This is a genomic window from Myroides sp. LoEW2-1 (genome assembly GCF_009767705.1).
GTDB classification, from domain to species: domain Bacteria; phylum Bacteroidota; class Bacteroidia; order Flavobacteriales; family Flavobacteriaceae; genus Flavobacterium; species Flavobacterium album_A.
The window spans coordinates 1-45,086 of sequence record NZ_WSPP01000058.1; the positions used below are offsets into that span (position 1 = coordinate 1).

The 45,086-nt window shown below is 35.5% G+C and carries 39 protein-coding genes; 12 read left to right on the top strand and 27 right to left on the bottom strand.

Annotated features, from left to right (window positions below; genetic code table 11):
- Window positions 1-486 precede the first annotated feature (486 nt).
- The gene (locus GOQ24_RS04155; protein ID WP_155091568.1) at window positions 487-1,062 is read left to right on the top strand and encodes a YceI family protein; all 576 of its coding nucleotides are present in this window, start codon (window positions 487-489) and stop codon (window positions 1,060-1,062) included.
- Window positions 1,063-1,173: 111 nt separating this feature from the next.
- On the opposite strand, the gene GOQ24_RS04160 is transcribed toward GOQ24_RS04155, so the two are convergent.
- The 4 genes from GOQ24_RS04160 to GOQ24_RS04175 form a co-directional block, all read right to left on the bottom strand.
- Entirely contained in the window at window positions 1,174-1,803 is a 630-nt protein-coding gene (locus GOQ24_RS04160) for an NAD(P)H-binding protein (protein ID WP_155091569.1), read from the bottom strand.
- A gap of 200 nt (window positions 1,804-2,003) precedes the next feature.
- Window positions 2,004-3,407: an aspartate ammonia-lyase gene (aspA, locus tag GOQ24_RS04165; protein ID WP_155091570.1), complete on the bottom strand. Its 1,404-nt coding sequence runs from the start codon at window positions 3,405-3,407 to the stop codon at window positions 2,004-2,006.
- Window positions 3,408-3,473: 66 nt separating this feature from the next.
- A complete protein-coding gene (locus tag GOQ24_RS04170; protein WP_160339171.1) occupies window positions 3,474-3,866 on the bottom strand; it encodes a YchJ family protein in 393 nt (130 codons plus the stop codon).
- A 5-nt stretch (window positions 3,867-3,871) separates the two neighbouring features.
- Window positions 3,872-4,069 carry a hypothetical protein gene (locus GOQ24_RS04175; protein ID WP_155091572.1) on the bottom strand — a complete coding sequence of 66 codons (198 nt, stop codon included), beginning with the start codon at window positions 4,067-4,069 and terminating at the stop codon, window positions 3,872-3,874.
- 244 nt (window positions 4,070-4,313) lie between these two features.
- On the opposite strand from GOQ24_RS04175, the gene GOQ24_RS04180 reads away from it, so the two are divergent.
- Both GOQ24_RS04180 and GOQ24_RS04185 read left to right on the top strand, forming a co-directional pair.
- Window positions 4,314-4,856: a ComF family protein gene (locus GOQ24_RS04180; protein ID WP_155091573.1), complete on the top strand. Its 543-nt coding sequence runs from the start codon at window positions 4,314-4,316 to the stop codon at window positions 4,854-4,856.
- A 58-nt stretch (window positions 4,857-4,914) separates the two neighbouring features.
- Window positions 4,915-6,522, top strand: coding sequence for an Ig-like domain-containing protein (locus GOQ24_RS04185; protein ID WP_160339172.1), 1,608 nt, complete (start codon window positions 4,915-4,917; stop codon window positions 6,520-6,522).
- A 64-nt stretch (window positions 6,523-6,586) separates the two neighbouring features.
- Here the strand turns inward: GOQ24_RS04185 and GOQ24_RS04190 are convergent, their stop codons facing one another.
- The 6 genes from GOQ24_RS04190 to GOQ24_RS04215 form a co-directional block, all read right to left on the bottom strand.
- Window positions 6,587-7,360 (bottom strand): amidohydrolase, encoded by a 774-nt coding sequence (locus GOQ24_RS04190; RefSeq protein WP_160339173.1) that lies wholly within the window; start codon window positions 7,358-7,360, stop codon window positions 6,587-6,589.
- Window positions 7,361-7,400: 40 nt separating this feature from the next.
- On the bottom strand, window positions 7,401-8,252 hold the full coding sequence (locus GOQ24_RS04195; RefSeq protein WP_160339174.1) for an ion transporter: 852 nt from the start codon (window positions 8,250-8,252) through the stop codon (window positions 7,401-7,403).
- Between the two features lie 124 nt (window positions 8,253-8,376).
- On the bottom strand, window positions 8,377-9,120 hold the full coding sequence (locus GOQ24_RS04200) for a succinate dehydrogenase/fumarate reductase iron-sulfur subunit (protein WP_160339175.1): 744 nt from the start codon (window positions 9,118-9,120) through the stop codon (window positions 8,377-8,379).
- 51 nt (window positions 9,121-9,171) lie between these two features.
- Window positions 9,172-11,172, bottom strand: coding sequence for a fumarate reductase/succinate dehydrogenase flavoprotein subunit (locus GOQ24_RS04205; protein ID WP_155091578.1), 2,001 nt, complete (start codon window positions 11,170-11,172; stop codon window positions 9,172-9,174).
- A gap of 17 nt (window positions 11,173-11,189) precedes the next feature.
- The gene (locus GOQ24_RS04210) at window positions 11,190-12,014 is read right to left on the bottom strand and encodes a succinate dehydrogenase cytochrome b subunit (RefSeq protein WP_155091579.1); all 825 of its coding nucleotides are present in this window, start codon (window positions 12,012-12,014) and stop codon (window positions 11,190-11,192) included.
- Between the two features lie 182 nt (window positions 12,015-12,196).
- Window positions 12,197-13,051, bottom strand: a complete 855-nt coding sequence (locus tag GOQ24_RS04215; protein ID WP_160339176.1) for a ChaN family lipoprotein — start codon at window positions 13,049-13,051, stop codon at window positions 12,197-12,199.
- A gap of 158 nt (window positions 13,052-13,209) precedes the next feature.
- Between GOQ24_RS04215 and GOQ24_RS04220 the strand changes: the two genes are divergently transcribed.
- Window positions 13,210-14,004 (top strand): alpha/beta fold hydrolase, encoded by a 795-nt coding sequence (locus GOQ24_RS04220; protein WP_160339177.1) that lies wholly within the window; start codon window positions 13,210-13,212, stop codon window positions 14,002-14,004.
- Between the two features lie 14 nt (window positions 14,005-14,018).
- Here the strand turns inward: GOQ24_RS04220 and GOQ24_RS04225 are convergent, their stop codons facing one another.
- The 4 genes from GOQ24_RS04225 to GOQ24_RS04240 all read right to left on the bottom strand — a co-directional run bounded on the left by GOQ24_RS04225 (window position 14,019) and on the right by GOQ24_RS04240 (window position 22,765).
- On the bottom strand, window positions 14,019-16,787 hold the full coding sequence (locus GOQ24_RS04225) for a PD-(D/E)XK nuclease family protein (protein ID WP_155091582.1): 2,769 nt from the start codon (window positions 16,785-16,787) through the stop codon (window positions 14,019-14,021).
- Window positions 16,788-16,854: 67 nt separating this feature from the next.
- Entirely contained in the window at window positions 16,855-18,246 is a 1,392-nt protein-coding gene (locus GOQ24_RS04230; RefSeq protein ID WP_155091583.1) for an OmpA family protein, read from the bottom strand.
- Between the two features lie 110 nt (window positions 18,247-18,356).
- Window positions 18,357-19,550 carry a glycine C-acetyltransferase gene (gene kbl / locus GOQ24_RS04235; protein ID WP_155091584.1) on the bottom strand — a complete coding sequence of 398 codons (1,194 nt, stop codon included), beginning with the start codon at window positions 19,548-19,550 and terminating at the stop codon, window positions 18,357-18,359.
- A gap of 50 nt (window positions 19,551-19,600) precedes the next feature.
- Window positions 19,601-22,765, bottom strand: a complete 3,165-nt coding sequence (locus tag GOQ24_RS04240) for a UvrD-helicase domain-containing protein (protein ID WP_155091585.1) — start codon at window positions 22,763-22,765, stop codon at window positions 19,601-19,603.
- A 110-nt stretch (window positions 22,766-22,875) separates the two neighbouring features.
- Between GOQ24_RS04240 and GOQ24_RS04245 the strand changes: the two genes are divergently transcribed.
- A complete protein-coding gene (locus GOQ24_RS04245; RefSeq protein ID WP_155091586.1) occupies window positions 22,876-23,481 on the top strand; it encodes a superoxide dismutase in 606 nt (201 codons plus the stop codon).
- Window positions 23,482-23,642: 161 nt separating this feature from the next.
- Entirely contained in the window at window positions 23,643-25,043 is a 1,401-nt protein-coding gene (locus GOQ24_RS04250) for an SLC13 family permease (RefSeq protein ID WP_155091587.1), read from the top strand.
- A gap of 398 nt (window positions 25,044-25,441) precedes the next feature.
- Here the strand turns inward: GOQ24_RS04250 and GOQ24_RS04255 are convergent, their stop codons facing one another.
- Both GOQ24_RS04255 and GOQ24_RS04260 read right to left on the bottom strand, forming a co-directional pair.
- Window positions 25,442-27,340 (bottom strand): amidophosphoribosyltransferase, encoded by a 1,899-nt coding sequence (locus GOQ24_RS04255; RefSeq protein WP_155091588.1) that lies wholly within the window; start codon window positions 27,338-27,340, stop codon window positions 25,442-25,444.
- Window positions 27,341-27,402: 62 nt separating this feature from the next.
- Window positions 27,403-28,332, bottom strand: a complete 930-nt coding sequence (locus GOQ24_RS04260; protein ID WP_155091589.1) for a PfkB family carbohydrate kinase — start codon at window positions 28,330-28,332, stop codon at window positions 27,403-27,405.
- A gap of 422 nt (window positions 28,333-28,754) precedes the next feature.
- Here GOQ24_RS04260 and GOQ24_RS04265 point away from each other — a divergent pair, with 422 nt between their 5' ends.
- Window positions 28,755-29,600, top strand: coding sequence for a hypothetical protein (locus GOQ24_RS04265; protein WP_155091590.1), 846 nt, complete (start codon window positions 28,755-28,757; stop codon window positions 29,598-29,600).
- Window positions 29,601-29,660: 60 nt separating this feature from the next.
- Here GOQ24_RS04265 and rnhA read toward each other — a convergent pair whose 3' ends face one another.
- Window positions 29,661-30,134, bottom strand: coding sequence for a ribonuclease HI (rnhA, locus tag GOQ24_RS04270; protein WP_155091591.1), 474 nt, complete (start codon window positions 30,132-30,134; stop codon window positions 29,661-29,663).
- Entirely contained in the window at window positions 30,127-30,693 is a 567-nt protein-coding gene (locus tag GOQ24_RS04275) for a phosphoribosylglycinamide formyltransferase (RefSeq protein ID WP_155091592.1), read from the bottom strand. Before GOQ24_RS04275 ends, rnhA begins: the two co-directional genes overlap by 8 nt.
- 197 nt (window positions 30,694-30,890) lie before the next feature.
- Between GOQ24_RS04275 and GOQ24_RS04280 the strand changes: the two genes are divergently transcribed.
- The 5 genes from GOQ24_RS04280 to pyk all read left to right on the top strand — a co-directional run bounded on the left by GOQ24_RS04280 (window position 30,891) and on the right by pyk (window position 35,356).
- Window positions 30,891-31,127, top strand: a complete 237-nt coding sequence (locus GOQ24_RS04280; protein WP_155035668.1) for an acyl carrier protein — start codon at window positions 30,891-30,893, stop codon at window positions 31,125-31,127.
- Between the two features lie 194 nt (window positions 31,128-31,321).
- Window positions 31,322-32,575, top strand: a complete 1,254-nt coding sequence (gene fabF, locus GOQ24_RS04285) for a beta-ketoacyl-ACP synthase II (protein WP_155091593.1) — start codon at window positions 31,322-31,324, stop codon at window positions 32,573-32,575.
- 10 nt (window positions 32,576-32,585) lie between these two features.
- On the top strand, window positions 32,586-33,332 hold the full coding sequence (gene rnc / locus GOQ24_RS04290; protein WP_155091594.1) for a ribonuclease III: 747 nt from the start codon (window positions 32,586-32,588) through the stop codon (window positions 33,330-33,332).
- 89 nt (window positions 33,333-33,421) lie between these two features.
- Window positions 33,422-33,922 carry an IPExxxVDY family protein gene (locus tag GOQ24_RS04295; protein ID WP_155091595.1) on the top strand — a complete coding sequence of 167 codons (501 nt, stop codon included), beginning with the start codon at window positions 33,422-33,424 and terminating at the stop codon, window positions 33,920-33,922.
- 3 nt (window positions 33,923-33,925) lie between these two features.
- Window positions 33,926-35,356, top strand: a complete 1,431-nt coding sequence (gene pyk, locus GOQ24_RS04300; protein WP_155091596.1) for a pyruvate kinase — start codon at window positions 33,926-33,928, stop codon at window positions 35,354-35,356.
- Between the two features lie 49 nt (window positions 35,357-35,405).
- Here the strand turns inward: pyk and GOQ24_RS04305 are convergent, their stop codons facing one another.
- From GOQ24_RS04305 to dinB, 9 genes are all read right to left on the bottom strand, one after another.
- Window positions 35,406-36,056, bottom strand: a complete 651-nt coding sequence (locus GOQ24_RS04305) for an HD domain-containing protein (protein WP_155091597.1) — start codon at window positions 36,054-36,056, stop codon at window positions 35,406-35,408.
- 37 nt (window positions 36,057-36,093) lie between these two features.
- Window positions 36,094-37,092 (bottom strand): acyl-ACP desaturase, encoded by a 999-nt coding sequence (locus tag GOQ24_RS04310; RefSeq protein WP_155091598.1) that lies wholly within the window; start codon window positions 37,090-37,092, stop codon window positions 36,094-36,096.
- A gap of 69 nt (window positions 37,093-37,161) precedes the next feature.
- A complete protein-coding gene (locus tag GOQ24_RS04315; RefSeq protein ID WP_155091599.1) occupies window positions 37,162-37,893 on the bottom strand; it encodes a lysophospholipid acyltransferase family protein in 732 nt (243 codons plus the stop codon).
- A gap of 67 nt (window positions 37,894-37,960) precedes the next feature.
- Window positions 37,961-38,371, bottom strand: coding sequence for a BrxA/BrxB family bacilliredoxin (locus tag GOQ24_RS04320; RefSeq protein WP_155091600.1), 411 nt, complete (start codon window positions 38,369-38,371; stop codon window positions 37,961-37,963).
- 97 nt (window positions 38,372-38,468) lie between these two features.
- Window positions 38,469-39,614 carry a PepSY-associated TM helix domain-containing protein gene (locus GOQ24_RS04325; protein WP_155091601.1) on the bottom strand — a complete coding sequence of 382 codons (1,146 nt, stop codon included), beginning with the start codon at window positions 39,612-39,614 and terminating at the stop codon, window positions 38,469-38,471.
- Between the two features lie 87 nt (window positions 39,615-39,701).
- Window positions 39,702-42,110 (bottom strand): TonB-dependent receptor, encoded by a 2,409-nt coding sequence (locus GOQ24_RS04330; protein WP_155091602.1) that lies wholly within the window; start codon window positions 42,108-42,110, stop codon window positions 39,702-39,704.
- A gap of 282 nt (window positions 42,111-42,392) precedes the next feature.
- Window positions 42,393-42,752, bottom strand: coding sequence for a YraN family protein (locus GOQ24_RS04335; RefSeq protein ID WP_160339178.1), 360 nt, complete (start codon window positions 42,750-42,752; stop codon window positions 42,393-42,395).
- 11 nt (window positions 42,753-42,763) lie between these two features.
- Entirely contained in the window at window positions 42,764-43,657 is an 894-nt protein-coding gene (locus GOQ24_RS04340) for an LD-carboxypeptidase (RefSeq protein ID WP_155091604.1), read from the bottom strand.
- A 20-nt stretch (window positions 43,658-43,677) separates the two neighbouring features.
- Window positions 43,678-44,748 (bottom strand): DNA polymerase IV, encoded by a 1,071-nt coding sequence (dinB, locus tag GOQ24_RS04345; protein WP_155091605.1) that lies wholly within the window; start codon window positions 44,746-44,748, stop codon window positions 43,678-43,680.
- Window positions 44,749-45,086 lie beyond the last annotated feature (338 nt).

The following is a 45,086-nucleotide window of genomic DNA, read 5'->3' on the forward strand; positions in this document are numbered from 1 at the left end:
ACAACAAGTACCTGTATAGTTATAATAGGATTATAAAACCAAATGTACAGTTAAAAGCAGGATTATAAACAATAACTGTACAGCTATATTAGGACGAGACAAACACGCTTCGAAATGATTGTGATATGATATCCTAATGTTCCCATAGTGATAGGCTAAAAATGGTGTTTATTAGCCGACCAAATGCCCATCACAAGCCGACCACAAGCCGACCACCCCTATTCAAGCTGTAAAAAGTACCTTTAAAAGTAGTTTTCGAAATACGCCTTTACGCATCAAAATACCTTTACAACAAACACAATAATAAGACGGAGCCAAAACATTCAACAAGTAAAAAAAAGAGAAGAATACAATATAAATTACTTATATTTAATAAGTTATAATTTTCTAAAAAACACAAAAAGCGTTCTTAATGTAGATTAAGCAAGACAACATAAGTTTGGTACTACCTTTGTAATAGATAACAAAACAATAAAAATTATTACCATGAAAAAAATAGCATTATTATTTGTAGCAACATTATTTTCGGTAGCTTCATTTGCACAGACTAAATGGAATGTAGATAACTACCACTCATTTTTAAACTTCTCAGTAAAACACTTAGGAATTTCTTTTGTAGATGGTCGTTTTGACAAATATTCAGGGACTTTTGAAGGAACACCTGAAGATTTAACGAAGGGAGCATTCAAGTTCTCAGTAGAGATGAATAGTGTGAACACATCTATCGAGATGCGTGACAACCACTTAAAAACGGATGACTTCTTCAACGCAGAAAAGTTCCCTACAATGACTTTTGAAAGTACATCAATCAAAAAAGCGGGAAAAGATCAATACAAATTGGAAGGAAACCTTACTATCAGAGATGTCACAAAAAAAGTAACCTTTGACCTTACTTATGGTGGTTTATTAAAAGATGATGGACAAGGAAATACGAAATTGGGATTCCAAGCTTCTACTACGATTAATCGCTTTGATTTCGGAGTAGCGTACGATCCATCAGGACAAGCGATTGCTAAAGATGTAAAAATCAATGTAAACTTAGAGTTTACTCAAGTAAAATAATCCTTCTTGATATACCAAACTAAACAAAGAGGCTGTGGAGCAAATTTCTCCATAGCCTCTTTTCATATTTTACAGTACAAGCAAACTATTCTGTATAAAGACAAACTGCCACTAAATATATACGTTTTCAACAATAATAATCTTGCAATTCTGTCGTTTACTCTCTTCTCTTATACAATTGGATACTTGGGTTAGCGAAACAGGTTTAAATCGCTTCATAATCCCTAATGCGTTCAACCATTTGAGCAAGCGAATAGATGCTCTCTCTACCCATCGATCTGAATGTGGACGAATTAACAAACTGGGACGAACAATAACTGTTGAATTAAAACGCAAAGTAAAGATTACCCTTTCCAATTGCCCTTTTACTCGGGTATAGAAATTAGTACTCTTGTCATTTGCCCCGATAGAGGATACCATTGCAAACGTTTTAACGCCATTTCCCTTGCAATACTGAGCAAACTGCATCACATAGTCATAATCGATATGCTTTTGCCTTTCCTTACTACCTGCTTGCTTGCGTGTTGTTCCTAAACAGCTATAGGCTATATCACCAGTTATCAGGTGAGCCCACTGATCTATTTCTTCAAAATCGACAATATGCGTAACCAATTTGGGATGTTGAATATCCCACTCACTGCGTATAAAAATATCTACCTCCGTGAAATAATCATCACAGAGTAGCTGTCTAACTAATACTTTGCCGACTGCTCCAGTCGCACCAATAACTAAAGCCTTCATGTTATCTATTTATTTCAATTGTTCAAAAGTAATTAAACGAATCTAATATACTATTAAATATATTCAATATAATCACAATATTACACAATACAAACAAATATTTTAACCTTAACAATTGTCATAATTCAAATATAAACACAAAAGAAAGCCAATTTATACAGAAGTACAAATTGGCTTTAAATATTATTTAATAGTATAAACTATTTACTTTTATGTGGTGCTAACATGTGTTTTGGATCTAAGATCTCATCTAATTTCTCTTTGCTCAATAGATTGTGCTCTAATACTAACTCATAGACTCCTCTGCCAGATTCCAATGCCTCTTTTGCAATCTTTGTACTCGCTTTATATCCAATATAAGGATTCAAAGCAGTTACAATACCTATACTTCCCATCACCAATTCTTTGTTGTGCTCTACGTTAGCCTTAATTCCAACAACACATTTGTCCAATAGTGTGTCCATAGCATTCTCCAACCACATCATAGACTCCATTATGGTATGAGCTAATACGGGTTCCATTACATTTAACTGCAACTGTGCCGCCTCTGAAGCCATCGTAATAGTCATATCATTACCTATCACTTTAAAGCAAACTTGATTCACTACTTCAGGGATAACAGGGTTCACTTTACCAGGCATGATTGAAGACCCCGGCTGCATTGGAGGCAATTGTATTTCGTTTAATCCTGTACGAGGTCCTGACGATAACAGACGCAAATCATTACAGATCTTAGATAGCTTGATAGCTAACTTCTTCAATGATCCTGAGTAAGCGACAAAACCACTCGTATCAGAAGTAGCCTCAACAAGATTCTCTGCCGATACAACCTCTTGTTTCATCAATTCACCTAAATTCTTAGCGCATAACTCAGCATATCCTGGTACAGCATTCAAACCTGTTCCGATGGCTGTAGCTCCCATATTTATCTCTAAAAAGGACTTACTTGCAAAATTTAGCGCTTGTATTTCTTTCTTCAAGGTAAACGCAAAACCTCCAAACTCCTGACCTAAAGTCATAGGTACAGCGTCTTGAAGTTGTGTACGTCCCATCTTGATTATATTCTCAAATTCTTTTGCCTTACTTTCAAAACCTTTAACTAATTTCTCTAAGCTATGTACGACAGTTTTATTCATCTCAAAAACAGCAACCTTAAGTGCAGTTGGATAAGCATCATTGGTAGACTGAGATAAGTTGACATGGTCGTTAGGAGAGCAAAACTGATATTCTCCTTTTTGATGTCCTAAAATTTCTAAAGCGCGATTGGCAATTACTTCATTGGCATTCATGTTTACTGAAGTTCCTGCTCCTCCCTGAATCATATCAATAGGAAACTCCTCTAAAAACTTTCCACTTAAAATCTCTTGACATGCCTCAGCGATAGCTTTATAAATTTTCTCATCTAATACATCTAATTCAAAATTAGTCTTCGCTGCAGCCCATTTAACTTGTGCTAACCCTTTTACAAACTCAGGGTAGTGAGACAATTTACTATTAGATATTTTAAAATTATTTATTGCACGTTGTGACTGAACACCATAATATGCTTCTTGAGGAACTTGTAATTCTCCTAACAAATCACTCTCTACTCTCGTTAAACCCATAGTTAAATAATTTTTAATTAATCACTAATTTACAAAGTATAAATCAAATACTTTATAATTATTCACTTAGTTTTCATCTTTAAATGTACCTGAGACATAATACCACTGATCACCCAACTTCTCAAACAAAGAATTTTCATAGTGTTCGTGTTCTACCCCCTGCTGATCCTTGAAAAAAGCTTTAAATACAACTTGACTTTCCCCACTGGAAACGATTTCTAACTTTAGCCAAACGTTATCTTTAGCCCATTGTAGAATAGCCTTTTTACTGTGCTGATACCTAACCTTAGGATGGGTAGTATCAATAATGTACTTGGCATTAGCCAGCACGTATGCACTGTATCTTGAGCGCATTAACTCAATTGCTGTAGTCGGCTTCTCTTTGGCAGATAAAAATCGCCCACAACAATTCTCATAAGTCATCTCACTGCCGCAATAGCACAATTTACTCTCTGTCATATTCTTTACTTCTTAATGCTGTTAACAATCTTTAGATACTTAGCATATAAGACAACTTCATCATCTGTTTGTGCTTCATCTATCCCTTGTTTTATACTGAAAACTAATTCTTCTATCTTCTCGGATAAATCAAGCTTATCGTTCTCTTTCGCCACTTTCATCAATACGATTATTTCACGTTGTATTCTCTCTTGCTTTGTCATTGAATATTCTTTAAAGGACAAAGATATTCGCTAAAAACTCATTTGAGAAATTCTATTTTATTATTTTCATAGATCATTAATATTCAGACAGATAAACCTAATTGAGAACTTAATCAACTTACTATTTCCTAAGTGTTGTATGGCCTGCAATACACTTTTGCTAAAAAATGAGATAATCTTGTGTACAATCTGTAGATGTGCCTTACCCATAACCAACCAGCACAAAATAGCAAACAATCAGTCTATGGGAAAATTCTATGGTCGGGTAAAAATAGAAATGGCTTGTAGTTTTCTATACTATAAAAAAGGAACAGCTACTCAAAATATACTTCACAATCTGAAGTATAACAACCACCCTGAAATTAGTTACTTCCTTGGTAATCTATATGCACAGCAATTGAAGGAAACCACAATATTAGATACAGTCGATGAAATAATCGCTGTACCTCTCCACAAATCTAAACAAAGAAAGAGGGGGTACAACCAAGTAGAGGGATTTGCCAAAGCACTGGCCGATAATTTTCACATCCCTATCAATGAGAAATTATTAATCAAAAGTAAGAGAGGTAAATCTCAAGCCAAAAAAGGGCTATTTGATCGGTTAAAAACAAAAGAGGCAGAATTTGTGCTCTGTCCGAAAGCAGACAAACAAGCAAAACACTTCTTGCTATTAGATGATATCCTAACAACAGGCAGCACATTAGAAAAATGCGCTAAACAACTGCTCAATATACCGCATTCAAAAGTAACAATACTCTGTTTAGCAATGTCTACAAAAAGTTTTTAATTACAGATACTTTCGAAGTAAAAAATATAATCGTTAATTTGCTTTTTAAAATAGAGTTATGTCGAAGTTTCGAATATATTTTATCACATGTTTACTTGTACTATGCGTAGTTAGTTTGACTAACTGTGCGAAGCGCGGTTATATAACTGGTGGTCCTCAAGATACCATTCCTCCAGTAGTACTAAAAAGTACTCCTAAGAACTTTACTACAAACTTCAAAGGAGATCTAATAACTATTGATTTTGATGAGTTTATCAAAGTAAATAAGTTAAATCAAAACTTGATTATTTCACCACCTATGGAAAATGATCCAGAGGTAACACCTATGGGAAATGCCAAACGAGTGATCACGATTAAATTGCGAGACACTCTAAAGGAAAATACGACATACAGTTTTAACTTTGGCGATGCTATTGTAGATAATAACGAAGGCAATATCTTAAAACAATTTAAGTATATATTCTCTACAGGAGATTTTATCGATTCTTTAAAACTAAGTGGAAAAATATCAAGTGCTAATCAATTAAAAGCAGACAATTTTGTCAATGTCATGCTTTATGATGCACGAACTTTTACAGACTCTACTGTTTACAAGCAAAAACCACTTTATGTCACTAATACTTTAGATAGTTTAACTGATTTTACAATTGAGAATATCAAAGAAGGAACGTACTATCTTATAGCGTTAAAAGACAAGAACAACAATTATAAATTTGACCCAAAACAAGATAAAATCGCTTTTGTCAAAGATTCGATTACTATACCAACCGATCAGACTTATAATCTTGTCTTATTTAAATCACAGGAAAATTTAGAGGTTAATAGACCTTCTCAAATATCGCAAAACAAGTGGTATCTACCCTATTTTGGAGATATAAAAGATGCGGAACTAACCGTATCAAAAAACGATAGTATCATCAAGAGTACCTATACTCAATTACCGCAAAAAGATTCTCTACAAGTGTGGTTCCCTCAAGTCATTGCGGATTCTCTACACGTAAAAGTTGTAAAAGGAGATTATGACAAAACCTTTACAGTCAAACCAAGAGCAAAGGTAAAAGAAATAGACTCGTTAGCTATCACTGGTACAAATAGTGTCTTGCATTACATCAATGACTTCAAATTAAATACCTCTACACCTGTGGAGTCAATTAACAAGGAGTTGATCACCGTTTTAAACAAAGATTCTGTAGCAATTCCCTTCTCTATTGAGAATAAGAAAATGCAACATGATATCTTACTTAAGTTTGAGAAAGAGGAAAATGGCAATTACTATATTAATTTAATGCCAAAAGCCCTTACTGACTTTTTTGGGACATCTAATGATACATTAAATTACACCGTAAAAACAAATCCTCATACAGATTACGGTAATCTATTCTTAAACTTTACAGGGATAAAGAGATTCCCAATCATAATAGAGTTATTGGATGAGAGAGAGCAACTTGTAGCAAGTCAATATAGCGAAGAAAAGACCGATATTGAGTTCCTTTTACTACAACCGAAAAAATACTATATCCGAGTAATATACGATGATAATAAAAATGGCAAGTGGGATTCAGGATACTATTGGGACAAAAGACAACCCGAAGAAACAATCTACTTCCCTGAGACTATTGATGTAAGAGCCAATTGGGATATACAACAAGATATCAATTTTCAATAAAAAAATAGCCTCAATTAGATTGAGGCTATTTTTTTCTATAAATTACATTATGAATGTTCTAAAATCACTTTAGGTCTATGGAAAATTGATCGGCATCTCTCAGAAACCCAAATCGATCTCTTGCTTTGTTCTGTAAACCTAAGTCTAAACTAACAGTTGCTACTTGTTGACCAACAAGAGGCTCGATTAAATACTTACCCATATAATCAATCACCTGTGAATGCCCTGAATAAACGTTGTTATTCTCATCACTGCCACAACGGTTAACACCTATTACATAACTCATATTCTCAATTGCTCTTGCCTTGATAATAGTATCCCATGCATAAATGCGTTGATCAGGCCAACTTGCCACATAAATCAACAAATCGTATTCTGCTTTACTATTTCGAGCGAATACAGGGAATCTCAAATCATAACATACTAAAGGACAAATTCTCCAACCTTTGTAGTTAACAATAATGCGATTTTGTCCTGCTGTGTAAACCTTCTCCTCACCTGCCAGTGAAAACAAGTGTCGTTTGTCGTAATAATGTAACTCTTTACTTGGTTCAATGAAAAGCAATCGATTGAAGAATTGCTGATTCTCCTTTATGACTACACTTCCAATGATTGCCATATTCTTTTGATTGGCAATCTCTGTTAGATGAGCTAAGAACTCATCCTCCATTGTCATATACACGCGTTCTGGCTGCATAGTAAAACCCGATGTAAACATCTCAGGTAAAACTACTAAGTCAACGTCTTGCTGAATCTCATTTAACTGCTTAATAAATTGTTTTTTATTCTCCTCTACATTTTCCCAAGCCAATGGAGATTGTAACACTGCTACTTTCATAAAATACCTATTAGAACTCCAAAAATAAGCATAATAAATCTTACTTCGCTTTCATGCTGTTTCCACAACAAGGGCAAGTTACTTCAGGATCACAGCCATGCGTATTAAACTCATCCTTTCTCTTCTTCTCTTTACGCTCGGCAAGTTCCTCTGCAAAACCAGAAGATATAATACCTGTCGGCAAGGCAAAAAAGCCTATACCAATCACAGCTAACACACCACCAATCAACTTTCCAAAGATTGTAATGGGATATATATCGCCATATCCCACCGTACAAATAGTAATAACAGACCACCACATAGAATCAGGAATACTCGAAAATGCCTTTGGCTGGAAAGGATTCTCAGCATAATAAATAGCTGTAGAAGCTATCAACAACAAAAAGACAAGCATGAAAGCAGCTATCGCTAACTCACTTGCTTTGCGTTTAAAGACATTTACCACGATAGATAAGGCAGAAACATACTTTGTAATTTTAAACACCCTTAGGAGTCTAAAAACCCGCATCAAACGAATTACACGTAGGTCAAAATGCACGAAGGATAAATAAAAAGGAAGTATAGCCAACAAATCTATTAATTGCATCGAAGTGAACGCATACTTAACCCTACCCAACAAAGGCTTATTAAAACGAGGATCGCAAGTTATCGACCACATTCTCAAGAAATATTCAACAGAAAAAAATACAACAGAGAATAAATTGAAGTAATAAAAAAAACTGGCATAATCCTCTTTCACTTCAGGTATAGATTCAAATATTAAAGAAAGAGCATTGATCAAGATTAAAATAATGATAGCACCTTGAACAACCTTACTTCCTATTGTCGTAGAATCATTGTTTAATACATCATATACCTTATACTTAAAAGCCATGTACTTTGTAGCTTTCATAAATTAAATTGTAAAAAATAAAATGCAAAAATAAATCATCTCATTTTTTACAATTAAAATAAAAACATAAAAAAAGCAGATATATTTCTATATCTGCTTTCAATTTATGTTTGGAAAAACAATGTTATTTCAAACTTGCTTTTAAGTACTCTCTGTTCATACGAGCGATGTTCTCTAAAGAGATTCCCTTTGGACATTCTACTTCACAAGCACCTGTATTCGTACAGTTACCAAATCCAAGAGCATCCATTTCATTCACCATGTTTAACACGCGTTCAGCAGCCTCTACTTTACCTTGTGGTAACAAAGCAAACTGAGAAACTTTTGCAGATACGAATAACATAGCTGATGAGTTTTTACAAGTAGCTACACATGCCCCACACCCAATACAAGTAGCAGCATCAAATGCACGGTCTGCATCGTGTTTAGGAATAGGTATAGCATTTGCATCTTGTGTATTACCTGATGTATTTACAGATACGAAACCACCTGCGTGTTGAATTTTATCAAAAGCAGTACGGTCAACTACTAAGTCTTTAATCACAGGGAAAGCTTTAGCTCTAAATGGCTCGATATAAATAGTATCACCATCTTTGAACATTCTCATGTGTAACTGACAAGTAGTGATTCCTCTATCTGGTCCATGTGCTTCACCATTAATAAATAAAGAACACATACCACAAATACCTTCACGACAGTCATGGTCGAAAGCTACAGGATCATCACCTTTCTCGATTAACTCGTTGTTTAATACATCAAGCATTTCTAAGAAAGACATATCAGGAGAAACATTGCTGACTTTGTAATCAACCATTTGTCCTTTTTCTTTAGCGTTTTTTTGACGCCATATTTTTAGTGTAAGATTCATTTGCATCGAATTTTTACAATAAGATAAGATCCGAAGATCTTAATCTCAATATTATTTATAACTACGAGTTACCAATTTAATGTTTTCATAAACTAAGTCTTCTTTATGAAGAACAGCTTCTCTTGGGTTACCTTTGTATTCCCAAGCAGCAACATACGCAAAGTTTTCATCATCACGTTTTGCTTCTCCATCCTCAGTTTGGTGTTCTTCACGGAAGTGACCTCCACAAGACTCTTCACGGTGTAAAGCATCTTTAGCGAATAATTCACCTAATTCTAAGAAGTCAGCTACTCTTAAAGCTTTCTCTAACTCTTGGTTAAAACTTTCTGCAGTACCTGAAACTTTCACATTTTTGTAGAAATCTTCTCTCAATTCAGCGATCTCGTCCATTGCTTCAGTTAAACCTTTAGCATTACGAGCCATACCAACTTTATCCCACATAATCTTACCTAATTTCTTGTGGAAGTGGTCTACTGAATGCGTTCCTTTATTGTTCATTAAATGATCAATAATGTCGCGTACATTCTTTTCAGCAGCAGCAAATTCTGGTAAATCTGTTGGAATAGCTCCTGTACGGATGTCATTAGCTAAATAATCTCCGATAGTATAAGGAAGTACAAAGTAACCGTCAGCCAAACCTTGCATTAATGCAGAAGCTCCTAAACGGTTTGCTCCGTGGTCAGAGAAGTTTGCCTCACCTAAGATATAACATCCTTCAATAGTAGACATTAAGTTGTAATCCACCCATAATCCACCCATTGTATAGTGAACAGCAGGATAAATCATCATTGGAGTAGTATATGGATCCTCATCTACGATCTTCTCATACATTTGGAATAAGTTACCATATTTATTCTCTACAACGTCTTTACCTAATTTGTAAACTAACTTAGCATCATTTTCATCTAAGTGTTGGATACGAGCTTGCTCTTTACCATAACGCTCAATAGCAGAAGCGAAATCTAAATAAACAGCTTCACCAGTTGAGTTTACACCATACCCAGCATCACATCTTTCCTTAGCAGCACGAGACGCAACGTCACGAGGTACTAAGTTACCGAATGATGGATATCTTCTTTCTAAGTAGTAATCTCTATCTTCTTCAGCAATCTGAGTTGGTTTTAATTTACCTTCTCTAATCGCAATCGCATCTTCCATTTTCTTAGGAACCCAAATACGTCCATCATTACGCAATGACTCAGACATCAAAGTAAGTTTTGATTGGTGGTCACCAGTAACAGGAATACAAGTTGGGTGAATTTGCGTATAACATGGGTTAGCGAAATATGCTCCACGTTTGTGTGCTTTCCAAGCAGCAGTAACGTTAGAACCCATTGCGTTTGTAGACAAGAAGAAAACGTTTCCATATCCACCTGTACAAATTACTACAGCGTGTGCCGAATGACGTTCAATCTCTCCGTTGATTAAATTACGAGCAATAATTCCTCTTGCTTTACCATCAACAAGTACAATATCTAACATTTCATGACGATTGTACATCTTGATTTTTCCACGTCCAATTTGACGGTTCATTGCAGAGTATGCTCCTAACAACAACTGTTGTCCTGTTTGTCCTTTAGCGTAGAAAGTACGTGATACTTGTACCCCACCAAAAGAACGGTTATCTAAAAGACCTCCGTACTCACGTGCAAAAGGTACACCTTGAGCAACACATTGGTCAATAATATTTTCTGAAACTTCAGCTAAACGGTAAACGTTTGCTTCACGAGCGCGGTAATCTCCACCTTTTACAGTATCATAGAATAATCTGTAAACTGAGTCACCATCTCCTTGGTAGTTTTTTGATGCGTTAATCCCCCCTTGAGCAGCAATAGAGTGCGCACGACGAGGTGAATCTTGGTAACAAAAAGCTTTTACATTATAACCTAATTCAGCTAATGTAGCAGCAGCTGAACCACCAGCTAATCCAGTTCCAACAACGATAACATCAATATTACGTTTGTTTGCTGGGTTAACTAATTTAATATGATTTTTATAATCAGACCATTTTTTATCAAGTGGTCCATTAGGTATTTTAGAATCTAATTTCATAATCAATTTCTTTAGGACTATTTAATAAAATATATATACAAAGGAATGATAGCAAATAATGCAGGTACTAAATAAGCAAATAAATACCCGATTCCCTTAACTACTCCGTTGTATCTTGGATTGTTGATTCCTAAAGACTGGAATGCACTTGCAAAACCATGTGATAAGTGGAATCCAAGAACAATCATTGCTAATACATATCCTATCGTATAGAATATTCCATAACTTGGATCTTTAAAGAACTCAATAGTTATCTTATGTAAATCTTTGTATCCATCAGCTACTTTCAAATCAGTACCAAATTGATAGAACTTCGTTCCCTTCAATTCAACTTGCCCTCTATCTACAGCTTCTACAGGAATATATTGTTCTTGCACTGTTTTATAAACAATTAAAGGCTTTTGTCCTTCCATTTTCACTTCTATAGTTTGCAAAGGCATTTGAGTGAAATGCATTTTAGCCCAGAAGTTAACCATGTGAGTAACAATAAACACTAACAATAAAGTTCCTAATACAGCCATGTTTCTTGAAGAAAATGAGCTATTAGCAGCAGCGTTGTTTTTTGCATATCCAATTGGACGTGCTTTTTTGTTTTGAATAGTTAAAACAATACCATCAATCGCGTGGAATAGGATTGATATATAAGTAACGTAAGATAATACTTTTACTGCTGGATTAGTTGTCATGAATAATGCGTACTCGTTAAATGCAGAAGCATCACCAAATATCAATTGAAGGTTTCCCGCCAAGTGACCAACCAAAAACAAGCATAAAAATAACCCTGTAAGAGCCATCCAATATTTCTTAGCTAAGGACGACTTTAAAAGTGCAGATTTTGCCATAATGTAATTTTAATTGTTTTTCTTGAAAAAATCTCTCAAAAATACAGCTTATTAACGTTATGCACAATGAGCAACACTCTATTTATACTGAGTTTAAACAAACAAAAAATCACTCTAATTTGGCAAATTCAAACCAAACTAAAATGATTTTAAGATATAAAATTATTTTATTAGCAGAATAGTTAAAATGACTTTAAAATATTCGTATGGATAACAATGATAAAGTTAGCCCTGTCTAAATTATCATTTTCAAAATCCCCCACATTATCACTTTCTACCATCGTGATTGTATTTATTCTCTTACCTGGTGAATATTTATTGATATACCAATAAATACCGTCAAAATAGTCGCTGTGGAAAGAACCATTATAATGCACAAACAACTTAGAGTCCAACAAATTCTGACTGATAAAGTACCCCATGGTAGCATCTTTAATCGCTTGTGCTTTTGGGAAGTTATCGTTTGCATGGTCTTTATCGTCAAACATACTCATCATCTTTTTATACCCAGGTAACTCACTATCGTAAGGAAATGGCAAAGGGGCTATCCAAGATTTATCCACCAAACTTAATGTATCTAATGCCTCAACTCCTTGCTTAAATACAATACTCGCATACCTACGAGGTACATTAGTAGCGACAAAGTTTAATTGATTCGCTTTTGCATACTCAATCAAAGGCTTGTAATCAGTCACATAATTATTCCACAATCGCACATCTTCTTTAAACTTACTCTCATCAATCTTTCCTGAAACATAATTACTCACACCAACTTGATTATCTGCCTCAAACATTTCTGCACCTAAGACTAGTTGACGCTTGCTACCTAAATCCTCTGTTACTTTCAGTTGAAGCCAATGCCCTAAAGAGTTGTTGTGAAACTCACCAAACAAAACAACATCTTGTTTTGCCAGTGTTCTAATCATCTTCTTATAAGTTACTTTTTTTCCTTTTGCGTTATAGATCTGATATGGCTGTCCTGATTGCGCAAAACTAATATTGCAAATCAAAACAATTAACCCCAATAATCTCTTCATTGTAATTCTATTAAATTGTGAATAACAAATATATATGCTTTAGAGTAATTTAGACTCAATATAGATAATTAAATTAAAACAATTAACAACCTATAAAAGGCCATACTATTTCAATATACAGATAGACTTCCTACTTTTGCAACGCTAAAAGAACAAGAATGATCCACAAATCACTAACATATAAAAACATTGCACTTTCCTATTGCGAACAAGGACAAGGCGAACCGATAATCTTCTTACATGGATTTCTTGCCACAGCGAATATGTGGGAATACTTTACAAAACACTTTTCAAGAACACACCAGGTATTTTCTGTAGATTTACTGGGACATGGTCAATCTGAATGCCTTGGATACATCCATTCCATGGAAGATATGGCAGACGCGGTGTACGCAATTGTTCAAGAAAATCAATTAGAAAACTTAACAATAGTAGGGCATAGCATGGGCGGATACGTGGCTCTCGCCTTTGGTGAGCTTTATCCTGATATTGTAAACAAAATAATCTTAGTCGCTTCTACTTCAGCTGCTGATAGTGCAGAAAGAAAAGCTAACAGAGATCGCTCCATAAGCATTATCAAAAAAAACAGTGCAACTTTTATTAAAATGGCTTTAAGCAATCTTTTCACAGACGAAAACAGAATAAACCACCACACTGAAATTGACAATGCTATAACACAAGCACTACAACTACCGGTCCAAGGAGTCATTGCAGCCTTAGAAGGTATGAAAGAGAGAACTGACAGAGAAGTTCTCTTGCATTTTGCTCCTTATACCATCAATATGATCTTTGGAGAATATGATACCGTCATGCCCCTTGAAAATACATTACAACAACTACAAGGAACCACCATAGAGCACAGCATAATTAAAGGCGGTCACATGTTACACATAGACAGTAAAGAACTATTACTACAGAGTTTAGATACTTTCATAAACAAAAAAGCAGAGTAAATACTCTGCTTTTTCTATTTCAACTCTTCAATAAAGTTCTTGTCTACACTTAATATCTCAAGCAACAAACCAACTAATTCTTCTTTAAAATAATCCAACGTTTCTTGCGTAATTCGACAATCCACCTCTCTCCCCTCTTTAAATCCGAAAAACAAGAAACCTTCTCTTCTGTTCTTGAAAGAGTATATACCCGCCTCAAACGGCTCAGTAATTCCATTCTTACCATACATTAAAGCATAACTCAACAATTGGATAATCTTATCGTTCTTTAGCTCTAATGCGAAACCATCCCATTGACTTAATCTTACATTAGTCGACTCAACCTTCCCACTCTTATAGTCAATGACGCGAACAACCCCATTGCGCTGTTCAATGCGATCCACATAGCCAAAAAGATTAACCGGGTAAGGCAATCGGTCATCTTCTATAGTTGCCTCAAGCTTGGTCTCCAACTCAAGTAGCCTAATCTCATCACCTTTTTTCAAACTCTCAATCTCCTGATTCAAGAAGTGATACACATTGCGTTTTGCTACCTCGAATGCAAGTAGGTTCTTTCCTTTCTTTTCTTTTTCTTCATTATACTCTTTTTCAAATTGGTCCTGTACCTCCTGATCAGCAATACTCAGCAACTTTTTAATGATATCAACAGACAACAACTCCCCTCTGTAAGGCTTGTATAAGTTCTCCAATGAATTGTGAATAATAGTTCCCAAAGTATTTAACGCAACGCTTTCCTCTACTTCTTCTACTTCGCGAATACCCAAAACCCTTTGCATATAGAACTGGATTGGGTTGCGCAAATAATTAGCTAAAGCAGAAGGTGAAAACCCCTTACCTACAGCAATTTCCCTTAGTCTTTCTTGAAGCAAGACAGACTTTGGAATCTCAATAGGCTCATAAGCTTTATCTGGTAAATCTGCAGAATAAGTAATATACTCTACATGGTGATTTGCACAATGCTCAATTTCCAACTGAGTTAAGAATCTACTCTTTTCTCCTGCATCCATTCCTTCTGATTGAGAATTATAAAGCAGGTAAACATTTTTAGCTCTAAGCAGCAAATGGTAAAAGTGATAACTATAAATAGCATCTTTCTCTTTATATGTTGGTAATCCAAGTTCATACTTAACATCATAAGGAATAAAGGAGTTCTGAGATTTTCCGGCAGGAAACTTACCTTCATTCACTGAAGTCACAATCACCGTATCAAAATCCAAAACACGGCTTTCCAAAACTCCCATTATTTGCAATCCTTCAAGTGGCTCTCCCTCAAAAGAAACTTCAGCCATATCCATTATTTGCTTATACAAGGCGTAAAGTGTGTCAAAACTCTGAATAAAACTATACTTCTCACAATATGAAACTAAACGCATTAACATCTGATAAGCAGCATACAAGAATGTCTTGCTTAAACGCTCGCTTTTCTCCTCGTCATTTAGGTTAGCTTTAATCTCCAAAACCACCTCGATTAGTCGCTGAAGAACCTCTACAGCAGTAAGACCTCTCCAAGGTGAAAAAAGGAGTTTTCTCAACGGAAAATCTATCTCATCAATCCAACTTTGAAAGCGATCCATATTAAAGAAAGTAAGGTTTCTACTGCTAATCTCCTTTGCGATAGAGTCTCCCATAATTATTTGCGTAACTACAGGATTACTAAGCACATCTAACATTTCTTTATAATACAAGGTATATCGCTTCTCACTGCGTTTAATTGCTGCTAGATGCATTTTAAAAATCTTATTTAACAGTATTTGAACGGGATTGCTATTACCGCTATACCCCATCGTGATATTCAAACTTGATACAGCATCGGGTAAACTGTGCAACACAGGCAAGAGTAGGTTCTCTTCTCCCAATACAACCGCAACTCTATCTAATCGCGTTCCACTATTCTGCTCCAATAAAGAATCGATAATCTGTCCAGTAATCTTTGCCTGACCCACACTCTTAGGAGTCTGTATCACGGTAATATTCTTCTCTTTACCAAACTCATCTACAATCCACTCAAAGGGATGCATTTGATAATATTTCCACTTCGACTTGATCTTTCTCAAAAACAGACCAGCATCGTGATAAGGATCGTGTAAGAACTGCTGATCTAAATCCCAGAAGACTTTTGCTTTTCCCTCACCTAAAAAATACTGAAAGATTATCTCCTCTGCTGCGTTCAACGCATTAAATCCAGCAAAAAAGAAAGTCTTATTTAAATCCTTCAAAAAGAGCTCCTTATGTGCAACTGCTTCCCGATATACCAATCCTTGATAACCAATCTTCTTACTCAACAAACGCTGATAAAGTTCCTTATAATACAAAGGCATCACACGCCAAAACTCCAAGTACTTTTCAATCAACGGAGTGCGTTTCTCTGGATCCAAAGACCAGTGCTTGATATCCTCAATATCCTTCAAGTATGAAAAAACGTGATCGGGATTCAATAGATAACGATCAATCTCATTGAAATCCTGCAACAACATATTCGCCCAGTTTGCAAAGTAATCATACTCTTGAGCGTCGTTAGGATGTAACTCCTTATAAACAGCAAAAAATTCAAAGACCAATTCAATTGAATCAATGGCACGTATGCCAGAAATATCTTGAATTAACTCCTCTACACTAATTATTTCAGGAGCAAAAACAGTTTGAGAATAAAAGCCCTTTAAGGACTCTAACAAAAAAATCTTAGCACGGCGATTGGGCAACACAACCACTAAATCATTCATATTATCAGGAAAATCCTGTTTAATCTGTGCACTTAGTTTATGTAAGAAAGTATTCGAATTCATAAAAATAAAGGTATAAAAAAAACGCTTCGATTACTCGAAGCGTTTTCTTTTATATATGTAAATACAATTATTTTACTAATTGGATTTCAACACGTCTGTTTAACTCACGACCTTTAACAGTTTTGTTAGAAGCGATTGGGTCAGCAGATCCGTATCCTTTAGAAGTTAAACGAGCTGAATCAACTCCTTGCTCAATTAAATAAACTTTAACAGCGTTTGCTCTGTTGTCAGATAATGGAACGTTAACTCTATCAGATCCTGTACTATCAGTATATCCAGCAATGTGGAATTTAGCTGTTGGGTACTCTTTCATGATTTTAACGATGTTGTCAAGAACAGCGTAAGAAGGTTGTTGGAAAGTATACTTACCTGTGTTGAACAAGATAGTTTTTCCGTACTCGTTAAGTTGTTTAACTTGCTCTTCTTTGATTTCTGGACATCCGTTGTTTTCTACTGTTCCAGGAACATCAGGACATTGATCTAAGTGATCTGGCACTCCGTCTCCGTCTCTATCTGGCCATGGACAACCTTTGTTTTCTTTTGGACCAGGAACTTCTGGACACTCATCTAAATGATCTGGCACTCCGTCTCCGTCAGTATCAGGACATCCGTTGAATTCTGGTAAACCAGGAACTTCTGGACACTCATCTTTTGGATCAGGGATTCCATCTCCGTCTGTATCAGGACATCCGTTGAATTCTGGTAATCCTGGAACATCTGGACACTCATCTAAATGATCTGGAATACCATCTCCGTCTGTATCAGGACATCCGTTGAATTCTGGTAATCCTGGAACATCTGGACACTCATCATACTTGTCTAAGATTCCATCTCCGTCAGTATCTTTTCCTCCAAATTGGAAACGGATACCTGCAAAGTGTTGCATGTGAGAAGCCACATCAACATCTGGGATTCTTGTATCGTCAAATGAATGCTTATAAGTAGACTGTACTGTTAAAGCGATGTTTTTAGTAAACCAGAAGTTAAATCCTAAACCTCCGTTCACTGTACCAGCACTTGCGTCACCCATAAAAGTATAACCTCCACCAACTAAGATGAATGGGTCAACTACTTTAGTTTTCAATAGCTCTTTGAAGCTATATTTGATTTCTGCATCAATTCCGTAGTAAGTTAAATCACCAGGATTGTATTTGAAATACCCTTCTGCTTCATCACTAATGAATTTGTCGATCTTGTTTACAGATCCAACAACTCCAAAAGAGAATCCATCACCTAAGTATCTAGATACATTTAAGTACGATACTGAAGGTAGGATATTGTAATCTCCTGTTTGGAAATAACCCCCCATTCTGTGAGAGAAACCTTTAGCAGCACTAACTTTAGTATTAACCGCGTTAGCTCCAACAGCTACAGACCAAGGATGGTCAGCATCTTGAGCTTGAGCAGAAATACCCGCACAAAGTATAGCAGCTGCAAACAATTTGTTGAGATGTTTCATAACTTTTTATTTTTACTTTTATCGTAATAAGCTCCAAAAATAAGACTATTATTGAATATTTCAAAAAATTTAGTTAATAATCACACTTTGAAAGCCTTAAATTTTACAAACTAAATTACTTTCAATTCCTTTCCTACCTCTGTAAAAGCCTGAATTGCTTTATCTAAATGCTCTTTTGTGTGTGCAGCAGACAACTGAACTCTAATTCTCGCTTTCCCCTGTGGCACCACTGGATAGAAGAATCCTGTAACATATACTCCCTTCTCCAATAGGCGATCTGCCATGTCTTGAGACAACTTAGCATCATACAGCATAACTGGAACAATTGCAGAATCTCCGTCGATAATATCAAACCCTGCTTTTTTCATTCCATCTTTAAAATAATTCGTATTCCACTCTAATTGATCTCTTAACTTAGTGTCTTTCTTCAATAATTCAAACACTTTAATCGATGCACCTACAATCATAGGAGCCAAAGAGTTTGAGAATAAATAAGGACGAGAACGTTGTCTCAACAATTCAATTATTTCTTTCTTACCTGTTGTATATCCACCCATCGCACCTCCTAATGCTTTACCTAAAGTACCCGTGATGATATCAACTCTACCCATTACATTCTTAGCTTCTAATGTACCTTTTCCTGTCGCTCCAATAAATCCAGCAGCATGACACTCATCTACCATAACCAAAGCGTCATACTTATCAGCTAAATCACATATTTTATCTAATGGTGCAACTAATCCATCCATTGAAAACACACCATCCGTAACAATAATCTTAAAGCGGTGACCTGCCTCGTTTGCTTTTATTAACTCAGCTTCTAATGCTTCCATATTATTATTCTCATAGCGGTATCTCGCTGCTTTACATAGACGCACACCATCAATAATTGAAGCGTGATTCAAACTATCTGATATAATTGCATCTTCTGCTCCTAATAATGGTTCAAACACTCCGCCATTAGCATCAAATGCAGCAGCGTATAAAATAGTATCTTCTGTACCATAGAAATCAGCAATAGTTGCTTCTAACTTCTTGTGTATATCTTGCGTTCCACAAATAAAGCGAACAGAAGACATCCCAAAGCCGTGTGTATCCAAAGTATCCTTAGCAGCCTGCACTACTTCTGGATGAGATGATAATCCTAAATAATTATTCGCACAAAAATTCAAAACTCTATCACCACTTGAAACTGTGATTTCTGCTCCTTGAGGAGATGTTATTATGCGCTCTTTTTTAAACAGACCATTTTCTTCAATTGAAGACAACTCCTTTTGTAAATATTCTTTAATCTTTCCGTACATACTAAAATTATTTAATTAGTGTTGTTTGTTTTTAATGACTTTTCCTTTAACTACAAATGTATTATATTTAAATCATCTCCTGTGTATAACAATACTTTTTTAACTACTTCATACCCAATCTCACTTAGCGCTGTAGCGTATTGCAAAACCTGTTGCTTGTATTTTTCTACTTCTTTACCCGTTTTGTAATCTAAAACCATTGCCTTATTCTCGCGAATAACAACTCTATCAGGTATAATATTTCGACGAAGGTTACTAATAATAGCTCTTTCATTGAACACTTGATTCTCTATCGCAAAAAAATCTTTTAACTCCTCGTGATTAACAATTAAAGAGACAATTCTCTTAAAATCATCTTTTTGGCTATCGAATATAAGCCCTTGTTCCAATGCTGTTTGAATTGCTTTATCTATCTCTGTTACATTTCCTACGAAAGACATTATCTCATGCACGACATTCCCGTATTCAATTGCTTTCTGGTTGTGAGAGTTCCACATCAACGCCTCTCTTTGAGCAATCTTTATCGTATTGTCAAAATTAATAACTTGTTTTACGGGTTGGATCAATCTATTTAATTGATCTACCTCATTAGGCTCATGTTGAGAAACGCGCTTGCATTCACCAAATGAATACACTAACTGCGCATCGTTATACATCCCCTCTTGCACCAGAAAATCCAGAAAGAACTTAGATAGGTTGTTCTTAAACTCACCCTTAGAGTTCACGTGCTTATAACTAATGACATATAATTGCTCCTCCGCACGAGTCAATGCAACATAAAGCACGTTAATATTGTCCAACAACATCTCCTGCTCTTTTTGTTCATAGAGTTTCTGAGCTTTCTCTCCATATTCGACAACCTCTTTCTTGGAATCCACTAAAGCTTTGGGAAAATTGACATCTCCCTCTAATCCGGACTCAATATCCACCCACAATTTATCTCTACCTGGTCTACTGTAGTCTTCTTCGGCAAAAGGAAAGATAACAACGGGGAATTCCAGCCCTTTCGACTTGTGAATAGTCATTATCTGTACAGCGTTCTTCCCTTCTGGTGTCGGAATACTAAACTTGTGGTAATTAGATTCCCAGTAATCCAGAAAGTCACTAATACCGAATTGATTCTTTAAACTCTTTTCTAAAACTAAATCCAAAAAATACAAGACGTATGAATTAGCACTCTTATCTGGCATAAAAGCATACACTATTTCTTCTACTGCATCGTACAATGACTTCGCTCTACACGACTGAAAAGATATAGGCACTTGGTGATCCTTTAACCATAACTCAAAATGATCTTCGCTTTCAACACCTAACCCTTCAGTAATAAAATCGTGCTTATTCTCCCCTAACTGATCCCTACTTGCAATATAGTACAGCAATAAAGTCTTAGATTCAATATCTTTAAAATTCCTCAAGTACTTAAGGACATTGATAATCAATCTCACCTCACTGGCATTATTAATCAATAGAGAATCAGAAGATAAAATCTCAATGTCATTCTCCGTTAGGTAATTGGCAAGTACAACTCCATGGTCGCGCTTTCTCGTAAGGATAACAATATCCTTTAACTCAAAACCTTGTTCTAAAACCTTGTGAATCGCTTCCAAAGTAGCTTTTGCAAACTGTTCGTTCTTTTCAACTGTTTCTTCTTCCTCTGTCACAGCTTCCTTTGCCAAGAACGAAACTTCAACGTATCCTCCTTTTTTCTTATTGGGATGTTGATAACTCTTATTCTCGTACAAATCTTTGTAATCAACATCTGTAAAATACTGTGATACATATTTAAAAAAGTGATTGTTAAAAGTAATCACTTCCTCATAACTTCTGTAATTTGTATCCAAGTGAATAGTCGCCTTACTCGGGTTCGAAAAAGGGTTCACATCTTTACTCAACGCAATAAACTGCTCAGCCTTTCCGCCTCTCCATCTATAAATAGACTGTTTGGGATCACCTACAATCATCAAGCTTCCTTTTACTCCTGCATGATCTTCGCCCGCCAAGGCATTATCAATCAGTGGAACTAAGTTTTTCCATTGCATTTCGGAAGTATCTTGAAATTCATCAATAAAGAAATGAGTATAACGCTCTCCTAATCTTTCGTAGATAAAAGGAGCTGGTTGCCCCTGAATTTCTTCATGAATAATGGCATTAAACTGTGAAATAGACAAAATATTCTTCTCACTTTGGATATTGTCCATTTCAATACTAAGCGTATTCAATAGCGACAAAGGGGTAAGGTTCTTCAAAAAAGCTTGACAAAATGCCCTGCGATTATAGAGTTTATATACCTCATCTAAATGCCTTAAAAAATCAGGAATGAGTGCTTCAATCAACTCCTTGTCCTTAGCGGTCTTATTGATAGCAATATCGTCAAATTCAAAATATCTCTTTTGTGTAGCCTTAACCTCGTCTTTTGCAATACACGCAATGTGATTTGGAAAAGTACCTCTTGAAAAAGATTTTACATCTATTCCCTTTTGCTCAATGATTGACTGCAATTCTTGACCAATCTCCTTGGTGCGAGCTTCCACATGCTTAATCTCTTGTCTTAGATAGTCGCGAACTTTTACGAAATCTTCTATCGTGTTCTTTTCGAATAGGCGAATCTCGTCCCTGTTATTTTCATTTAACAACAAGCTCCCAACCTCTTTTAACTCCCTTGTTACATCCCAACTCTTATCGTTATCTGCTTTGTCTAAAGAAAAATCTATCAACAAATCTGTCAATTCTCTATCCGTTCCAGCTTTGGCAATCACAGCGTCAACTGACTCTTGTAGCAACTCATCGGACTCTAAAGAAACTTCAAAAGTGACAGGTAAGCCCAGATCGAATGCAAATGAACGAATAACTTTATGAGTAAATCTATCGATAGTCGAAATATCAAAAGCAGCGAAATTGTGAATAATACTCTTGATTAAACGACTTGAACGACTTCTCACAAAATCTTCTGTAAGGCCCGTTTCCTCAATAATTTGATCGAACATTCCCTTGTATTTCAAGGGAATATCCTCTTTTGAAAAAGCGTTAAGACACGAAACAACACGATTCTTCATCTCGGCAACTGCTTTATTCGTAAAAGTAATCGCCAATATCTTTTTATAAGCGTCTACTTGACTATCCCGCAATAGAATTTTAAGATATTCTTTGACAAGGGTATGGGTTTTACCTGCACCTGCTGAGGCATTATATATTGAAAACGAATGGTTTACAGACATTGAAATTGTACTATAAGTTAACTTTTATTAAACACTCTAACTTTTTATATTAAGCATAAAATGTCTAAATTTGAAATAAAAATAATACTAATCTTTAAATAATACGAATTATGGCTTTCGAATTACCAAAGTTACCATATGCATACGATGCATTGGAACCACATATTGATGCTCGCACAATGGAGATACATCATACAAAACACCACAATGCTTATACTACAAACTTAAATGCTGCTATTGCTGGTACAGATTTAGAAGGAAAGACAATTGAGGAAATCCTTAAAAATCTTGACATGACTAAAGCTGCTGTACGTAATAACGGTGGTGGATTCTACAATCACAATTTATTTTGGACTGTAATGACTCCAAACGGTGGTGGAGAACCAACTGGAGAGTTAGCTGACGCAATCAACAAAGATTTCGGTTCTTTTGCTAACTTTAAAGATGCTTTCTCAAAAGCAGGTGCTTCTCAATTTGGTTCTGGATGGGCATGGTTATGTGTAAAAAATGGTAAGTTAGAAGTATGTGGTACTCCTAACCAAGATAACCCACTTATGCCAGGTGTTGGATGTGGGGGAACTCCAATCTTAGGAATGGACGTTTGGGAACACGCTTACTACTTAAACTACCAAAACCGTCGTCCTGACTATATCACTGCTTTTTTCAATGTGATTAACTGGGCAGAGGTTTCTAAAAGATATGCTGAAGCAAAATAATCAAGCATAAATTCTACAAAAGCGTCAAGATATTCTCTTGACGCTTTTTTTATATCCCTACACGACTAAGTTGAATACAAAATTTTCTTTCTCTCGTATCGCTCATTAAAGTCAAAATACTTAACTTTAACAACAATTAACATTTTCTAAAATTATACGGAATGCACTTGGATTATGAACCTGAAAGAAGACCTACAAAGTCAATAAGAAACTACCTTATTATCCTATTTAATATAATATTCTTATTTGTATTCATCAACTACTTGCCATACGAACCTCAAGTAAACAAAGGACTTGCCTTACTTATTTTCGTTGCAGTACTATGGTTAACCGAAGCAATTCACGTGACTACAACAGCCGTTTTTGTGCCTGTATTAGCCATAGCATTAGGCCTAACAGATACCAAACCAGCACTATCCTCATTCGCTGATCCCACTATTTTTCTATTCTTAGGAGGATTTGTTCTGGCTGGGGCATTACACGTACAAAAACTGGACACTATCATTGCCAACAAGATCATGTTTTTGGCAAAGGGCAAATTATCCCTTGCAGTGTTCTACTTATTTATCGCTACTGCAGTCCTTTCAATGTGGATTAGCAATACAGCAACTGTTGCTATGATGTTACCATTGGTTGTCGGGGTATTGGGACAATTAGATAAAGAAAAGTTCCACAATACCTATGTATTTGTACTATTGGGTATTGCTTATAGTGCCAGTATAGGAGGTATGGGAACAGTAGTAGGAAGTCCGCCTAACGCAATCGTGGCATCACAGTTAGATATAAGCTTTGTCGATTGGATGAAAATGGGACTACCTATGGTCGTTATCTTATTGCCAATTATGATAGGGATTATTTTCCTTGTATTCAAACCTCAGCTTAACTTTACATTCAAGCACACAACCGAAAAAATTGATATGAATAGCGACAGGTGGATTACATTGGGCATATTCTTTTTAACTGCAATTTGCTGGATATTTAGTAAACAACTCAATCCAATTTTCGCTAATCTCGTAGGCTATGGCAAACCAGAATTTACCAATTTTGACACCTTCATATCCCTTGGAGCCTTTATTCTCATTTGCATAAGTCAGGTTTCAAGGTGGAAAGAATTACAACACAATGTAGATTGGGGCGTACTCTTGCTATTCGGTGGTGGACTTACCTTAAGTATGGTACTCAAAGACTCTGGTGCGAGTAAAGTAATGGCTGACCTACTTGTATCGATGATTAAAGGAAGTTCATTCTTTATCATTGGGTTAGTTGTCGCTTTCTTTATTGTGTTCTTGACAGAGTTTACCTCTAATACGGCAAGTGCTGCCTTATTAGTTCCTATATTTATATCGATATCAACAGAACTTGGAATGCCTCCATTAGGCTTATCAATGATTATTGGATTAGGGGCTTCATGTGCTTTTATGTTACCTGTTGCCACTCCGCCAAACGCTCTTGTGTTTGGTACAGGAGATATAAAACAAAAAGAAATGATGAAAGCAGGATTCTTTCTAAACATTATCTGTGCAGTTATCATTTCTGTTGTAGCTTACTACTTTTGGTTATAAAACAGAATAGCTAAAGAAATAGAGTTCAAACGAACATTATTCGCTCAAAGTCAAATAGACTTTGCGTAGCGATTGTCGTAGGTTAATTTGCTCAAAGTCTTTTTGACTTTGAGCAGCAGCAACCTTGTTGCTAAGCAAATCATATCTTCATCCAACATTTTAGTATCTAACCCATCTACTGTAGTGTCTATTCGATATAGCAAGTAGATGATAGGCTTATGATACATTGGTGATCGGTAGGTGATCGGCTTATTTATAGTACTTTTTAGCCGATCACATGCCGACCAAAAGCCGACCAAAAGCCGACCACCTCGGAAAAAAAGTAAAAAACACCCATTGATAGCAAAAAAAAGCACTAATCTAAGATTAGTGCTTTATATAAAATCATTTGATATCTATTAATATGGTTTCTCATCTCTACCTTCGTAGTAGTTAATAAAAGCGCGATTAACCACTCTATTACCACCTACTGTAGGATATTCTCCTGTAAAATACCAGTCTCCTAAATTCTTTGGACAAGCTTTATGTAAATTCTCCACTGATTGAAAAACGATCTTCACTTCTGATTTCACCCCTTCGTCTTTAACCATTTCGGCAATCTTCGTAGAAATATCTTCATCTGTAAAAGGTGCATAGATTTCCTTAACATAATTAATCACCTCACTATCGTTAAGATCAATCTGAGCTTTAGATTTCTTATAAACATCGTCAATTACATGACTCAATCCTCTATCCTTCAATAATTCAATAGCGGCTTGAAATGCGATTAATCCTTCTAATTTAGCCATGTCAATTCCATAACAGTCTGGGTATCTCACCTGAGGAGCAGCTGAAACAACAACAATGCGTTTTGGATTTAATCTATCTAACATGCGAATAATACTCTTTTTCAGAGTAGTTCCTCTTACGATACTATCATCGATAATAACAAGGTTATCCGTAGGTTTAATCACTCCATAAGTAACGTCATACACGTGAGCAACTAAATCATCACGACTGCTATCATCAGTAATAAACGTACGCAACTTAGCATCTTTCACTGCGATTTTCTCTGTTCTCAACTTCACAGAAAGAATTTCCTGTAGTTTCTCAGCAGATAAATTCTCTTTATTATTCAAGATATCCGAAATCTTTCTCTGATTCAAGAAGTCTTGAGCTCCTTCTACCATACCGAAAAAAGAAGTTTCTGAAGTATTTGGGATATATGAAAAAACAGAGTTATCGGTATCGTCTTCTATTACTTTCAATACATCAGGTAAGATTAACTTACCAAGATCTTTTCGCTCTTGGTAAATATCAGCATCATTTCCACGAGAAAAATATACGCGTTCAAAAGAACAAGCTTTTAAAGGCAACGGATCTAAAATCTGCTCAAACTGAACCGTTGCATCTTTGCGGATGATAATCGCCTTTCCAGGATCAAGCTCTTTAATATCTTCAAAAGGAACATTAAAAGCAGTTTGAATCACAGGTCGCTCACTTGCCACCACGACAATTTCGTCATTCTCGTAATAAAAAGCAGGGCGTATTCCCGCAGGATCGCGCAATACAAACGAGTCACCATGACCAATCATCCCAGCCATAGCGAAACCTCCATCCCAATTCTTAGAAGCTCTTCTCAATATACGAGCTAAATTCAAGCGCTCTCCAATCAAAGGTGATGCAGCTTTCTTAGAGAATCCTTCTCCTTTTATTTTGTAGTATAAATCGTCAATTTCATCATCTAAGAAATGTCCAATCTTTTCCATTACTGTAATGGTATCTGACATCTCTTTGGGATGTTGTCCCAAGTTTACAAGGTCATTGAAAAGCTCTCTTACATTTGTAAGGTTAAAGTTCCCTGCTACAATTAGGTTTCTGTGTACCCAGTTATTCTGACGTAAAAAAGGGTGAACACTTTCAATGTTATTCTTCCCAAACGTACCATAGCGAACATGCCCTAAAAACACTTCTCCTAAATATGGAATTTGCTTTTTCTGTAGGTCAACATCATTGGCATACTCAGGGTGATCAATCATTTCTTGATTAATACGCCCATTTATTTGAGAGAATATATCCTGTATCGGTTGTGCTTTATTCGAACGAACACGGCTAATATACCTTTCACCAGCATTCATATCCAATTTAATACTTGCCAATCCAGCACCATCTTGACCTCTGTTGTGCTGTTTCTCCATTAGTAAGTACATCTTCTGAATTGGATAGAAAGTACTTCCGTACTTTTCCTTGTAGTAAGATAGCGGTTTCTTCAACCTTAATAAGGCTATCCCACATTCGTGTTTTAGTGCGTCACTCATAAAATTAGTTGTGTGTATTGTGTTTTTTTGATTAAAAAAAGCCCCATAAAGAGGCTATTTTATTATTTAGTTAGCTCAATATTAAATTGAGTTAGCATTTTAAATTCTTGTAATCTTCGTTGCACATCACCTTCAGTCAAACACTCCATTCTCTCCGTTCCAAATTTCTCTACACAAAATGATGCCAGATTTGAACCATAGATAATTGCATTCTTCATATTATTGAATGACACATTGTGCGTTTGTGTCAAATAGCCTGTGAATCCACCAGCAAAAGTATCTCCAGCTCCAGTAGGATCAAATACCTCCTTTAATGGCAAAGCTGGTGCAAAAAACACTTCACTTCCCGAAAACAGTAAAGCTCCGTGCTCTCCTTTCTTAATGACCACATACTTTGGTCCCATCTCTTGAATAACTTCAGCTGCTCTTACCAGGGAATACTCCCCTGACAACTGACGCGCCTCTTCATCATTAATAGTGATAACGTCAATGCGTTTCAACAATACCTTCAACTCATCAAGAGCACAATTCATCCAAAAATTCATTGTATCTAAAACAACTAATTTTGGTTTCGACTTCAATTGATCTAAGACACTGATCTGTATATTAGGGTGCAAATTACCCAACATCACTACATCAGAATCTTTAAATTCTTCAGGAACTACTGGTTTAAAATCAGCTAATACATTTAATTGAGTATCTAATGTATCTCTTGAATTTAGATCATTGTGATAACGTCCACTCCAAAAAAATGTCTTCCCTCCCTTTACAACTTCTATTCCACATGTTTCAATATTCTTGCTCTTTAATAAGTCAAGGTATTCTTGTGGAAAATCATCTCCTACGACAGAAACAATTGCCGATTTCACATTAAAGTGTGAGGCAGACAAACCTATATACGTACCGGCTCCACCAAGAACTTTATCCGTTTTCCCAAATGGAGTTTCAATCGCGTCAAAGGCTACCGTCCCCACGATCAGTAATTTGTTCATATTTTTTGCTAAGAAATAAAGCTGCAAATATAGGGCAATACTTTTTTGACTACAAAATTAAATAGACAATTAATTCTTTATAAAGAGACATGATAAATTTCATTTCATGCGCTTTAACATTTCACAAAAGAACTATCTATTTTTTGTTAAACAACCTCATTCTCTTGAATAAAATGAAGTTATCTTTTTTACTTTCCACAACAAAATCACACCATAACCGATGAGATTATCTCATCTAACAATAGCAATAAAATATATTTCTCTCCTTAAAGATACAGATTAGCAAGTTAATATCAAGACTTAAAACTGATAGATTATTTCAAATCACATCATTTTTAAAAGGAAATAAAGAATATCACATACAACTGAAGTTAACTTTAATTAATTTTAAAAGATTAAACACTAAAAAACAATACAATTTCATGCGAAACCACTTAGCTTTATTCTATTTGCTTATTGTGTGTACTACACTACAAGCACAAGTTCACATTCCGTTTCGATTAACCAGTAGTAATAACATTATTCTAAAGACGCTTGTCAATCAAAGAGATAGTTTAGATCTAATGTTTCAATTAGCTATGGACGACGGTGCCATATCTCCAATTAAAACACATGTTATAGAAAGCATAGCGTTTGACTCTAACGATTTTAGCCCTTCAAATCAAGTACAAATTGGCAATTGCTCTTGGTTTAATATTCCATTTGCAAATAATCAATACAGTGGCAAAGAGTCTGACGGCAAGATTGGCATGACCTTGTTTAAAGGAAAGGTGTTAGAAATCGACTATGACAATTCAACATTAATTGCTCATGATCATATACCTGACACGACAGGTTACAGCGAAATTCCCGTAAGCTATAGAAATGGAGCTCTATTCATCGATATAACTACTGAAATAGATAAACACACTTACACTCATCCGTTTTACTTACAATCGGGCTATTCTGGAGCATTGCTTTACGATGATAATTTCTCCGAGCAAAATACCTTACATAACAAACTCACTACCATCAATCAAAAAGAACTAAAAAACTCGTATGGTCAAAGCATCATCACTAATACTGCATTAATTGACAAACTTGAAATAGCAAATTATGAAATAAAGAACGCTAAAGTAGGCTACTTCACTGGTGAACTAAAAAATCAACCTTTTAGCTTATTTGGAGCTGATATGCTCAAGCGATTTAACTGGATAATAAATGCGGATAGAACAATGGCTTGGATCAAACCAAGCAAATATTATGGTGACACATTCTTAGAGCTGTAGTGAATTTGCACGCCTAAAAACAAAAAAGGAGTGCACCTTTGTGTAGGATGCACTCCTTTTCTAGTTTTCAAGAGTTTCGTAATATTCATCAATCAAAAGATCAGAAGATGTAGCGGCTTTGACTGCTAAAACATCACATCTTTCATTCATTGGATGATCGTTGTGTCCTTTTACCCATTGAAAAGAAACGCGGTGTTTTCTGTAAATCTCCAAGAATCTACTCCAAAGGTCAGGGTTCTTTTTGTCCTTATACCCTTTCTTTTCCCAACCAAACACCCATCCTTTCGTTACGGCATCGATCACATACTTTGAGTCGGAAACAACAAGAACTGAAGTCCCTTCATTTTTAAGCATCTCTAAGCCAACAATAACTGCCATTAACTCCATTCGATTATTTGTAGTCAAGCGAAAACCTTGTGACATCTCTTTATATACATTTCGACCAGCCCACTCGAGAATTAGCCCATAGCCACCAGGGCCAGGATTTCCACGAGAGGAACCATCAGTATACAGGATTACTTGAAAATTACTCATCGAACAGCAATTTATCAATAACAATCGGGAAATGTTTATGCTCTAAAACCTGTACTACCTTGGCAATATCCTCCCATGTAGTGCAGTGTTCAACGGAAGACTTTTCCTGAAAAATTATACCTCCTTCATCGTAATGCTCGTTCACATAGTGTATTGTAATTCCCGTTTCTTTCTCCTTATTAGCTAAAACAGCCTCGTGTACGTGGTGACCATACATCCCTTTACCGCCATATTTAGGCAACAAAGCAGGGTGGATATTGATAACTTTGTTAGGATATAACTGGACAAGAGCCTCGGGAAATTTCCATAAAAAACCAGCTAATACTATCAAATCAGGAGAAAAATCAAGTAAAACACGTTGTATCTCTTCCCCATTCAACATTTCTTTATCAAAAATCACTACTGGTACATTTCTTTTTTCCGCTTTTTCTATTACCTTAGCATTTCGGTTATTTACCAGTACAAGGTATTGGTTCGGAATTAATTTTTCGTCAAAATATTTAATAATGTTTTCAACATTAGTTCCTGAACCGGAAGCGAATAGAGCTATTTTTCTCATAAATAATGCGTTAATAGTCAATTATACATATTAGAATCGAGTACAAAAAAAAGAATAATATGTGACAATAAATAGAAAAATAGTTAGAAGTATTAATTATTTTCATAATTTCGCACCGACAATTAACATAGAAAATAAGGTTTTAAAATAAAGTTTTTTATTTTTGCCGAAAGAAATTAAATTTAAAATTAAAGATTATGTCAGACATTGCATCAAGAGTAAAAGCGATTATCGTTGACAAATTAGGTGTTGACGAGAACGAAGTTGTAGCAGAAGCAAGCTTCAATAATGATTTAGGAGCTGATTCTTTAGATACTGTTGAGCTTATCATGGAGTTCGAAAAAGAATTCGACATTCAAATTCCAGACGATCAAGCTGAAAATATCTCTACAGTTGGTCAAGCTATCTCTTATATTGAAGAAGCTAAAAAATAATAACTTAATACCCCACGTGTCTATTTAATAAACACGTGGGCGTTATTATTTTTAAAATGTCAGATAATTTTTAAGTACAAAAAAGGACAGATTGGAAACAATCTAAAAAATACATCAAACAAACTACCCCAATGTTTCCTTTTTGAAAAGTGAAAGTTGGGATTTTTTTTTTACAAACCATAAATTTAAGTTTTATGAAATTAAAGCGAGTTGTTGTAACAGGTTTAGGTGCTCTTACGCCAATTGGAAACAATATTCAAGAATATTGGAACAACCTGATTAATGGAGTTAGCGGAGCTGCACCCATTACATATTTTGACGCTACCAATTTCAAAACTCAGTTTGCGTGCGAGATAAAGAATTTTAACGTAGAGGATTTTATTGAGAGAAAAGAAGCACGAAAAATGGACCGTTATGCACAATATGCTATGGTAAGTGCAGATGAAGCGATCAAAGATTCAGGATTAAATTTAGAAACTATTGATTTAGATAGAGCAGGAGTTATTTGGGGTTCTGGTATTGGAGGATTAGAGACTTTTCAAAATGAAGTAACTAATTTCGTACAAGGAAATGGAATTCCGAAATTCAACCCTTTCTTTATCCCTAAAATGATAGCAGATTTAGCAGGAGGTCATATATCAATGAAGTATGGACTTAGAGGGCCAAACTTTACGACTGTTTCTGCATGTGCATCTTCTACAAATGCAATAATCGATGCGTTTAACTACATTCGCTTAGGTATGGCAGATATCTTCGTAACAGGAGGATCAGAAGCTGCTGTAACAATTGCAGGTATAGGAGGATTCAATGCAATGCACGCATTATCAACGAGAAACGACGACCCACAAACAGCGTCACGTCCAATGGATAATGAGCGTGACGGTTTCGTTTTAGGAGAAGGAGCTGGAGCATTAGTAATTGAAGAATATGAACACGCTGTTGCACGTGGAGCAAAAATCTACTGCGAAATCGGTGGTGGTGGAATGTCTGCAGATGCACACCATTTAACTGCACCTCATCCAGAAGGACTTGGAGCGACAAATGTAATGATCAACTGTTTAAAAGATGCTGGATTAGAAGCTAAAGATGTTGATGTATTAAATATGCATGGTACTTCTACTCCATTAGGAGATATCGCTGAATCTAAAGCAATCTTAAACGTATTTGGAGAACACGCCTATGACATGAACCTAAACTCGACAAAATCGATGACAGGTCACTTATTAGGTGCAGCAGGAGTAATTGAAGCAATCTCAGTTATTCTTTCTATAGAACACGGTATCGTACCTCCAACTATCAACCATTTCACTGATGATGAAAGTATCGATCCTAAACTAAACTTCACTTTCAACAAAGCTCAGAAAAGAGATGTAAAAGTAGGTATGAGTAATACATTTGGATTCGGAGGACACAACGCTTGTGTCTTAGTGAAAAAATTAGAAAACTAAGAATACTCTTATGTTGAGTAAGCTAATAAATAAGATATATAAAAATTCCCGTTCCTCTAATGAAGACGGGAATTTTTGTCGTACAATATTTAAGATTACAGGAATAAAACCTGCTGATCCACAATACTACAAATTAGCCTTCACTCACCGTTCTATGAACATAATAGATACACATGGCAATCCGGTAAACTACGAAAGATTGGAGTTTCTGGGCGATGCTATGTTGGGCTCTATTATCGCTTCTTATCTTTATTTACAGGTGCCTTATGGAGATGAAGGATACTTGACTAAAATGCGTTCTAAAATAGTCAGTCGCGAAAACTTAAATAGTTTAGGCAAAGAACTTGACTTGATCTCACATGTAGAAAGCAAAATGGGTAACCAACAATTTGGTGAGAATATTTATGGCAACCTTTTAGAAGCACTAATTGGCGCAATATACCTCGACTTAGGATACCCAGCATGTGAACGCTTCATCCACGAAAAACTATTGTCGAAAGTAGCTGATATAGAGCAATTAGAAACAAAAATAACAAGCTATAAGAGTCTACTGATAGAATGGTGTCAAAAAAACAAACACACTTTCAAATTTGACACTTTCGAAGAAGACACTGCAGAAGACACAAAGTATTTTGGTGTAAAATTATATATCGACAATAAAGTAATCGCAAGAGCAAGGGCAACTTCTAAGAAGAAAGCAGAAGAAAAAGCCGCGCAAAGGGCTTATTTCGCACTTCAAGAAAAAATTCATAAATAATTAGTAATTCTTCTATATTAACAATTTGATAATAACAAGTTTAACTAATAAACGTTTAAAAAATTATAATTGTTGTATATTTGTATCGTATGAAAGATTCTACGAAAGTTATCAAACTAACATTAGATGATTTTGATATTGAAGATTACAAACTAATAGCGATACACTCTTCTAAAAAAGAAGATTATAAAGTCGTATACTCGATTAATACTACATTAGAATTATTCTTAGTTAAAGAAGAAAAAGATATAACAATTACTACTGATGAGGGCTTCGCCAATTTCCCACACTTTGAATATGAAGATCACGACCATCATATCTTGTGGAAAGTTGTAGCAAACAAGGCATTCATTAAACCTGATACAGATATTGAATCTCCTCTATTTAGTGATAAAAAACACGCTATTACAAAGCAAGGTTACCTTGTGCCCGAACTGAAAAACGTTGATTACTTAATAAAAATAGAAGATACTGATGAATATTTTGACATTGGTATAGTCCTTGAAAAGTTAAACTCAATCAAAATCTTCTCTACTGCCTACGAAGTTAGACAGGAAACAATTAAAAATAGAAAAAACCTAATTTTTTAAAATATGGTAGCACAAAAAAAGACAAAAATCGTTGCAACATTAGGACCTGCTTCAAGTTCGAAAGAAGTGTTGCACAACATGATTAAGGCAGGTGTAAACGTATTTAGAATAAACTTCTCGCACGCAGATTATTCTGACGTACAAGAAAAAATTGATATAATCCGTGAGCTTAACAAAGAGTACGGATATACAACTTCTATCTTAGGAGACTTACAAGGTCCTAAGCTACGTGTCGGTGTTATGGCTGAAGATGTAATAGTTAATCCTGGTGATACTATTACTTTTTCTACGAAAGAAGAGTTCAAAGGTGACGCTCAACGCGTTTACATGAACTATCAACAATTTCCACAAGATGTAAATCCTGGGGAAAGAATTTTATTAGACGACGGAAAATTGATTTTCGAAGTTTTAGAAACAAATAGAAAAGACGAAGTAAAAGCGAAAGTTATTCAAGGAGGTCCTTTGAAATCTAAGAAAGGGGTAAACCTTCCAATGACAAAAGTATCTTTGCCTGCTCTAACGGAAAAAGACATTAGAGATGCTATTTTTGCTATCAAAGCACAAGTAGACTGGATGGCTTTATCTTTTGTTAGAACATCAGCGGATTTACTTGATTTGCAAAACTTAATCAATGAACACTCTGATCACAAAATTCCAATCGTTGCAAAAATCGAAAAACCGGAAGCAGTAAAAAATATCAAAAGTATTGTTACAAGCTGTGATGGTCTAATGGTTGCACGTGGTGACTTAGGAGTAGAAATTCCTGCACAAGAGGTTCCACTAATCCAAAAAGAATTAGTACAAGCTGCAAAAAATGCGCGTATTCCTGTGATTATTGCTACTCAAATGATGGAAACAATGATCTCAAGCTTAACTCCAACAAGAGCAGAGGTAAACGACGTAGCAAACTCTGTCATGGACGGTGCTGATGCGGTGATGCTTTCTGGAGAAACTTCAGTAGGTAGCTACCCTGTACAAGTAATTGAGAAAATGACACAAATTATTCAAAGTGTTGAAAATTCTCCATTGATTAAAGTTCCTCAAAGCCCACCGACAATCAAAACAAATCGCTATATCACTAAAAACATTTGTTATCACGCAGCTTTAATGGCTAATGATATCGAAGCTAAGGCGATTTGTACTTTGACAAACAGTGGATATACAGCATTCCAAATTTCTGCTTGGAGACCAAATAGTAATATCTTAGTATTCTCATCTAACAGACGTATTATTACGCAGTTAAACTTATTATGGGGAGTACAAGCATTCTATTACGACAAGTTTGTAAGTACAGACGAAACAATTGACGACATTAACAATATCGTAATGGAACAAGGTTTTGCAAAAAAAGGAGATATGGTTATTAACCTTGCTGCTATGCCAATCGTTGAAAAAGGTATGGTAAATACTTTAAGAATTTCTGAAGTAAAATAAAAATCTAACTATATTACAACAAAAAGGGGAGTCATTAGACTCCCCTTTTTTATGCTTCTCCCTCCCACTCAGTATAAAACTGAGCTAAAAAGTTTTCCATGTATCGATGGCGACCTTCAGCAAGTTTCAGACCTGTTTTAGTATTCATTAGATCTTTCAACTTAAGTAATTTCTCGTAAAAGTGATTAACACTTGTCCCTTTATGGTTTTTGTACGCTTCTTTCGTCATACCAAAAACAGGGTCAATACTCGGATCGTAAATTACATTATTCTTAAATCCACCATAATTAAATGTACGGGCAATTCCAATAGCTCCTAAAGCATCTAAACGGTCTGCGTCTTGAACTATATCTAATTCATCAGATCGAAACGTTTGATTGAAATTACCCCCTTTAAAAGAGATATTCTCTATACCTAAAACAACGTGATCAATCACATCGGATTCAAACTTTAACTGCTCAAGCAATTTACGCGCTTTAAGCGGTCCAATGGATTCATCACCATCGTGAAACTTACTATCAGCTATATCGTGCAAAAGAGCAATTAACTTAACCACGGTAAGGTTAACTTCACCTTCTTCTTTAGCAATCGTTAAAGCAGTCCGATAAACTCGCTCGATGTGAAACCAATCGTGTCCACTCTCAGCGTTTTCTAACTCTTTCTTTACATAAAGAATTACTTGATCAATTTGTTTGTCCATTTTATTGTGTTGTTTGAGTTGTTTGAGGTTTGTGTTGCTATTTAATCAGCGCTGGACGTACCCATTTAAACACATGCGGCTCACTCTCTACTACCATTCTCTCAGCTACACGAGTCATTCTTGCAGGTAACTTCATTAAGTAGTCACGCGCTTTTTCAGCTTCATCAGTTAAATTAGTTAAATCAGCAATCTTCCAACGTTGAATTAATTTCTCCATAATATCAACATAGTCATGAGCGGTATACACGCCAATACGCTGAGCCGAGTCAGAAAAACGCTCAAAAGCATCACCCATCTTACCACCTGACTCCCTGATAAGGTTTGCAGGCATTGTAATCTTTCTTCTCATCATATCCACGAATGCCAATAACATCTCACTTGCATCTACTTTGAAAATTCTATCGACAAACTCTGAATAAGCATGATGATGACGCATCTCATCTCCAGCAATCAATCTACAAATCTTAGATAGCTTATGATCTCCATATTGCTTAGCTAATTTAGCTACGCGATTATGAGAAACATAAGTAGCTAATTCTTGGAAACTTGTAAACACAAAGTTCTTGTAAGGATCTCTATCTGTACCAGGGTCAAAGCCATCATTCAATAAATGATGCGTAGTAATCTCCACCTCTCTCATGTCCACACGACCAGAAAGGTATAAGTACTTATTCAGCAAATCCCCGTGTCGGTTTTCTTCACCAGTCCAATGGCGAATCCACTTTGCCCAACCATTTCCACCTTCACCTTCTTTTTGTTTCACACCTTCCACATCCATTAACCAAGATTCATAAGTAGGTAGTGCTTCTTCAGTAATAGTATCTCCAACAAGAACTACCCAAAAATCGTAAGGTAATTCTTTTGCGTATTCTCTTAATTCGATGACCTCATCAATAAATTCCTCACTCTCAGAGTCAGGCAATAAATCCGAAGGTTGCCAAATTTTCTCAACTGGAATAAGATAGTTATCAACAAAACTATCTATATTCTTTTCTAAGAAGTGCATCACTTCCAGACGTACGTTTTTAATAGACATAAATAATGATTTATATCCTATACTGCTGCGGGTTTGGTTTAGTTTGTTTGAGCAGATAGGCAGTAATTATTAAACTAATTTTGATTTGATTCTTTCTTCACACTTAGCAAAGATTTCTTCAAATGTATAGTCAGAAACCTTCATAGGTTCATGAGCATATATACTTATATTAGCAAGCATACCAAAAGGAAACTTGCCAAATCGGAATAACTTCCAAGAGTTATTAATCGTCAATGGTACAACATAAGCCTCTGGAGCATACTTAATCAACATCTTCACTCCATTCTCTGAAAAGCGTTTTAGCTTGCCATCTCGACTGCGAGTACCTTCAGGAAAAATTACAGCAGATCGGTTATACTTAGCGATATATTGCCCTAAATCTCTAATTGCTGCAAGAGCCTGTTTAGCATCTTTTCTGTCAATCAACACAGAACCACCATGCTTAAGGTTGTACGAAACACTGGGAAATCCTTTCCCTAACTCCTTCTTACTAACAAATTTTGGATGATTCTTTCTAAAAAACCATATAATCATAGGAATATCAAACATACTTTGATGATTAGATACAAAGATTATTGGTTTATCTGTAGGAAGGTCCTTATGACCTCGAAATTTATAGGTAGTTCCAAGTACGCCAGTAACGAGCATTAACCACCACACCAAGGAATCTACAACTTTTTTATGTGCCTGGTACCCAAATAGATTAAAAGCAATCCATTGAAAAGCTTGAAAAACATATAAGACCACCAGCAACAATACTACAAAGAGTATAGAAAAGGGGATTGATATTATCTTTTGCATTTGCTTATATAGTTAATAAGCAAATATACATTAAAAAAAAGACCACCCTCAGAGGTGGTCTACTTTTTTAGCAATATTCTTGAAAAGCGTCTTTTAAATTCTCAGCAATTACTTCTGCTGGATGCCCTTCGATATGATGTCTTTCTAACATGTGTACTAATTCTCCATCTTTAAATAGAGCCATTGAAGGCGAAGAAGGAGGAAAAGGGAACATATGCTTACGTGCTGCATCTACAGCATCTTTATCTACTCCAGCAAATACAGTGATAATGTTTGCTGGTTTCTTATCTCCTGTAAGGCTCATGATAGCCCCTGGACGTGCATTACGAGCTGCACAACCACAAACAGAATTAACAACTACTAAAGTTGTATCGCCCTTTGCAATTACTGCATCTACTTCTTCTGCTGTATGTAGTGATTCAAATCCTGCATCAACTAATTCTTGACGCATTGGTTTTACTATTTCTTCTGGATACATAATATTTAATCTAAATAGGTTATAAAGCAAAGTTACACATTTTCTTAAAGAAAGGAATAGCACAATTATAAAGAAATGTTATACTTTATATTAGAGCTTATTTCTTGCTTTTTTTCTTCATTTTATTTAACCAAATAAACAAGCCTGTAATAGGCAAACTCGTAGCAATAAGACAGACAATGAAATAGATAAACTTCGAAAAACCACCATAAATATCTCCAAAATGCAATGGTCGAATTGAGGCTGACAACTTCTCTCCTATGCTCTTTTCACTAAATAACTCTTTTCGAATTACCACACCTGTATACTGATCTATAAAAACGCGATCTGTCACTGTTTCGTTGAATCGAGCCAATTCGTTCTTGCTAATCTCAAAACTACCTTCTGCGTTTTTAGGCAGTGTTACAGTTACTGTTCTTGCTTGGTAAGGCAAAGCTTTATCGGCCAAAGCTAATGCATCTTCCAAGCGAATAGATCTACCATCTTCGACAACATTTGATAATGGTTTCACTTCATTTCTTCCTCCAAATACTTTTGTTCCCAGTACCTTGCTCAACCCATCTCTGTACCACTCAAAGGACCAACATAATCCAGTGATTGACAAAACAAATAAAACAGCAAAAGTATAAAAGCCAAGCGTATTGTGTAGATCGTGATTAATTCGCTTCCAATTCGCCTTAAACTTAACTTGAAAGCCTGGTCTAAAACTTTTCCAACCTTTAACTTTTTTGGGTAACCATAGAATCATTCCTGAAATAGATAAAACGATGAAGATGATAGTTGAAACTCCAACTATTGGTCGTCCAATCTTCATATCTAACAACAGCCATCTATGCAACTTAAATACAGTCATAAAGAATTCACTGGCAGGTCCCCTACCCTCACCCAGAACCTCTCCATTATATGGATTAACATAAACTGTTTCTCCACGCTTATCTTTATCAGCAAAAGAAACTGAAAACACATAAGGCTTTATGGCGTTATCTGAAATACTAACACGACTAACTACCCCATTGTATTGTTGCTCAATATCACTTTGCAGCTTATTCAGGCTCACTTTGGTATCACCTACTTCCGCAATCTTATACATACTAGGGGCTAACCATGTTTGTATTTCACTCTTATACGTATAAATAGTCCCTGTTAAACAGACAACAAATAAAATCACAGAGCTACCTATACCCAACCAAAGGTGAATATCATTGATAAATTTTCTGAAAGTATAATGCTTTTTCACATTCATAAAAAGACTTATAAAAAGAACAAACACGATTCTATCATTGTAAAATCGTGTTTGTTATATGTTACTAACTATATTTATCTAAGATGATTAAAATCTATAAGTTAACTGAGCTGCGAAGTTTCTTGGAGCAATCTCATTAATATATCCACCTCTATAATATGAAGTATAACCAATCTGATCAAACATATTATTTGCAAATACTTTAATACTTGCGTTCTTATATGTATAACCGATCTGTGCATTTACAGTTGTATATTCTGGCATATCAAATGGGCGTCTATTCACATAAGAACCGTGACCATCAGAAGTTCTTGCATATTCGTTAACTGGGCGTTTTCCAACATAGTAAACTCCTAATCCTAATGAAAGACCATTCAGTTTACCGTCGTTAAACTTATAATTGATCCAACCATTCGCACTGTGCTCTGGTGCATTCATTGGAGCTGATCCGTCTACGTAATTAGGACTATCTTGGTATCTTGCTACAAGGTTAGCATACCCAAGCATAACTTCAAGGTTATTAGTAATCTTACCGTTAATCTCTAATTCAAAACCGTTTCTCTTAAGACTACCCACTTTGTCATAAAGGCCTGTTCCTTTACCATTCTCATCAATTACCTCAGCTAATAAGTTATCTTGAGTAATGAAGTAATAACTAAAGTTTACCCCTAAGTGGTCGTTAAACCAGTTTGATTTAAATCCAAACTCAAATTGATCTGTATCTTGTGGTCCTGCGAATCCACCATCGTGCATCTTATAGTTTGATTGTCTTAAACTACTTGTTGTAGTATATGAAGCAAACGTACTGATGTTTTCTTGTGGTTTGAAGATTAAACCAACTGCTGGGTTCCATCTTTCTACAGTTGCACCTTCTGTTACATTTCCATTTAGACGACTGTATCTAATACCCAATAAAGCACTTAATTTATCACCAATCTGGATATAATCCTGTGCCATAAAACCATAAGTTGGTGTTACAGATTTACTGTATGGTCCTTTCTTAGCAGGACGATACTCTAAACCTTCTGGTTTCTGGTTGTTAATATCTTCTAAGACATTGATATTATCTTGATATAAAACACCATTCAAGTACGCTTCATATCCGTGAGTTTCTAAGCGATTCTCTCTATAATCAAAACCAACTTGGAAAGTGTGTTTCAACATACCTGTGAAGATATCCTTACCGATGAAATCAACTTGAATAACAGAGTTTCTATCATCGCGATCAGAACGGCCAATAGTACGCTTTCTATTAGCAAACTCACTAAAGTCAGTGATTGCCTCTTGTTTTTTGTGTAATGCAATAGATGAATCTTCAGTATCTGTTTTATAGATTGAGTTAACAGAAGAAAATCTAAAGCTCAATTTCTCTGTCAATTGTCTTTCAAAACGCGCAACATAGTTCAGAGATTGTACATTCATATTATCTTGCTTATAACCTAAGAAGCGGTTATGCGGCATTTCTAATAATTTATCTGTATAATCAGGACCTAAATTAACAGTACCTCTATCTGGTGTATAGTCACCATATAGATAATCCATTTCTAAAGTTAACTTCGTTTTATCGTCAATTTTCCAAGACAAAGATGGGTTAACGTAAAAATGCTCGTTATCTACAAATGTTCTCCATCCGTCGTTGCGCTCATAAGCACCATTAAAACGGAAAGACAACGTTTCTTTCTTATCTAATACTTGCTCAATATCAAGTGTTGGACGAACTTGTCCATAACTTCCTGTACGGAAACCAATTTCTCTCTTATTCTGGAAGTTTGGTGTTTTAGTTACTAAGTTAATCACACCCCCAGCAGCACCTAATCCATTACCTATTCCCTGTAGAATAGCAGCTGAACCTTTTATTACCTCAAGACTCTCTACACCTTGCATATCCGCAATCGCAGAAGCTGTTCTAAAGTCCGAATCCATAGCTACACCATTTCTCAAAACTGGTGTACCACGGAAACCGCGAATTGACATACTTTCTTTTACTCCACCATAACTTGCAAACTGAGTAACCCCAGCTACGTTACGAGCAGCATCTGTAATAGACAAAGCTCCTTGCTCTTTTATAATGTGATCAGAAACAATACTGATTGACTGAACTTGATCTTGTAAACCAAGTGGTAATCTTGTCAAATACTGTAGTTTTTTTACATTTTTATTTGATCGACCATAAACAGTAATATTAGCTAACTGCCCATCGTTTACTAACAAAAAGTTAGCAACCTCATCTTTCTTAGAAAAATTAAACTCTCTCACAGATGATGAAAAACCAACAAATGAAGCTTTAATAGATTGCTTTCCTTGAGGTACATCTTTTAGAATATATTCTCCATTCGCATCTGTTTGCGTCGTTATATTAGTATTCTCGATATAAATTGTTGCAAATGGCAAGGGTTTATTGACTTCATCAACAACTCTACCTTTAATGGTAGAAGATTGTGCCAATCCTACCACAGAACAACAAGCACTAAAAATAATTGTAGCAATAGTTCTCATTTAAAAATGTATTATTTAGACTGATTTAACTGAATGCAAAAGTAAACTGATTCTAAATAATTAACAAATCTTATTAAGACTTTATTTAAATAAAATATAAAATAACAAACTAAATCATATACGACACTATACTTAATCCTACTATTTACATAGGATAATTGTAAAAAACAATGAAATTCTAAGAAAAGAAAAAACACAATAAAAAGTAAAAATCATCAAAGACAATTTCAATTCATTCTCAATTAAAACATAAAATATTACAAGAATGAAATCTCCTACTCATCAAAAAAAGTAGAAAGCATCTTCCAAGTGATCGATAGAAAACTCATTATTCACTGCGTGAATAGCAATAATATCAAATCTAACTTCCTCCTCTCGAGAGTTCAATTCAATATAAGCATCTGCTGCAGTTAAAAGTCGTTTAATCTTATGGCGTTTTACAAATTCTTGAGGGAGCCCAAACTCGAGCGAACTTCGAGTCTTAACTTCTATAAAAACTAATACACCGTTGTATAAAGCGATAATGTCAATTTCTTTATCTTGAAATCTCCAATTTCGCTCTAAAATAGAATACCCTTTACGCTCTAAGTACTCCACAGCAAGTTCCTCACCTAACTTGCCAAGTTCATTGTGTTCAGCCATAACAGACAATTTTAAATATTTAGTTCCACTCCACTTGCTTTTATATTCAAACTAACTACAGCTCCCATTCTCAAAGCTCTATTTTCAACACCATGTCCTGATGGAAAATCGAACACTACAGGAAAATCATACTGAGCGACAAGACTTTTAATAATTTGAATGGCATCATAACCAAATGGAATTGCATTATCATGCATATCTGTCATTCCACCAACAATCATACCTTTTAACCCTTTTAGAAGACCATTTCTATCTAAATTGTGCATCATGCGATCTACGTGGTACAAATACTCATCTAAATCCTCGATAAACAATATCTTATCCTTCGTTTCAATACTCGATCTTGAGCCCAACAGACTATAGATGATTGAGAGATTACCGCCAACAAGCTCACCTTTTGCCTCACCGAGAATATTTGCGCTATGATGACCTACAACATAGCGGATTGGCTTGCCAAACAAAGAAGCATACAAACTGTCTTTAGACTCTTGGGTTGCTTTGGGAACGCTAAAAGCCATAATGCCGTGTAAGGTTTGAACCCCAAGGTTGTGCACATGACAATGCAGAACAGTAACATCGCTAAAACCGATAATCCACTTGGGATTAGCCATTAATAAATCAAAGTCGATTGCATCCACGATGCGGACAGTACCATATCCACCTCGTGCACACCAGATAGCCTTAACAGATTCGTCAGCTAACTGCTTGTTGAAATCCGCAGCTCGCTCTTTATCACTCCCCCCTAATTGGAAATTATCAAGGCCAATAGTATCGCCAAGTACGGGTACCAATCCCCAACTTTGTAGTAACTCAATAGCAGGTTGTGCTTCTTCTCTGCTGAATTTTCTCGCTGTACAAACAATTGCAACTTTATCTCCTTCTTTTAAATATGCAGGTTTAATCATTTTCTTTTTAATAATCATTGTTAAAAATCAAAAGCCAACTGTATAGCTATTGGCTTTTTTCTCTCCTCTGTATTGAGATTGGATACTGTAACTCCAATCAAGCGAACAGAGTCTTTTAGTTTCTCTTGGTATAATAAATCTTTTACTATATCGCGAATAATAGCCGCATCGGCAATAAAATACGGAACTGTTTTACTCCTTGTCTGCTGCAAAAAATCAGCATACTTAATCTTCAAGGTAATCGTCTTACCAGCGACATTTACTTTCTTTAACCGCAATACGAGTTCTTCCACTATCACTTCCAGTTTATCCATCAAAAAAACTTCTGAAGACAAATTCTCATCAAATGTCCGCTCTGTTCCCACAGATTTCATAACTCGATTTGGACGAACTTCCGAAGTTTGTATTCCCCTAACTAAGTGATAATACTCAGCCCCTGATTTTCCAAAGTGTTCACTTAAAAAGGCTTCACTTTTCTCTTTTAAATCCCTTCCGGTAAAAATTCCTAAATGATACATCTTCTCTGCAGTTTTCTTACCTATACCAAAGAACTTCTTTATCTCTAAGGCCTCTAAAAAGGGAATCACTTCCTCAGGCTCTATCGTTTTTTGTCCATTTGGTTTATTGTAGTCACTTGCAATCTTCGCTAAAAACTTATTGATAGAAATTCCAGCAGATGCGGTTAGCTGTAAGCGCTCGAAAATCTTTTGTCTAATCTCATAAGCAATTAAAGTAGCACTCGGGCAACCTATTTTATTTTGAGTAACATCCAGAAAAGCCTCATCTAATGCTAATGGTTCCACGAGATCAGTATATTCATAGAAGATACTTCGAATTTCTTTGGATATCTCCTTATAGCGATCGAATCGCGGTTTGACAAAGATTAAATCTGGGCAATTTCGCTTCGCTTGAGCACCACTAATAGCACTTCTAACGCCAAACTTTCTTGCTTCATAACTCGCTGCTGCAACTACTCCTCTCTCACCACTACCACCCACAGCAATAGGTTTTCCTCTCAGTTCGGGAAAATCCAATTGCTCTACCGATGCGTAAAAAGCATCCATGTCGATATGTATAATCTTTCGATCCATCTATCACAAATGTACTATTCAAATGAGTATGAAAGTTAAAATTTATCCTAAAAAAGGCCAATATTTTTAATCGAATGCTTACTTATAGGAATAAGATTTTTATAAATTTGTAGGAGCTATGAAGAAAACCGTTAAAATATTAAAATTATACCCCTTAAGATCTTATTTATTTTATAGTTTCTTTATACTAATCTGTTTTACAAACAATATGTAGTTAAAAACGAAAAAAATGAATGAATTTTTAATACAAGCTTTTATATTTCTATTTGCTGCTGTAATCTGTGTACTTATCTCAAAGAAATTAGGTATGGGGTCTGTCTTAGGATACCTATTTGCAG

What these genes read in the sequence shown, in the direction of transcription:
- GOQ24_RS04155 (WP_155091568.1), top strand. Translation starts at nt 487, where the DNA reads ATGAAAAAAATAGCATTATTATTTGTAGCAACATTATTTTCGGTAGCT.
- GOQ24_RS04160 (WP_155091569.1), bottom strand. Translation starts at nt 1,803, where the DNA reads ATGAAGGCTTTAGTTATTGGTGCGACTGGAGCAGTCGGCAAAGTATTA.
- aspA (WP_155091570.1), bottom strand. Translation starts at nt 3,407, where the DNA reads ATGGGTTTAACGAGAGTAGAGAGTGATTTGTTAGGAGAATTACAAGTT.
- GOQ24_RS04170 (WP_160339171.1), bottom strand. Translation starts at nt 3,866, where the DNA reads ATGACAGAGAGTAAATTGTGCTATTGCGGCAGTGAGATGACTTATGAG.
- GOQ24_RS04175 (WP_155091572.1), bottom strand. Translation starts at nt 4,069, where the DNA reads ATGACAAAGCAAGAGAGAATACAACGTGAAATAATCGTATTGATGAAA.
- GOQ24_RS04180 (WP_155091573.1), top strand. Translation starts at nt 4,314, where the DNA reads ATGGGAAAATTCTATGGTCGGGTAAAAATAGAAATGGCTTGTAGTTTT.
- GOQ24_RS04185 (WP_160339172.1), top strand. Translation starts at nt 4,915, where the DNA reads ATGTCGAAGTTTCGAATATATTTTATCACATGTTTACTTGTACTATGC.
- GOQ24_RS04190 (WP_160339173.1), bottom strand. Translation starts at nt 7,360, where the DNA reads ATGAAAGTAGCAGTGTTACAATCTCCATTGGCTTGGGAAAATGTAGAG.
- GOQ24_RS04195 (WP_160339174.1), bottom strand. Translation starts at nt 8,252, where the DNA reads ATGAAAGCTACAAAGTACATGGCTTTTAAGTATAAGGTATATGATGTA.
- GOQ24_RS04200 (WP_160339175.1), bottom strand. Translation starts at nt 9,120, where the DNA reads ATGAATCTTACACTAAAAATATGGCGTCAAAAAAACGCTAAAGAAAAA.
- GOQ24_RS04205 (WP_155091578.1), bottom strand. Translation starts at nt 11,172, where the DNA reads ATGAAATTAGATTCTAAAATACCTAATGGACCACTTGATAAAAAATGG.
- GOQ24_RS04210 (WP_155091579.1), bottom strand. Translation starts at nt 12,014, where the DNA reads ATGGCAAAATCTGCACTTTTAAAGTCGTCCTTAGCTAAGAAATATTGG.
- GOQ24_RS04215 (WP_160339176.1), bottom strand. Translation starts at nt 13,051, where the DNA reads ATGAAGAGATTATTGGGGTTAATTGTTTTGATTTGCAATATTAGTTTT.
- GOQ24_RS04220 (WP_160339177.1), top strand. Translation starts at nt 13,210, where the DNA reads ATGATCCACAAATCACTAACATATAAAAACATTGCACTTTCCTATTGC.
- GOQ24_RS04225 (WP_155091582.1), bottom strand. Translation starts at nt 16,787, where the DNA reads ATGAATTCGAATACTTTCTTACATAAACTAAGTGCACAGATTAAACAG.
- GOQ24_RS04230 (WP_155091583.1), bottom strand. Translation starts at nt 18,246, where the DNA reads ATGAAACATCTCAACAAATTGTTTGCAGCTGCTATACTTTGTGCGGGT.
- kbl (WP_155091584.1), bottom strand. Translation starts at nt 19,550, where the DNA reads ATGTACGGAAAGATTAAAGAATATTTACAAAAGGAGTTGTCTTCAATT.
- GOQ24_RS04240 (WP_155091585.1), bottom strand. Translation starts at nt 22,765, where the DNA reads ATGTCTGTAAACCATTCGTTTTCAATATATAATGCCTCAGCAGGTGCA.
- GOQ24_RS04245 (WP_155091586.1), top strand. Translation starts at nt 22,876, where the DNA reads ATGGCTTTCGAATTACCAAAGTTACCATATGCATACGATGCATTGGAA.
- GOQ24_RS04250 (WP_155091587.1), top strand. Translation starts at nt 23,643, where the DNA reads ATGCACTTGGATTATGAACCTGAAAGAAGACCTACAAAGTCAATAAGA.
- GOQ24_RS04255 (WP_155091588.1), bottom strand. Translation starts at nt 27,340, where the DNA reads ATGAGTGACGCACTAAAACACGAATGTGGGATAGCCTTATTAAGGTTG.
- GOQ24_RS04260 (WP_155091589.1), bottom strand. Translation starts at nt 28,332, where the DNA reads ATGAACAAATTACTGATCGTGGGGACGGTAGCCTTTGACGCGATTGAA.
- GOQ24_RS04265 (WP_155091590.1), top strand. Translation starts at nt 28,755, where the DNA reads ATGCGAAACCACTTAGCTTTATTCTATTTGCTTATTGTGTGTACTACA.
- rnhA (WP_155091591.1), bottom strand. Translation starts at nt 30,134, where the DNA reads ATGAGTAATTTTCAAGTAATCCTGTATACTGATGGTTCCTCTCGTGGA.
- GOQ24_RS04275 (WP_155091592.1), bottom strand. Translation starts at nt 30,693, where the DNA reads ATGAGAAAAATAGCTCTATTCGCTTCCGGTTCAGGAACTAATGTTGAA.
- GOQ24_RS04280 (WP_155035668.1), top strand. Translation starts at nt 30,891, where the DNA reads ATGTCAGACATTGCATCAAGAGTAAAAGCGATTATCGTTGACAAATTA.
- fabF (WP_155091593.1), top strand. Translation starts at nt 31,322, where the DNA reads ATGAAATTAAAGCGAGTTGTTGTAACAGGTTTAGGTGCTCTTACGCCA.
- rnc (WP_155091594.1), top strand. Translation starts at nt 32,586, where the DNA reads ATGTTGAGTAAGCTAATAAATAAGATATATAAAAATTCCCGTTCCTCT.
- GOQ24_RS04295 (WP_155091595.1), top strand. Translation starts at nt 33,422, where the DNA reads ATGAAAGATTCTACGAAAGTTATCAAACTAACATTAGATGATTTTGAT.
- pyk (WP_155091596.1), top strand. Translation starts at nt 33,926, where the DNA reads ATGGTAGCACAAAAAAAGACAAAAATCGTTGCAACATTAGGACCTGCT.
- GOQ24_RS04305 (WP_155091597.1), bottom strand. Translation starts at nt 36,056, where the DNA reads ATGGACAAACAAATTGATCAAGTAATTCTTTATGTAAAGAAAGAGTTA.
- GOQ24_RS04310 (WP_155091598.1), bottom strand. Translation starts at nt 37,092, where the DNA reads ATGTCTATTAAAAACGTACGTCTGGAAGTGATGCACTTCTTAGAAAAG.
- GOQ24_RS04315 (WP_155091599.1), bottom strand. Translation starts at nt 37,893, where the DNA reads ATGCAAAAGATAATATCAATCCCCTTTTCTATACTCTTTGTAGTATTG.
- GOQ24_RS04320 (WP_155091600.1), bottom strand. Translation starts at nt 38,371, where the DNA reads ATGTATCCAGAAGAAATAGTAAAACCAATGCGTCAAGAATTAGTTGAT.
- GOQ24_RS04325 (WP_155091601.1), bottom strand. Translation starts at nt 39,614, where the DNA reads ATGAATGTGAAAAAGCATTATACTTTCAGAAAATTTATCAATGATATT.
- GOQ24_RS04330 (WP_155091602.1), bottom strand. Translation starts at nt 42,110, where the DNA reads ATGAGAACTATTGCTACAATTATTTTTAGTGCTTGTTGTTCTGTGGTA.
- GOQ24_RS04335 (WP_160339178.1), bottom strand. Translation starts at nt 42,752, where the DNA reads ATGGCTGAACACAATGAACTTGGCAAGTTAGGTGAGGAACTTGCTGTG.
- GOQ24_RS04340 (WP_155091604.1), bottom strand. Translation starts at nt 43,657, where the DNA reads ATGATTAAACCTGCATATTTAAAAGAAGGAGATAAAGTTGCAATTGTT.
- dinB (WP_155091605.1), bottom strand. Translation starts at nt 44,748, where the DNA reads ATGGATCGAAAGATTATACATATCGACATGGATGCTTTTTACGCATCG.